The sequence below is a fragment of the Janthinobacterium sp. GMG1 genome, assembly GCF_034427795.1.
Taxonomy (GTDB): Bacteria; Pseudomonadota; Gammaproteobacteria; order Burkholderiales; family Burkholderiaceae_D; genus Janthinobacterium.
The window spans coordinates 1-53,754 of the sequence record NZ_JAXQNT010000006.1 but is presented as its reverse complement, the minus strand read 5'-3'; the positions used below and the strand labels follow the sequence as shown (position 1 = coordinate 53,754).

Annotated in this window: 61 protein-coding genes and 2 pseudogenes (1 of these 63 only partly in view); 35 read left to right on the top strand and 28 right to left on the bottom strand. The window is 60.4% G+C overall.

The annotated features are described in order from the left end of the window. Together SJI03_RS16880 and SJI03_RS16875 are read right to left on the bottom strand one after the other, a co-directional pair. Nucleotides 1–365, bottom strand: the 5' portion of a protein-coding gene (locus SJI03_RS16880; RefSeq protein ID WP_322427974.1) for a glycerate kinase. It extends 904 nt beyond the left edge of the window; 365 of the gene's 1,269 nt are visible here — the first part of the coding sequence; its start codon is at nucleotides 363–365; its stop codon lies beyond the left edge, outside the window. A gap of 32 nt (nucleotides 366–397) precedes the next feature. After that, a complete protein-coding gene (locus SJI03_RS16875) occupies nucleotides 398–1,729 on the bottom strand; it encodes an MFS transporter (RefSeq protein ID WP_099380079.1) in 1,332 nt (443 codons plus the stop codon). Between SJI03_RS16875 and SJI03_RS16870 the strand changes: the two are divergent. From SJI03_RS16870 to SJI03_RS16860, 3 genes and pseudogenes are all read left to right on the top strand, one after another. Beyond that, a pseudogene (locus SJI03_RS16870) lies at nucleotides 1,640–2,226 on the top strand (sugar diacid recognition domain-containing protein); the annotation flags it as partial. The gene SJI03_RS16875 and the pseudogene SJI03_RS16870 sit on opposite strands and share 90 nt — an antisense overlap. Beyond that, a complete protein-coding gene (locus SJI03_RS16865; RefSeq protein WP_322428152.1) occupies nucleotides 2,200–3,102 on the top strand; it encodes a PucR family transcriptional regulator in 903 nt (300 codons plus the stop codon). The pseudogene SJI03_RS16870 and the gene SJI03_RS16865, both read left to right, overlap by 27 nt. Beyond that, complete coding sequence (locus SJI03_RS16860; protein ID WP_099380077.1) at nucleotides 3,086–3,439, top strand: YnfA family protein; 354 nt, start codon at nucleotides 3,086–3,088, stop codon at nucleotides 3,437–3,439. Before SJI03_RS16865 ends, SJI03_RS16860 begins: the two co-directional genes overlap by 17 nt. Nucleotides 3,440–3,445: 6 nt before the next feature. On the opposite strand, the gene SJI03_RS16855 is transcribed toward SJI03_RS16860, so the two are convergent. Continuing rightward, nucleotides 3,446–3,847 carry a TerB family tellurite resistance protein gene (locus SJI03_RS16855; protein WP_099380076.1) on the bottom strand — a complete coding sequence of 134 codons (402 nt, stop codon included), beginning with the start codon at nucleotides 3,845–3,847 and terminating at the stop codon, nucleotides 3,446–3,448. Between the two features lie 69 nt (nucleotides 3,848–3,916). Further along, nucleotides 3,917–4,879 carry a TerC family protein gene (locus SJI03_RS16850; RefSeq protein WP_035826186.1) on the bottom strand — a complete coding sequence of 321 codons (963 nt, stop codon included), beginning with the start codon at nucleotides 4,877–4,879 and terminating at the stop codon, nucleotides 3,917–3,919. 158 nt (nucleotides 4,880–5,037) lie between these two features. On the opposite strand from SJI03_RS16850, the gene nhaR reads away from it, so the two are divergent. Then, complete coding sequence (gene nhaR, locus SJI03_RS16845; RefSeq protein WP_099380075.1) at nucleotides 5,038–5,937, top strand: transcriptional activator NhaR; 900 nt, start codon at nucleotides 5,038–5,040, stop codon at nucleotides 5,935–5,937. A gap of 114 nt (nucleotides 5,938–6,051) precedes the next feature. Next, a complete protein-coding gene (locus tag SJI03_RS16840) occupies nucleotides 6,052–7,392 on the top strand; it encodes a chloride channel protein (protein WP_099380074.1) in 1,341 nt (446 codons plus the stop codon). On the opposite strand, the gene SJI03_RS16835 is transcribed toward SJI03_RS16840, so the two are convergent. Together SJI03_RS16835 and SJI03_RS16830 are read right to left on the bottom strand one after the other, a co-directional pair. Next, the gene (locus tag SJI03_RS16835; protein ID WP_322427973.1) at nucleotides 7,382–7,876 is read right to left on the bottom strand and encodes a MarR family winged helix-turn-helix transcriptional regulator; all 495 of its coding nucleotides are present in this window, start codon (nucleotides 7,874–7,876) and stop codon (nucleotides 7,382–7,384) included. The genes SJI03_RS16840 and SJI03_RS16835 overlap by 11 nt on opposite strands. 79 nt (nucleotides 7,877–7,955) lie before the next feature. Continuing rightward, on the bottom strand, nucleotides 7,956–9,083 hold the full coding sequence (locus tag SJI03_RS16830; protein WP_322427972.1) for a toxin-antitoxin system YwqK family antitoxin: 1,128 nt from the start codon (nucleotides 9,081–9,083) through the stop codon (nucleotides 7,956–7,958). A 77-nt stretch (nucleotides 9,084–9,160) separates the two neighbouring features. Between SJI03_RS16830 and SJI03_RS16825 the strand changes: the two genes are divergently transcribed. Beyond that, nucleotides 9,161–9,556 (top strand): hypothetical protein, encoded by a 396-nt coding sequence (locus tag SJI03_RS16825; RefSeq protein WP_322427971.1) that lies wholly within the window; start codon nucleotides 9,161–9,163, stop codon nucleotides 9,554–9,556. Nucleotides 9,557–9,560: 4 nt separating this feature from the next. Here SJI03_RS16825 and msbA read toward each other — a convergent pair whose 3' ends face one another. From msbA to SJI03_RS16810, 3 genes are all read right to left on the bottom strand, one after another. Continuing rightward, nucleotides 9,561–11,396 (bottom strand): lipid A export permease/ATP-binding protein MsbA, encoded by a 1,836-nt coding sequence (gene msbA / locus SJI03_RS16820; protein WP_322427970.1) that lies wholly within the window; start codon nucleotides 11,394–11,396, stop codon nucleotides 9,561–9,563. Nucleotides 11,397–11,504: 108 nt separating this feature from the next. Next, nucleotides 11,505–11,888, bottom strand: coding sequence for a hypothetical protein (locus tag SJI03_RS16815; RefSeq protein ID WP_099380069.1), 384 nt, complete (start codon nucleotides 11,886–11,888; stop codon nucleotides 11,505–11,507). A gap of 44 nt (nucleotides 11,889–11,932) precedes the next feature. After that, a complete protein-coding gene (locus SJI03_RS16810) occupies nucleotides 11,933–12,895 on the bottom strand; it encodes a Dyp-type peroxidase (protein WP_322427969.1) in 963 nt (320 codons plus the stop codon). A 172-nt stretch (nucleotides 12,896–13,067) separates the two neighbouring features. Here SJI03_RS16810 and SJI03_RS16805 point away from each other — a divergent pair, with 172 nt between their 5' ends. After that, nucleotides 13,068–14,489: a PLP-dependent aminotransferase family protein gene (locus SJI03_RS16805; protein ID WP_322427968.1), complete on the top strand. Its 1,422-nt coding sequence runs from the start codon at nucleotides 13,068–13,070 to the stop codon at nucleotides 14,487–14,489. A 9-nt stretch (nucleotides 14,490–14,498) separates the two neighbouring features. Here SJI03_RS16805 and moaA read toward each other — a convergent pair whose 3' ends face one another. Then, nucleotides 14,499–15,581 (bottom strand): GTP 3',8-cyclase MoaA, encoded by a 1,083-nt coding sequence (gene moaA / locus SJI03_RS16800; protein WP_322427967.1) that lies wholly within the window; start codon nucleotides 15,579–15,581, stop codon nucleotides 14,499–14,501. Between the two features lie 103 nt (nucleotides 15,582–15,684). Beyond that, nucleotides 15,685–15,966 carry a helix-turn-helix domain-containing protein gene (locus SJI03_RS16795; RefSeq protein WP_322427966.1) on the bottom strand — a complete coding sequence of 94 codons (282 nt, stop codon included), beginning with the start codon at nucleotides 15,964–15,966 and terminating at the stop codon, nucleotides 15,685–15,687. A 165-nt stretch (nucleotides 15,967–16,131) separates the two neighbouring features. Here SJI03_RS16795 and SJI03_RS16790 point away from each other — a divergent pair, with 165 nt between their 5' ends. From SJI03_RS16790 to SJI03_RS16760, 7 genes are all read left to right on the top strand, one after another. Then, nucleotides 16,132–18,444 carry an FdhF/YdeP family oxidoreductase gene (locus tag SJI03_RS16790; RefSeq protein ID WP_322427965.1) on the top strand — a complete coding sequence of 771 codons (2,313 nt, stop codon included), beginning with the start codon at nucleotides 16,132–16,134 and terminating at the stop codon, nucleotides 18,442–18,444. 13 nt (nucleotides 18,445–18,457) lie between these two features. Next, nucleotides 18,458–19,837 carry a cytochrome ubiquinol oxidase subunit I gene (locus tag SJI03_RS16785; protein WP_322427964.1) on the top strand — a complete coding sequence of 460 codons (1,380 nt, stop codon included), beginning with the start codon at nucleotides 18,458–18,460 and terminating at the stop codon, nucleotides 19,835–19,837. Nucleotides 19,838–19,867: 30 nt separating this feature from the next. Beyond that, nucleotides 19,868–20,848, top strand: coding sequence for a cytochrome d ubiquinol oxidase subunit II (locus SJI03_RS16780; RefSeq protein WP_322427963.1), 981 nt, complete (start codon nucleotides 19,868–19,870; stop codon nucleotides 20,846–20,848). 12 nt (nucleotides 20,849–20,860) lie between these two features. Beyond that, nucleotides 20,861–21,781, top strand: coding sequence for a bestrophin family protein (locus SJI03_RS16775; protein WP_322427962.1), 921 nt, complete (start codon nucleotides 20,861–20,863; stop codon nucleotides 21,779–21,781). A gap of 16 nt (nucleotides 21,782–21,797) precedes the next feature. Next, the gene (fdhD, locus tag SJI03_RS16770; protein ID WP_416208758.1) at nucleotides 21,798–22,643 is read left to right on the top strand and encodes a formate dehydrogenase accessory sulfurtransferase FdhD; all 846 of its coding nucleotides are present in this window, start codon (nucleotides 21,798–21,800) and stop codon (nucleotides 22,641–22,643) included. 143 nt (nucleotides 22,644–22,786) lie between these two features. Continuing rightward, nucleotides 22,787–24,280 carry an amidohydrolase family protein gene (locus SJI03_RS16765; protein ID WP_322427961.1) on the top strand — a complete coding sequence of 498 codons (1,494 nt, stop codon included), beginning with the start codon at nucleotides 22,787–22,789 and terminating at the stop codon, nucleotides 24,278–24,280. Between the two features lie 46 nt (nucleotides 24,281–24,326). Beyond that, nucleotides 24,327–25,304: a ribonuclease Z gene (locus SJI03_RS16760; RefSeq protein WP_322427960.1), complete on the top strand. Its 978-nt coding sequence runs from the start codon at nucleotides 24,327–24,329 to the stop codon at nucleotides 25,302–25,304. Here the strand turns inward: SJI03_RS16760 and SJI03_RS16755 are convergent. Next, nucleotides 25,291–25,947 (bottom strand): tetratricopeptide repeat protein, encoded by a 657-nt coding sequence (locus tag SJI03_RS16755; RefSeq protein WP_322427959.1) that lies wholly within the window; start codon nucleotides 25,945–25,947, stop codon nucleotides 25,291–25,293. The two genes, SJI03_RS16760 and SJI03_RS16755, sit on opposite strands and share 14 nt — an antisense overlap. Nucleotides 25,948–26,017: 70 nt before the next feature. Between SJI03_RS16755 and SJI03_RS16750 the strand changes: the two genes are divergently transcribed. After that, on the top strand, nucleotides 26,018–26,785 hold the full coding sequence (locus tag SJI03_RS16750) for an XAC2610-related protein (protein ID WP_322427958.1): 768 nt from the start codon (nucleotides 26,018–26,020) through the stop codon (nucleotides 26,783–26,785). 49 nt (nucleotides 26,786–26,834) lie between these two features. Then, nucleotides 26,835–27,305, top strand: a complete 471-nt coding sequence (locus SJI03_RS16745; protein WP_322427957.1) for a GNAT family N-acetyltransferase — start codon at nucleotides 26,835–26,837, stop codon at nucleotides 27,303–27,305. Here the strand turns inward: SJI03_RS16745 and SJI03_RS16740 are convergent. After that, on the bottom strand, nucleotides 27,302–27,919 hold the full coding sequence (locus SJI03_RS16740; protein WP_322427956.1) for a TetR/AcrR family transcriptional regulator: 618 nt from the start codon (nucleotides 27,917–27,919) through the stop codon (nucleotides 27,302–27,304). The two genes, SJI03_RS16745 and SJI03_RS16740, sit on opposite strands and share 4 nt — an antisense overlap. A 156-nt stretch (nucleotides 27,920–28,075) precedes the next feature. Here SJI03_RS16740 and SJI03_RS16735 point away from each other — a divergent pair, with 156 nt between their 5' ends. Then, nucleotides 28,076–29,311 (top strand): MFS transporter, encoded by a 1,236-nt coding sequence (locus SJI03_RS16735; protein ID WP_416208757.1) that lies wholly within the window; start codon nucleotides 28,076–28,078, stop codon nucleotides 29,309–29,311. 10 nt (nucleotides 29,312–29,321) lie between these two features. On the opposite strand, the gene SJI03_RS16730 is transcribed toward SJI03_RS16735, so the two are convergent. The 6 genes from SJI03_RS16730 to SJI03_RS16705 all read right to left on the bottom strand — a co-directional run bounded on the left by SJI03_RS16730 (nucleotide 29,322) and on the right by SJI03_RS16705 (nucleotide 32,119). Then, the gene (locus SJI03_RS16730) at nucleotides 29,322–29,816 is read right to left on the bottom strand and encodes a prolyl-tRNA synthetase associated domain-containing protein (protein WP_322427955.1); all 495 of its coding nucleotides are present in this window, start codon (nucleotides 29,814–29,816) and stop codon (nucleotides 29,322–29,324) included. A 71-nt stretch (nucleotides 29,817–29,887) separates the two neighbouring features. Next, nucleotides 29,888–30,097, bottom strand: coding sequence for a DUF3079 domain-containing protein (locus tag SJI03_RS16725; protein WP_099380054.1), 210 nt, complete (start codon nucleotides 30,095–30,097; stop codon nucleotides 29,888–29,890). A gap of 177 nt (nucleotides 30,098–30,274) precedes the next feature. Further along, nucleotides 30,275–30,583, bottom strand: coding sequence for a hypothetical protein (locus SJI03_RS16720; protein WP_322427954.1), 309 nt, complete (start codon nucleotides 30,581–30,583; stop codon nucleotides 30,275–30,277). 8 nt (nucleotides 30,584–30,591) lie between these two features. Further along, nucleotides 30,592–31,155 (bottom strand): hypothetical protein, encoded by a 564-nt coding sequence (locus SJI03_RS16715; RefSeq protein ID WP_322427953.1) that lies wholly within the window; start codon nucleotides 31,153–31,155, stop codon nucleotides 30,592–30,594. A 102-nt stretch (nucleotides 31,156–31,257) separates the two neighbouring features. Then, entirely contained in the window at nucleotides 31,258–31,704 is a 447-nt protein-coding gene (locus SJI03_RS16710) for a hypothetical protein (RefSeq protein WP_322427952.1), read from the bottom strand. Nucleotides 31,705–31,711: 7 nt separating this feature from the next. Continuing rightward, entirely contained in the window at nucleotides 31,712–32,119 is a 408-nt protein-coding gene (locus tag SJI03_RS16705; RefSeq protein WP_322427951.1) for a GNAT family N-acetyltransferase, read from the bottom strand. Nucleotides 32,120–32,459: 340 nt separating this feature from the next. Between SJI03_RS16705 and SJI03_RS16700 the strand changes: the two genes are divergently transcribed. Then, a complete protein-coding gene (locus SJI03_RS16700) occupies nucleotides 32,460–32,825 on the top strand; it encodes a hypothetical protein (protein ID WP_322427950.1) in 366 nt (121 codons plus the stop codon). A gap of 112 nt (nucleotides 32,826–32,937) precedes the next feature. Here SJI03_RS16700 and SJI03_RS16695 read toward each other — a convergent pair whose 3' ends face one another. The 4 genes from SJI03_RS16695 to SJI03_RS16680 form a co-directional block, all read right to left on the bottom strand. Beyond that, nucleotides 32,938–33,330 carry a GFA family protein gene (locus SJI03_RS16695; protein ID WP_322427949.1) on the bottom strand — a complete coding sequence of 131 codons (393 nt, stop codon included), beginning with the start codon at nucleotides 33,328–33,330 and terminating at the stop codon, nucleotides 32,938–32,940. A 330-nt stretch (nucleotides 33,331–33,660) separates the two neighbouring features. Continuing rightward, the gene (locus tag SJI03_RS16690) at nucleotides 33,661–33,933 is read right to left on the bottom strand and encodes a DUF4242 domain-containing protein (protein WP_099380048.1); all 273 of its coding nucleotides are present in this window, start codon (nucleotides 33,931–33,933) and stop codon (nucleotides 33,661–33,663) included. 214 nt (nucleotides 33,934–34,147) lie between these two features. Continuing rightward, nucleotides 34,148–34,405, bottom strand: coding sequence for a hypothetical protein (locus SJI03_RS16685; RefSeq protein ID WP_322427948.1), 258 nt, complete (start codon nucleotides 34,403–34,405; stop codon nucleotides 34,148–34,150). A gap of 573 nt (nucleotides 34,406–34,978) precedes the next feature. Next, nucleotides 34,979–36,133 carry a serine hydrolase domain-containing protein gene (locus SJI03_RS16680; protein WP_322427947.1) on the bottom strand — a complete coding sequence of 385 codons (1,155 nt, stop codon included), beginning with the start codon at nucleotides 36,131–36,133 and terminating at the stop codon, nucleotides 34,979–34,981. A 658-nt stretch (nucleotides 36,134–36,791) separates the two neighbouring features. Between SJI03_RS16680 and SJI03_RS16675 the strand changes: the two genes are divergently transcribed. From SJI03_RS16675 to SJI03_RS16665, 3 genes are all read left to right on the top strand, one after another. After that, nucleotides 36,792–39,050 carry a restriction endonuclease gene (locus SJI03_RS16675; protein ID WP_322427946.1) on the top strand — a complete coding sequence of 753 codons (2,259 nt, stop codon included), beginning with the start codon at nucleotides 36,792–36,794 and terminating at the stop codon, nucleotides 39,048–39,050. Nucleotides 39,051–39,656: 606 nt separating this feature from the next. After that, entirely contained in the window at nucleotides 39,657–39,968 is a 312-nt protein-coding gene (locus SJI03_RS16670; protein WP_322427945.1) for a hypothetical protein, read from the top strand. 230 nt (nucleotides 39,969–40,198) lie between these two features. Continuing rightward, nucleotides 40,199–40,909 carry a hypothetical protein gene (locus SJI03_RS16665; RefSeq protein ID WP_322427944.1) on the top strand — a complete coding sequence of 237 codons (711 nt, stop codon included), beginning with the start codon at nucleotides 40,199–40,201 and terminating at the stop codon, nucleotides 40,907–40,909. Between the two features lie 165 nt (nucleotides 40,910–41,074). Here the strand turns inward: SJI03_RS16665 and SJI03_RS16660 are convergent, their stop codons facing one another. From SJI03_RS16660 to SJI03_RS16640, 5 genes are all read right to left on the bottom strand, one after another. Further along, nucleotides 41,075–41,713 (bottom strand): SOS response-associated peptidase, encoded by a 639-nt coding sequence (locus tag SJI03_RS16660; protein ID WP_322427943.1) that lies wholly within the window; start codon nucleotides 41,711–41,713, stop codon nucleotides 41,075–41,077. 10 nt (nucleotides 41,714–41,723) lie between these two features. Continuing rightward, nucleotides 41,724–42,239 (bottom strand): hypothetical protein, encoded by a 516-nt coding sequence (locus tag SJI03_RS16655; protein WP_322427942.1) that lies wholly within the window; start codon nucleotides 42,237–42,239, stop codon nucleotides 41,724–41,726. A gap of 326 nt (nucleotides 42,240–42,565) precedes the next feature. After that, nucleotides 42,566–42,781 carry a hypothetical protein gene (locus tag SJI03_RS16650; RefSeq protein ID WP_322427941.1) on the bottom strand — a complete coding sequence of 72 codons (216 nt, stop codon included), beginning with the start codon at nucleotides 42,779–42,781 and terminating at the stop codon, nucleotides 42,566–42,568. After that, nucleotides 42,778–43,842, bottom strand: coding sequence for a phage portal protein (locus SJI03_RS16645; RefSeq protein ID WP_416208756.1), 1,065 nt, complete (start codon nucleotides 43,840–43,842; stop codon nucleotides 42,778–42,780). Before SJI03_RS16645 ends, SJI03_RS16650 begins: the two co-directional genes overlap by 4 nt. Then, nucleotides 43,839–45,638, bottom strand: a complete 1,800-nt coding sequence (locus tag SJI03_RS16640; protein ID WP_322427940.1) for a terminase ATPase subunit family protein — start codon at nucleotides 45,636–45,638, stop codon at nucleotides 43,839–43,841. Before SJI03_RS16640 ends, SJI03_RS16645 begins: the two co-directional genes overlap by 4 nt. 136 nt (nucleotides 45,639–45,774) lie before the next feature. Here SJI03_RS16640 and SJI03_RS16635 point away from each other — a divergent pair, with 136 nt between their 5' ends. The 14 genes and pseudogenes from SJI03_RS16635 to SJI03_RS16570 form a co-directional block, all read left to right on the top strand. Further along, nucleotides 45,775–46,563: a GPO family capsid scaffolding protein gene (locus SJI03_RS16635; protein WP_322427939.1), complete on the top strand. Its 789-nt coding sequence runs from the start codon at nucleotides 45,775–45,777 to the stop codon at nucleotides 46,561–46,563. Between the two features lie 47 nt (nucleotides 46,564–46,610). Beyond that, nucleotides 46,611–47,630, top strand: a complete 1,020-nt coding sequence (locus SJI03_RS16630) for a phage major capsid protein, P2 family (RefSeq protein WP_322427938.1) — start codon at nucleotides 46,611–46,613, stop codon at nucleotides 47,628–47,630. After that, complete coding sequence (gpM, locus tag SJI03_RS16625) at nucleotides 47,630–48,346, top strand: phage terminase small subunit (protein ID WP_322427937.1); 717 nt, start codon at nucleotides 47,630–47,632, stop codon at nucleotides 48,344–48,346. Before SJI03_RS16630 ends, gpM begins: the two co-directional genes overlap by 1 nt. A gap of 105 nt (nucleotides 48,347–48,451) precedes the next feature. After that, nucleotides 48,452–48,955, top strand: coding sequence for a head completion/stabilization protein (locus SJI03_RS16620; protein ID WP_070313761.1), 504 nt, complete (start codon nucleotides 48,452–48,454; stop codon nucleotides 48,953–48,955). After that, nucleotides 48,955–49,164: a tail protein X gene (locus tag SJI03_RS16615; RefSeq protein ID WP_070313760.1), complete on the top strand. Its 210-nt coding sequence runs from the start codon at nucleotides 48,955–48,957 to the stop codon at nucleotides 49,162–49,164. Before SJI03_RS16620 ends, SJI03_RS16615 begins: the two co-directional genes overlap by 1 nt. A 65-nt stretch (nucleotides 49,165–49,229) precedes the next feature. Beyond that, nucleotides 49,230–49,601 carry a hypothetical protein gene (locus tag SJI03_RS16610; RefSeq protein ID WP_070313759.1) on the top strand — a complete coding sequence of 124 codons (372 nt, stop codon included), beginning with the start codon at nucleotides 49,230–49,232 and terminating at the stop codon, nucleotides 49,599–49,601. After that, a complete protein-coding gene (locus tag SJI03_RS16605; RefSeq protein ID WP_322427936.1) occupies nucleotides 49,601–50,161 on the top strand; it encodes a glycoside hydrolase family 108 protein in 561 nt (186 codons plus the stop codon). The genes SJI03_RS16610 and SJI03_RS16605 overlap by 1 nt, the downstream gene beginning before the upstream one ends. Beyond that, a complete protein-coding gene (locus SJI03_RS16600; protein ID WP_322427935.1) occupies nucleotides 50,158–50,670 on the top strand; it encodes a lysis system i-spanin subunit Rz in 513 nt (170 codons plus the stop codon). The genes SJI03_RS16605 and SJI03_RS16600 overlap by 4 nt, the downstream gene beginning before the upstream one ends. Next, nucleotides 50,654–51,142, top strand: a complete 489-nt coding sequence (locus tag SJI03_RS16595) for a phage tail protein (protein WP_322427934.1) — start codon at nucleotides 50,654–50,656, stop codon at nucleotides 51,140–51,142. The genes SJI03_RS16600 and SJI03_RS16595 overlap by 17 nt, the downstream gene beginning before the upstream one ends. Further along, entirely contained in the window at nucleotides 51,139–51,612 is a 474-nt protein-coding gene (locus tag SJI03_RS16590) for a phage virion morphogenesis protein (protein WP_322427933.1), read from the top strand. The genes SJI03_RS16595 and SJI03_RS16590 overlap by 4 nt, the downstream gene beginning before the upstream one ends. Before the next feature lie 96 nt (nucleotides 51,613–51,708). Then, nucleotides 51,709–52,434, top strand: coding sequence for a hypothetical protein (locus SJI03_RS16585; RefSeq protein WP_322427932.1), 726 nt, complete (start codon nucleotides 51,709–51,711; stop codon nucleotides 52,432–52,434). Nucleotides 52,435–52,556: 122 nt separating this feature from the next. Beyond that, complete coding sequence (locus SJI03_RS16580; protein ID WP_322427931.1) at nucleotides 52,557–53,228, top strand: phage baseplate assembly protein V; 672 nt, start codon at nucleotides 52,557–52,559, stop codon at nucleotides 53,226–53,228. Continuing rightward, nucleotides 53,225–53,569: a GPW/gp25 family protein gene (locus tag SJI03_RS16575; RefSeq protein ID WP_322427930.1), complete on the top strand. Its 345-nt coding sequence runs from the start codon at nucleotides 53,225–53,227 to the stop codon at nucleotides 53,567–53,569. Before SJI03_RS16580 ends, SJI03_RS16575 begins: the two co-directional genes overlap by 4 nt. Further along, nucleotides 53,566–53,754: pseudogene (locus SJI03_RS16570) on the top strand (baseplate assembly protein); the annotation flags it as partial. The gene SJI03_RS16575 and the pseudogene SJI03_RS16570, both read left to right, overlap by 4 nt.

Genomic DNA, 53,754 nt, shown 5'->3' with positions numbered 1-53,754 from the left:
CCACCCGAAATCAGGCACAGCACCGTATCGTCCGCCTGCAAGTTGGCGACCAGATCGAGCATGCGGCGCGCCGCGTCCATGCCGGCCTGGTCCGGCACAGGGTGCGACGCTTCAACGATCTCGATGCGCACACACGGCACGGTATAGCCGTAGCGCGTGACGACGAGACCGGACAGCGGCCCCGGCCAGTGCTGTTCCACGGCTTGCGCCATGGCGGCCGACGCCTTGCCGGCGCCGATGACGATCAGCCGGCCCTTGGGCGCAGGCGGCAAATGGGGCGGGATGCAGTGCGATGGCTGGGCCGCTGCGATGGCGGCCTGGAACATGGCTTGCAGCAAGGCGCGCGGCGCCGCGGTGGTCGTCATTGTCAATTCCTCCAGTTCGATGGCAGCTTCGTTCAACGGTTCACGATGCGCGCGGGAACGCGCAGCACCAGTATGGCGCCCAGCAGCATGACTGCGGAAAGAATATACAGGGCCACGTCGGTGCCGCCCGTCGCATCCTTGATCCAGCCGACGAGGAAGGGGCTGACGAAGCCCGCCACCTGGCCCAGCGAGTTGATCAGCGCCAAGCCGCCGGCCGCCGCCGCGCTGCCGAGAAACGCCGTCGGCAAAGGCCAGAACATGGGCAGGCCGGACAGCGCACCCATGGTCGCCAGCGACAGGCCGATCAGGGCGATGACCACGTTGCCGTGCGCCTGGGTGGCCAGCAGCAAGCCGCACAGCGCCATCAGCAGGGGGCCGCTCAAATGCCAGCGGCGTTCCTTGTGCTTGTCGGCCGAACGGCCCACCCAGATCATGAAGATGCTGGCGCACAGGTAGGGAATGGCGCTGACCCAGCCCACGGCCACGGGGCTGGCGAAACCGAGCGACTTGACGATGGTGGGCAGCCAGAAGTTGATCGCATACACCCCCATCTGGATGCAGAAATACACGAGGCCCAGCATCCATACGTGCTTGTTGCGCAACACGCTGGCAAAGGTGTCGGCCGTATTCGCGCTGTTGCGGCGCTGGCGTTCGTCCTCGTCGAGGTCGGCGCGCAGCAGCTGCTTTTCTTCCGTAGTCAGCCACTTCGCCTGGGCGATGCCGTCATTGAGCAGCACATACACGAGAAAGCCCAGCAGCACGGTGGGTATGCCTTGCAGCAGGAACATCCATTGCCAGCCAGCCAGGCCGCCGTGGCCCGCGAACGATTGCATCATCCAGCCCGATAAGGGGCTGCCCAGCAAGCCGGAAATGGGAATGGCCGACATGAACAGGCCCATGATGCGGCCCCGGCGCGAAGCGGGATACCAGTTCGTAAAATACAGCACGATGCCCGGAAAGAAACCCGCCTCGAACACGCCCGTGATGAAGCGCAGCGAGTAAAACGCGGCCGGCGTGGTGACGAACATCAGGCAGGCCGAGGCGATGCCCCAGGCAATCATCAGGGTGCCGATGACCTTGCGCGCGCCCAGGCGGTGCAGCAGCAGATTGCTGGGCACGCCGCTGGCCACGTAGCCGATGAAGAAAATGCCCGCGCCCAGGCCGTACACGCTTTCGCTCCATTGCAGCGCATCGAGCATTTGCAGCTTGGCAAAGCCGACATTCACCCGGTCCAGGTAATTGAACAGGTAGCAGATGAAGATGAAGGGAATCAGATGCAAGGTGACCTTGCGGTAGGCGCCTTCGCGCACGCGGTCCTGCGCGGACGCGCCGGCGGACAGGCTGGCGCCTGGTTGGGTGGTCATGGGTGTCTCCTGACTATTTTTTTATGGGATGTGACCAGCCCATCGTACAATCGACGGCAAAAACAGTCATCGTGCGGATGCCCTAAGAAGTTGGGTATCCAATCGAATGATTCCATGCAAATGCACAAGATCATAAGGCGGACACCCATGCCGAGCATCGACTTTCCCCTGGCGCAAGACATCGTGCGGCGCACCATGCACATCATTCCCTTCAGCGTGAACGTCATCGATGCGCGCGGCGTGATCCTGGCCAGCGGCAACCCGCAGCGCGTGGGGGACCTGCATCCGGGCGCGCAACTGGCGCTGGCCCGGCGCGCCAGCGTGGAAATCGGCGCGGCCGACATGGCCAGGCTGCCCGGCACGCGGGCCGGCATCAACCTGCCCTGACGGTGCGCGGCGAGATTTGCGGCGTGCTGGGCCTGACGGGCGAACCGGACGCCGTGCGCCAGTTCGGCGAACTGGTGCGCGCCATGGCGGAAATGATGCTGGAGCAGGCGCGGCTGGTCAGCGAGCTGCAGCACGAAAAACGCTACCGCGAGGAATTCGTGTTCCAGCTCGTCTACCGCACGGGCATTTCGGACGCCAGCATGCAGGCGTGGGCGGCGCGCCTGGCGGTCGATCTGCGCGTGCCGCGCGCCATGTTCGTGCTGGAAATTCCCGCTGCGGGAGACGGCCCGGGCGAACGGCTGGACCAGGTGCTGACGCAGCTGCAGCAAGTGCAGTCCGACCTGTCGGCCCGCTGGCCGTCACTGCTGATGGCCGTCGTCTCGCCGGGCGAACTGGTGCTGCTCGACGCCTTTCCCGCCAGCGGCCCGCAGCAGGCGCGCGCGGCACAGGCCAGGCAGCGCCTGCTCGAACTGCACCAGGTGGCGCAGCAGGCGCTCACGCCGCCCGCCACCCTGTCCATGGGCGTGGCCTTGCCGGGCCTCGATGGCGCGACGGCCTCGTATGAATCGGCAAAGCAGACGGCGCGCGTGGGGCGCGCCCGCGATGCCGGGCAAGCTACTTTTTCCTATCTGGAACTGAGCCTGCCCGTGCTGCTGTCCGGCCTGCAAGCCGGTTGGCAGGCGGAGCAGCTGCGCCAGACCCTGGCGCGCCTGCAGGCGCACGACCGCAAGTCGGGCACCCTGATGCGCACCTTGGCCGCCTGGTTCCGCCACCACAGCCATCCGATGGCCACGGCCAGGGCCCTGCACATCCACCGCAACACCCTCGATTACCGGCTGCAAAAGATCGCCGAACTGACAGGGCTGGACCTGGATGACACGGATGACCGTTTGCTGCTGTATGTTGCCCTGCAGCTCAATGAAGGCTCTCCCGTCTACAATGGCGGCTCGACTGAAAAAAAGGAATGCAATGAACGACGCCATTGAGTGGACAGGACTGGCCCGCACCTTCGGGCTGTTTACTGTCACGGCCGTGGCCGAACTGCTGGGCTGCTACCTGCCCATGCTGTGGCTGAGCAACAAGGGCAGCGCCTGGCTGCTGTTGCCGGCCGCCATCAGCCTCTTGATCTTCGTGTGGCTGCTGACCTTGCATCCAGCCGCCAGCGGCCGCGTGTATGCCACGTATGGCGCCATCTATATCGCCACGGCGCTGGGATGGCTGTGGCTGGTGGACGGCATCACGCCCGCCTGGACCGACATCGCCGGCGTGGGCCTGGCCCTGGCCGGCGCCGCCGTCATTGCCATGGGGCACAAGACGGCTTGATGTGCCTCAGGCAGCGTGCGCGCGGAAGTTCGTTTCCGCCGACCACGCCGCGCTGGCGCGGGCCAGCAACACGGCTTCGCCATCGGCCAGCCAGTCGTCCGCGTCGGCGATCTTCCACATGGCTTGCAGCAGCTTGCGGCGCAAGTCGGGATCGGTGATTTCGTCGAGCAGGCTGTCGATCACGCCATTGGCCAGCTGCACGGCGCCATGCACGGTCGAGGTCAGCATGTCGTCGCACAGGTCTTGCAGCAGTTGCTGGAAGGCGGCCGGTTCCAGGTCGATATGCTCGAGGATCTTGCTGCGGTGCATCGCTTGCAGCTCGGCGCTGGCCAGGTTGCCATCGACCACCATCATCAGGGCCAGGATACGTCCCGCTGCCTGGGGACTATTTACTTCATACGTACGCATGATTTTCTACTCTTTCTATTAGTCAATTAAAAGGCGCGCCACCGCCACGCGGGGCGCGCCGTACCACATTTACTTCTTGTCGCTGCGGGTGATGAACACGCTCGCCACGCAGCTCGACACGATCAGCACTGCCACTACCAGCAACGATGCTTCCACCGGCACGTGGTACCACGGCATGATCAGCATCTTGGCGCCGATGAACACCAGCACCATGGCCAGGCCGTACTTGAGCATGTGGAAGCGGTCAGCCACATCCACCAGCAGGAAGTACAGGGCGCGCAATCCCATGATGGCGAACAGGTTCGACGTGAAGACGATGAACGGATCCGTCGTGATGGCGAAAATCGCCGGGATCGAATCCACCGCGAAGACCAGGTCCGTCACCTCGATCAGGATCAGCACCAGGAACAGCGGCGTGACATAACGCAAACCGCCCTTTGCCACGAAGAAACGTTCGCCGTGGTCGCCATCGGCCACCCGCAAGTGGCGGCGGGCAAAACGCAGCACCGGGTTGTTCGCCACGTCCGGCTCCGCATCGGCCGCCACCAGCATGCGCATGCCGGTAATCAACAGGAAGGCGCCGAACAGGTACAGCACCCAGCTGAACTCGCTCACCACCCACGCACCGGCCATGATCATCACGGCGCGCATGACAATCGCGCCCAGCACGCCATAAATCAACACGCGGCGCTGGTACTGGATCGGCACCTGAAAGGCGCTGAAGATCAGCAGGAAGACGAACACGTTATCGACCGACAGGGCTTTCTCGATCAGGTAGCCGGAGAAAAACTCCAGCGCCTTCTGGTTGGCGATCTCGGGACCGGCCGTGCCGTTCAGATACCACCACAGGCCGCCGTTGAACAGCAGGGCCAGGCTGACCCACACGAGCGACCACGTCGCCGCTTCCTTGACGCTGACCTTGTGCGCCTTGTTGCCGCCGAAGACGAACAAGTCCAGCGCCAGCATCACCAGGACAAAGGCGATGAAGCCGGCCCACATGGGTGCCGTAGCAATACTTTCCAAGCCGTTCATCGGCGGCCTCCGCAACTGTCTGTTTGTATCCTGAAGTCCATGGCACTCTCCTTGCATGAATTGAGCAGCCATCATAGTCTGAATATAAACATCGAACAAATCGAATATAATTTAAGAATACATCGAAAAACTCGATGTATTTATTACCTGGAAATATCATGTCGACACTCAACTTCAAGCACTTGCGCTATTTCTGGATGGTGGCCAAGACGGGCAGCATCGCGCGCGCGGCCGAGCAGCTGCACCTGACGCCGCAATCGATTTCCGGACAGCTCAGCGAGTTTGCCGACACCCTGGGCGTGGAACTGTTCCGCCGCAGCGGGCGCCAGCTGGAATTGACGGACACGGGGCGGCGCATCCTCAGCCATGCCGAAAGCATCTTCAGCACGGGCGATGAATTGCTGGAAATCGTGCGCGACCAGTCGCGCACCACGACGACGACCTTCCGCGTGGGCTGCGCCGATTCCGTGTCGAAACTGATCGCCTGCCGCCTCGTCGCGCCCGCGCTGGGACTGGCCGAGCCGCTGCGCATCATTTGCCGCGAAGGCCGGCTGGCCAGCCTGCTGGCGGACCTGGCCGTGCACCGGCTCGACCTGATCATGGCGGACCGCCCCATGCCGGCCCACTTGAGCGTGCGCGGCTTTAACCATTTACTGGGCGAAAGCGGCATGACCCTGTTCGGCACGCCAGCGCTGGCCGCCACCCTGACAGGGGGCTTTCCGCAATGCCTGGACGGCGCGCCGCTGCTGCTGCCCGGCGAAGACTTCGCCATTTACGGGCGCTTGCTGCAGTGGCTGGGCGACAACAATCTGCACCCGCGCATCGTAGGCGAGTTCGACGACAGCGCCATGATGAAAGCCTTCGGCCAGTCCGGCGCCGGCCTGTTCTTTGCGCCCACCGTCATCGCGCCCCAGGTCTGCGAACAGTACGCCGTGGTGGCGCTGGGCCGGGTCGACAGCCTCGTCGAACAGGTGTATGCGATCACCACGGAACGGCGTTTGAGCCACCCGGCCACCATCGCCATCAGCCAGAGCGCGCGGCGCGAGCTGTTCGTGTAGCAGTTCCGCAACTGCAGTACCAAAATTAAATCCCGCAAATACATTTGAACAAATACATCTATATAATGGCAAGTCTCCCCGACGCCCTGCGCGCCCCTTCCTGGACTTGCCGCAATGAAGCACTTGCACGATATTCCCTCTGCCTTCAAGCATGAATTTGCCAACCCGCGCCTGTGGTGGTCGCGCGCCGTCGTCGTCGGCATGGCCGCCATCGCGGGCCTCGTCGTCGTCGGTTTTACGTGGCTGGCGGAGGAAGCGCTGGACCTGTTTCTCTTTTTTAACGGCAAGGCCTGGTGGTTTGCCCTGCTGTGGACGCCAGCCTGCGCCGCCCTGCTGGTCTGGCTGACGCGCCGCTACGCGATGGGCGCGGCCGGTTCCGGCATCCCGCAAGTGATGGCGACACTGGATCCGGCCGTGGCGCCCGAGCAGCGCTCGCTATTTGTCTCGTTGAAACTCAGTGCCGCGAAAATCGGCCTGACGGCGGGGGGCTTGCTGGGCGGCTTGTCTCTGGGGCGCGAAGGCCCGTCCGTGCAAATTGCGGCTGGCGTGATGCTGGCCGCGCGCCGCTGGCTGCCGCGCCACTCGCAGGTGAGCGCCCATTCGCTGCTGGTGGCCGGCGGCGCGGCCGGCATCGCGGCCGCCTTCAACACGCCGCTGGCGGGCGTCATGTTTGCCATCGAGGAACTCTCGCGCTCGCCCGAGCAGCGCAACAGCGGCTTGATCGTGGCCGGCATCGTGCTGGCCGGCATGATGGCCGTGTCGATCCACGGCAACGCCACGCACTTCGGCATCATCCATCCCGGCCCCATCGGCCTGGCGCTGGCCTTGCCGGGTTTACTCGTCACCTTGATCGCAGGCGTGGCGGGCGGCCTGTTTGCCCGGCTGCTGCTGGCCTCCGCCCGGGGCAATCCGCTGGGAAAACTGTCCGCGTGGAGAAAGGGTCGGCCCGTGCTGTTCGCCGCCGTCTGCGGTGTGCTGGTGGCGGCCATCGGCATCGCCAGCCATGGCGCCACGTTCGGCAGCGGCACCGTGGCCACGCGCGCCATGCTGGAAGGCTCGTCCGACGTGGCGCCCGCCTTTGTTGCCTTCAAATATGTGGCCACGTGGCTGACCGTCTGGTCGGGCGTGCCGGCCGGCATCTTCGCGCCATCGCTGGCCATCGGCGCCGGCATCGGCCACGATATCGCCGTGCTGCTGCACTATCCGCACGCGCCGGCGCTGATCGCGCTGGGCATGGTGGGCTTCCTGGCCGCCGCCACGCAGGCGCCGCTGACGGCTTTTATTATTGTCATGGAAATGGTCGATGGCCACGGCATGGTGCTGAGCCTGATGGCCTGCGCCGTCGTCGCCAGCACAGTCTCGCGCGTGCTCAGCGAACCGCTGTACGGGGCGCTGGCGCAATTGCAGCTGCAACGGTTGCCGCAGCAGCAAGCGGGCCGGGAAACTACATCGTAAACGGAAACGGTTGCATGCCCGCCTGCCTGTCATCGGGAGCGACGACGGCCAGCAAGGCGCTCAAGCCCTGGTTCAGGTGCGCCAGGCTGGCGGCATCGAGCTGGCTCAGCGCGCTGGGCAGCAAGCCGCGCGCCGGCTGTGGCGCGCCGGCGATCACGGCCTGTCCTTGCGCCGTCAGGGTCAGGGTGACCACGCGCTGGTCGGGCTGGTCGCGCGCCTTGCGCACATAGGCTTTCTTGACCAGCGCCTCGACCAGGTTGCTGGCCGTCGTCTGGTGGATCGACATCTTGCTGGCCAGCTCGCCCATGCGCAGTCCCGGCCGCTCCAGCAATTCCTGCATCACCCACAATTGCGCGCCCGACACGCCGCATTGCTTTTCGATCTGCGCCGAGTGGCGCTGCGCCGCGCGCATGACGACGCGCATGTTTTGCAAGGCCATGCCTTGCGCCCTGGCCATCGCCGATACTTCCGCTTCCACCACCATTGCCTCCAGTTATCCTGCCGGCTTCGCGCCTGCTGGCGGGCCGGAATCCCTGCATGATACCTGCAAAGGATGCGCTCGACTAACTGCTCGTTACAGGCTGTCCATCGCGCCACGCCTGTTCCAGCACCAGCTTGCCTGCCTTGTCCCACTGGCGCTCGATGCCGTGCTTCTTGCCGTGCTCGTATGGCACGATCTGCCGCAGGCTGCCATCGCTGTACCAGGTTTGCAGCAAGCCGTGGCGCTGGCCTTTGACGAATGGGGTCACGCTGGCGCGCACGCCGTTGGCATGCCAATCCGTCGTGTCGCCATGGTCGCGCCCCTGCGCGTCTTTCTGCCAGGCAAACACGGGCCGGCCACTCGGCCCCCACGTTTGCAAGCTGAGCACGGCACCTTTCCGGTACAGCGTTTTGTTCGACATGACGCCATTGCCATGGCTTTCAAACGACCAGCCGTCAGGCTTGCCGTGCACCCACACGGTTCTGGCCAGCACGCTGCCGTCCTCGGCATACGTGACGAACTCGCCCTCGCATTGGCCATCGACATACTGTCCCCGTTGGAACAGCTTGCCATCGGCATAAAACGATTCCTGCACGCCATCCATCTTGCCATTGCGTTGATACGAGCGGCTGCTGACGGCCCCATTCGCGCCATACGACACATGCTCGCCATCGGCCATCTCGTCGTCGTGATACAGCGTCTTGTAGGCCAGCTGGCCATTCTCGTGGTACGTTTCAGAGATGCTGTCGCGCCCGTTCGGCAAGGCCGTCACCCGCTGCTGGACCTGGCCATTTTCAAAGTACACGCAGCCGCCCAGCAGCTCCTCGCCCTGGGCATTGAAGTAGGTTTCACGCTGCAGTTGGCCATTTTCGTAGTAGGACTTGCGAAAATTCACGAACCTGACCTGGCTCAGGTCCAGGTCCGTGGTGTAGGTTTCAAAGGCCAGCACGCCCGGCGTGTCGGGAAATTCGAGGCGCACATGCCAGGCGCCCAGCGCCTCGTCGCGCACGGGTGGCGTGCGCAGCGCATACACGGCGCGGCGCTGGTTGCTGGGCATGAAATTTTGATCCAGATACATGGTGTGGTCTTCCTCCTGTAAGGTTGGCGTTGGCGTTTGCCCTTCGGGCTGTTCCTGTGCCGCCAGTGGCAGGGCTGCGCCCATGGCCAGCGCGGCGGCCAGCAGCCAGCGCATCGTCTGTGGTGTCTGCATTGTGTTCCATTGCAATGTTATTGTGTGGGCGCCATCATAATGGAAAGCAACGTTTTCCCCCGTCACGAAAGAAATCCATGCACTTGCCCGCCACCCCCAGCGACACCCAGATACTGGACATCATCGATGCCTGGATCTCCGACCTGGCGCGCGGCGATTACGCGTGCGCCCATGCGCGCACGGCGCACGACGCGTACTACGGCTGGACGCCGGCGCTGCTGCGCGCCGTGATCGAAGGGTATGGTTCGCCGGAGCCGTATGCGGATGGCACGGCGTATCGCGTCACGCCGGCAGCCCAAGCCAGCGGCGCGCCACATGAGCGCTGCGTCGAGCGCCTGGCTGGCCAGGACGGCGGCGCGGCGCTTGCCGAAGCGCGCCATTCGCTGCCCCTGAATGGCGTTTGGTCGGATCTGACCGCCACGTTCCGCGTGGAGGGCGCCACGCTGGTATTACAGGAAATTCACGTGTTCTAAGGTGCTAGGCCACGCCATCCTTGACGGGAGACAGCTGGCTCGCATGCAGGCGCGCATACGCGCCGCCCTGCTGCAGCAAGTCCGTGTGGCTGCCCGCTTCCACCAGGCGCCCGCCCTGCATGACGACGATGCGGTCGGCGCTTTCGATGGTCGACAGGCGGTGGGCGATGACGATGGTGGTGCGGTTGCGCATCAGCACTTCCAGCGCCGCCTGCACGGAACGCTCCGACTCCGTGTCCAGTGCGCTGGTCGCTTCGTCCAGCAGCAGGATCGGCGCATCCTTGTACAGGGCGCGGGCGATGGCCAGGCGCTGGCGTTGCCCGCCCGACAGGCGCGAACCGTTCTGCCCCGCCTGGGTGTCGTAGCCTTGCGGCAGCTGCATGATGAAGTCGTGCGCGTAGGCGGCGCGCGCCGACGCTTCGATCCTGTCCTGGTCCGGGGCCGGGTCGCCATACGCGATATTCGCCGCCATCGTGTCATTGAACAAAATCACATCCTGGCTGACGAGGGCGAACTGGCGCCGCAGAGCCAGCAAGGCGTAATCGCGCAGGTCCACGCCGTCGAGCAGGATCTGGCCGCCGCTGACGTCATAGAAGCGCGGCAGCAAGCCCAGCAAGGTTGTCTTGCCACCGCCGGAGCCGCCCACCAGGGCCACCGTTTCGCCGGCGCGGATGTCGAGCGTGATGTCGCTCAAGGCCGTGGGTGCATCGGGATCGTCGCTGTTGTAGCGGAAGTTGACGTTCTGCAGGGACAGATTGCCGTGCACCGTGACGGGCGCGATGGTGCCCGGGTCCGGTTCCAGCGGCGTGTCGATCAGGCCGAAGACGGACTCGGCCGCAGCCAGGCCCCGCTGCAGCGGCTCATTGATCTTCGTCAAATTCTTGATCGGCGACTGCATCGCCATCAGCGCGCCCATGAAGGCGACGAAGGCGCCCGGCGTGATGGCGCCGCTTTGCGCGCGCAACATGGCGAAATAGATGACGGACGACAGGGTAATGCCAACGAGCATCATGATGAAGCCGGAATTCATGGCCGAGGTGGCCGCGTGCTTGACGGCCAGCTGGCGGTTGCGCTTGACCACGTTGACGAAGCGCGCCTGTTCATAATCCTGGCCGCCGAAGATTTTCACGACGCGCTGGCCGCCGATGCTTTCGTCGAGCACGGACGTCAGCTCGCCCACGGCTTGCTGCGAACTCTTGCTCAGGTGGCGCATGCGGCGTCCCGCCAGGGTCACAACGATGGCCACGATGGGCATCGAGGCCATGCAGAACAGGGCCAGCTTGACGTCAATGCTGAACAATAAAATCAGGTAGCCGACGGTGGCGACGGAATCGCGCACCATCACGTTGAGCACGTTCAAGCCCGCCTGCGACACCTGGCTGGCGTCGAAGGCCACGCGCGACTGCGTCAGGCTGGTGGTGGTGGTATCGAAAAAGCGGCTGGGCAGGCGCATGATGGTGGCGAACATCTTTTCGCGCAAATCGGCCTGCACCCGGCTCGATAACCAGACGGAACCATAATCGCCGGCAAAGCTCGACACCATGCGCAGCACGGCCAGGCCCAGGATGGTGGCGGGAATCACCCACAAGTCCACCTGCCCCGCCTGTGCCGGCAAGAAACGGTCGACCCAGCCCTGCAACATGCCCATCACGCCGGACGCGGGCGCGACCTGCGTGATGGCCGTCGCACGCATGGCGTCGACGACGTTTTGCAACTGGCGGATTAACAACACATCGGTGGCGGACGCCACGCCCACGGCCAGCAAGGTGGCGGCAACGATGGCGCCATAGCGGCGAAACTGGCCGGCCAGGCGGAAGAACAGGAGGCGACTTTGCTGCATGCAGGTGAGAAAAGTGAGGGTAAAACGTGATTCTAACCGCTGCAACACTTACTTATGAGAAAGTCGTACCTTGCCGGTGCAGAACCGGCAAGGGAAATGCACGGACGATCAGCTCTTCGCCACTTTCCAGGCGGCCGTGCCGGCCTTGCAGACCGTCAGCTTGAGGGTCTGTTCCTGGCCCTTGGCGCTCAAGCCCACCTGCACCTTGCGGCACGTTTGCGCCTCCGTCTTTTGCGTATCGCTGGCCGTGATCTCGGCGGCGATGCGCACGGAATTGCGCAAGCCTTCATTGCTCCATTGCACGGTTTCGCCATCCTTCTTGTCATTGAGCACGTCGGTGACGGCTTTCACGAAGACGGGCTTGTCGTTCTTGTTCAGGTAGGCCATCGGCGTATCGGCCAGGAAACCCAGGCCGACGGCGGAGGCGGAAGCGCTGAAGACGACGCTGCCGAAGATCAGGGCGGACAGCAGTGTGGCGGGACGAATACGCATGGAAAACTCCTTTAAAGTGAAAATAGGGACCGCCGGAGCGGTCCTTAGCCGGGATCCGCCGGCGAAATACCCACGGCCAGTAAGGCATCGATGCTGGGCACAAAATAGATCGCCGACGACAGCGCCGTGGAAAAATCCAGCAGCCGGTCCGTCTTGGTGACGCCATCATAGCCTACGCCGTACATTTGCCGCAGCATGCCCATGGTCACCGTGATGTCCTTGCAAAAACCGACAAACATGACGCCCGCCTCGCCGGCATTGGCGTAATTGGCATTGCGGCGCACGATATCGACTTCCTCGCCATCGCGGATGAACTGGTTGCGGCCCACGTGGGAATCGACGGGCAGCGGCGACAATTCATGGCTGCCGGCCTTGGTGCGGCCCCACACCTGCTCCGCCGCATGCACAGGCAAGGCGCGCAGGCGCTCCACATCCATGCGCCATTTTTGCAGCAGCACGGTCGAACCGCCCGCGCCCGCTTCGCCATCCGGAATGATGGCCACGCCGTTGGCGCGAAACGGATTCGGATTGGCGACGCCGTCGGCAAAACCGTCGAAGGTCACGTTATTGTGATACGGAAAACACACCTGCTCGCTGGCCAGCTCGGCGAAGGGACTCAAAAGCGTGAGCGTCGTGCGCATGCTGTCGTACAGGGTGGCCGCGTTCGACTGCGTGATCCAGACCCAGAAATCATGCTGGGTGGCCGGCGCCGTCTTCCCGTTGACGCCTACCAGGTCTTGCGCGAACGAGGCCATGTTGTCCGGCACGCAGCCGGGGCAGGCGGCGCGCCACAGCTCGGGCTTAAATCCCAGCACCACATTGGCCGTGCCGCCCGTCAACTGATGGTGGCGGTTCAGGGTGGGATCGAGGATACCCGTGACTTCGGACTCCCACAGCTTTCCAAGTAACTTGAAGAGCTGCCGCAGGTCGACGCCGGCCTTCACATTGAACTGCAAATGCACTTCGTCGCGCGCGACGACCGACAGCATGCTTTGTGGAATTGCCATAACCAATGTTCCTCTTTTTGTTTTCTATGTGGATCTTAAACCAGAAGTGCCGGATGGCAGTTTCATTTAGGCAACATGCTTTAGGCAACATGCGATAACTGTAACTATAGGTATTCATGAATTGGACGATAATGCAATGACGTAGAGCAAGAATAAGAATGGATACCATTGCATGAAATTGTATGAAAAGCTCGTCAGCGACATCGAGCAACTGGTGGACAAGGGCGTGCTCCTGCCCGGCGAACGCATTCCGTCCGTGCGCCAGACCAGCCAGCAGCACAAGCTGAGCATCACCACGGTGCTGCGCGCCTACGTCAAGCTGGAAGGCATGGGCGTGATCGAAAGCCGCCCCCAGTCCGGCTACTTCGTGCGCCAGCGGGCCAGCGATGCGGCCACACCGTCCCTGTGCATGCAGGCTTCGCATCCCAGCCCCGTGCCGGCGGAAGTGCACGTCAGCCGCCTGGTGCTGTCGACCCTGCGCTCGATCGGCTTGCATGACGCCATACCGCTGGGCTCGCCCTACCCCGATCCGTCGCTGTTTCCGTGGGAACGCATCAACCAGTATGCGGGCACCGTGGCGCGCCGCAACCGCGCGTGGAGCGTGACGGACGACCTGCCGCCGGGCAACCCGCAGCTGATCCGCGAAATTGCCCGCCGCTACATGGAAAACGGCCTGGCCGTCGATCCCGACGAAATCATCGTCACCGTGGGCGCCACGGAAGCCATCAACCTGTGCCTGCAAGCCGTGGCCAAGCCGGGCGACACTATCGCCGTCGAGTCGCCCACCTTCTATGCCATGCTGATGGCCGTCGAACGGCTGGGCATGAAAGTGGTGGAAGTGTCCACCGATCCGTATGAAGGCATCAGCATCGAGGCGCTGGCCGACATCATGGCCCAGCAACCGATCGCCGCCGTCATGGTGATGCCGAACTTCCAGAATCCGCTGGGCTTTCAAATGTCCGACCAGCGCAAGCGTGCCCTGGTCCAGTTGCTGGAGCAGCACGACGTGCCCGCCATCGAAAACGGCGTCTACAACGAGCTGTACTACGGCGACGCCCACCCGTCCTCGCTCAAGTCCTACGACCGCAAGGGCCTGGTGCTGCACTGTTCCTCGTTTTCCAAAAGCCTCAGTTCCGCGCAGCGCGTGGGGTGGGCCCTGGCCGGACGCTACCGGGGCAAGGTGGAGGAACTCAAATTCCTCAACACCCTGGCCACGTCCTCGTTTCCGCAGCTGGCGATTGCCGAATACCTGCAAAACGATGGCTACGAACAGCATCTGCGCCGCACCCGCAAGGCCTATGCCCAGCAGGCGCGCATCATGGCTGCCGCCGTGCAGCGCTTCTTTCCTGCTGGCACGAAAATCTCGCACCCGCAGGGCGGCTACGTGCTGTGGGTGGAGCTGCCCGGCGACATAGATTCCATGCAGCTGTACCGGCGCGCGCTGGAATGCAAGATCACGGTGGGTCCGGGGCGCATGTTTTCCGTCAGCCAGGCCTACAAGCATTGCATCCGCCTCAACTACAGCTATCCGTGGAGCGTGGGCGTCGAGCAAGCCATTATCCTGCTCGGCAAACTCATCACCGAATTCCTCTAGGCCCATCCTTCATCCGCCCACCAGCGACATGCGCACGGTGGGATACTGCTTGCGCCCGCCAAGCTGGGCCAGTGCGCCGCGCACTTCCGAGTAGCGGTCGCCACGCCGCTGCCAGTGCTGGCGCAGCAGGGTTTCCAGCCCTTGCCCGGTATCAAGCTGGGGCAGCAGGTCGAGGCCGTCCTGGGCGAACAAACAGGTAAACAGCTTGCCGTCCGACGAGACGCGCACGCGGCTGCAGTCGCCGCAGAACGGCTGCGACACGCTGGAAATGAAGCCCACTTCGCCGCCGCCATCGAGATAACGATAGCGGCTGGCCGTCTCGTGCAGGACAGGCTTGCCTTCGCCCAGCGACACGAGGGGGAATTCGGCGGCGATCAGCGCGCGCGCCGCCTCCGACGTGACGACGTGCGTGCGCGACCAGGCGCCGATGCCGCCCACGTCCATGAATTCGATCAGGCGCAGGATCACGCCCGTGTGGCGGAAATGGCGTGCCAGCGGCACGATCTGGCTGTCGTTGACGCCTTTCTGCACGACCATGTTGACCTTTACGGGGTTCAAGCCCACGGCTTGCGCTACCTCAATACCGTGCAGCACTTTCTCGACGGGAAAATCGACGCCATTCATGCGCTGGAAAATGCCGTTATCGAGACTGTCGAGGCTGACGGTGACGCGGTCCAGACCAGCATCCTTCAGCGAGCGCGCCTTGGCCGCCAGCAAGCTGCCATTCGTCGTCAGCGCGATGCTCACGGCGCGCCCGTCCGGCGTGGTGAGCTTCGCCAGCGTCTCGATCAGCTGCTCCAGATTCTTGCGCAGCAGCGGCTCGCCGCCCGTGATGCGGATTTTATCCACGCCCAGACGCACGAAGGCGCGCGCCAGCGTTTCGATCTGCGCGAAGGACAGGCGCTCGCTGGAGGGAAGAAACGGGTAATCGCTGGGGTACAGCTCGGCCGGCATGCAATAGGTGCAGCGGAAATTGCACTGATCGATGACGGAAATGCGCAAGTCCGTCAGGGGACGGCCCAGCATGTCCACGCAGGGTTCACTATAGTCTGGCTGCCAGATGGCTGGCTGCTGATACCTGATGGTGTTCATTGTGCTTCCCCTTGATGTGCGTTCGTCTGGAAGTAGCATAGGACGAAAGCAGGCACTTAAGGAGGTACAGTCCGGCGCCAGGCGATAGAGTACAGATTCGGCTTTACTCTCCTGGTGGCGCGAACACGCTGGCGCACAGCTCGGCGCCCGCCGTACTCAGCGAAGCGCTGCCGCCGCCGTTCTCCGCCGTCGTTACGCTTGCCAGTCCCGCACTGGACAGCGCATTGAGCTGGCGCAGCAAAGTGCTCATCTGTACTCCTGCCCGCTTGGCCAGCTTGGCCAGCGACCACGGTTTCTCCGGCGCCTCCTGCCGCGCCTCCCACAGCAGCGCCAGCAGGGCGATCAGCGCCGCGTCGACTCCGTCCTCCTTGTCTTCCTTGTGCATGTTTTTCTCCTTGTGTACATCATAAATCACGGCCGGCGCCGGCGCGACCGGCATCGTCGTCTTGCCATCTGTACTCTGTTTTTTTGTCCGGAACTGTGCGCCTACGGGCCAGTCCGCCGCCCCTACCATGTGATTGTCCCATCGCATATCACCAGGAGAGTCATCATGAGCAAGCCAAAGTCCGACGCGCGCATCGCGCCCTACACCCATGCCGCGGCCGGTTGGGGTGCCCTCAAGTATGTGGCCATCAATCTGTTCAAGGAAAAAGTCAGCGCGGGCAATTACCGCTCGCTGTTCGAGCAAAACCAGCCCGACGGTTTCGACTGTCCCGGCTGCGCCTGGCCCGACCGCGAACACGCGTCGACGTTTGAATTCTGCGAAAACGGCGTCAAGGCCGTGGCCGCAGAATCGACGAGCAAGCGCGTGCGCCCAGAGTTTTTCCAGGAACACACGGTCACCGAATTGATGGAGCAGTCGGACTATGATCTGGAGCAACATGGCCGTTTGACGGACCCCATGGTGTACGACTCTGCCAGCGACAAATACCAGGCCATTTCCTGGGACGACGCCTTCGCCCTCGTGGCGCACCACCTGCACGCGCTGGACGACCCGAACCAGGCCGCCTTCTACACGTCGGGCCGCGCCAGCAACGAAGCGGCTTTCCTGTATCAGCTGTTCGTGCGCGCCTACGGCACGAACAATTTCCCCGATTGCTCCAACCTGTGCCACGAAGCGACCAGCCGCGGCTTGCCGGAAACCGTCGGCATCGGCAAGGGCACGGTGCTGCTGGACGACTTCGAGCATGCGGACACCCTGCTGCTGTTCGGCCAGAACCCGGCCACCAACCACCCGCGCATGCTGGGAGAATTGCGCGAAGCGTCGCGCCGTGGCGCCACCATCGTGTCCATCAACCCATTGCACGAACGGGGCCTGGAGCGCTTCACCAGCCCCCAGCATCCGCTGGAAATGCTCACGGGCGGCAGCACGAACATCTGCTCGCTGTTCATCTGCCCGACATTGGGCGGCGACTTCGCGCTGATCAAGGCCATGGCCAAGCGCGTAGTCGAGCTCGATGACGCGGCCATCGCCCACGGCCAGGAGCGCGTGCTCGACTGCACCTTCATCGCCGAGCACACGAAGGGCTTCGAGGCTTTCGCGGCCGACCTGCGCGCCGAAAGCTGGGACTTGCTGCTGGCCGAATCGGGCGTGGCGCGCGACAAGATCGAGGAACTGACGCAGATCTATGTGAAGGGCAAGGCCGTCATCGCCACCTGGGGCATGGGCGTGACGCAGCACAAGAATTCGCTGGCCACCGTGCAAATCCTGTCGAACCTGATGATGATGCGCGGCAATATCGGCAAGCGCGGCGCGGGCCTGTGTCCCGTGCGCGGTCACTCGAACGTGCAGGGCGACCGCACCATGGGCATCGAGGAACAGCCGACCAAGGAATTCCTCGACCGCCTGGGCCTGGTCTTCAACTTCGAGCCGCCGCGCCACCACGGCTATGACGCCGTCGGCACCATCGCAGCCATGCTGGAAAAGAAAGTCAAAGTGTTTGTCGCGCTCGGTGGCAATTTCTCGATGGCCACGCCGGATACGCCGCGCACGTGGGATGCGCTGCGCTCGTGCGACCTGACCGTGCACATCGCTACCAAGCTCAACCGCAGCCATCTGGTGCATGGCAAAGATGCGCTGATCCTGCCGACTTTGGGCCGCACGGAAATCGACGTGCAGGAAGGCGTGGCGCAAGGCGTGACGGTGGAAGATTCGATGAGCATGGTGCACATCTCGTTCGGCATGAACCAGCCCGCCTCGCCCAATCTGCGCTCGGAAATCGCCATCGTGGCCGGCATGGCGCAAGCGACCTTGGGCAGCGAAAAGATCGACTGGCTGCGCTTTTCCGGCAACTATGCGCTGCTGCGCGATTCCATCGAACAAGTTTTTGACGACTTTTTCGACTACAACTTGCGCGTGGCCAAGCCAGGCGGTTTCCACCTGAAAATCGCCTCGCGCGAACGCGTATGGAAGACGGACAGCGGCAAGGCGCAATTCCTCGTCAACGCCGTGGAACTGGACACGCCGATCCACCGTGCGCGCCAGCAATATGGCGAGCGCCTGATGGTGCTGATGACGACGCGTTCGCACGACCAGTACAACACGACGATCTATGCCATGGACGACCGCTACCGTGGCGTGTTCGGCCAGCGCCGAGTGGTCTTCATCAACAAGGATGACCTGACCATGCTGGGTTTTGCGGCCGGCGACTGGGTCGACCTGATCGGCGTATGGCATGACGGTATCGAACGCCGCGCCGACCGCTTCCTGCTGGTCGAGTACGACATCCCGCGCGGCTGCATCGGCGCCTACTACCCGGAAACCAATCCGCTGGTGCCGCTCGACAGCGTGGGCGAAGGCTCGCGCACGCCGACCTTCAAATCCATCCCCGTGCTGCTGTCGCCTTCGGCCGCCCTCAGTTGATCAGGAGAACGCCATGTTCGGTTTCGATACCCTGGACCTGTCGCGCGCGCAATTTGCGATGACGGCCATCTTCCACATCCTGTGGCCCATATTGACGATCAGCCTGTCGCTGTTCCTGTTTGTCGTCGAGGCGCTGTGGCTGCGCACCAGCGCCCCCGTCTACTACCGCCACGCGCGCTTCTGGAGCAAGCTGCTGGTACTGAACTTTGCCGTCGGCGTCGTCAGCGGGATTCCCCTGGAATTCCAGTTCGGCACCAACTGGGCGCCGTTTTCGCACCATTCCGGCCAGTTCATCGGCAACATCCTCGGCTTCGAGGGCGCCATGGCCTTCATGCTGGAAGCGGGCTTCATCGGCATCATGATGTTCGGCTGGGGCCGCGTACCGAAGGGCGTGCACCTGTTTGCCACCGGCATGGTGGCGCTCGGGTCGAGCATTTCCTCGTTCTGGATCATGGTCGCCAATTCCTGGATGCAGACGCCGGCCGGCGTGCGCGTGGTCGACGGCAAGATCATCGTCATCGATTACGTGGCCGCCATCTTCAATCCCGACATGGCCTGGGCCGTGGGCCACATGTGGGTGGCCGCCGTGGAAACGGGTTTGTTCGTCATCGCCGGCATTTCCGCCTGGTATATGTTCAAGCGCCGCGAGCCGGCCTTCTTCGCCCGCTCGTTCAAGCTGTCACTGATGTTGCTGCTGGTCATTGCACCGTTGCAAGTGTGGCTCGGCGATTCGAGCGGCGTCGATGTCTTCAAGACCCAGCCCGCCAAGGGCGCGGCCATCGAAGGCCACTGGCACACGAATCCCGATGGCGAAGGCGCGGCCTGGTCCCTGCTGGCCTGGCCCAACCAGGCGGAGCAAAAGAATGACTGGTCCATCGAAGTGCCCGGCATGCTCAGCGTGATCGCCACGCATAGCGCCACGGGCAAGATCACGGGCCTGGCCGACATCGCCCGCGAAGACCAGCCGCCCATGCTGCCGCTGCTGTACTACGCCTTCCGCGCCATGGCCGGCATCGGCATGTGGTTCGTGCTGCTGTCGTTCTGGACCTTCGTGGCCTGGCGCAAGGTAGGTGGGCGGGTGCAGGAGTTCGTGCGCAACCGCAAGCTGCTGCTGGCCTGGGTGCTGACGATACCGCTGCCCTATATCGCCGTCGAGTGCGGCTGGATCGTGCGCGAAGTGGGACGCCAGCCGTGGGTCGTGTACGGCTTGCTGCGCACGCGCGACGCCGTCTCCGACGTGGCGGCCCATGCCGTGGCCGGCAGCATGCTGATGTTCTTCGTGTTTTACATCGTGCTGTTTGTCACTTTCTTCGTGTTTGCCAAGAAATGGCTGCAACAAGGCCCGGATGTGGCGCTGCCGCTGCCGGACGCTGCCCATGCCGCGGGGTACTGAAATGCGCCCCTACCAATCAAGGAGTTTGTAATGGATATCAATTCGCATGCCATGCTGGGCAATGCCTGGTTCGGCCTGATCGGCCTGATGCTGATCTTTTACGTGGTCACGGACGGCTTCGACCTGGGCGTGGGCATCCTCAGCCTGTTCACCCGCCGCGAGCAGGAACGCAACCTGATCTTCCAGTCCATCGAGCACGTGTGGGACGCCAATGAAACCTGGCTGGTGGTAGTGGGCGGCGCCCTGTTCGGCGCCTTCCCCAGCGCCTACGCCACCTTGCTGGAAGGGCTGTACATTCCCATCATGCTGCTGATCGCCAGCCTGATCATGCGCGGTGCCTCGATCGAGTTCCGCCATGCGGCCGGCAACAAGCGCCTGTGGGACGTGATCTTCGGCGTGGGCAGCCTGCTGGCCGCCGTGGCGCAAGGCGTGGTGCTGGGCGAGGTCATCACGGGCTTGCAGCCGGGCTGGCTGAGCGGCATCTTCACGGCCTGCACGGCGCTGGGCGTGGTGGCCGGCTATTGCCTGCTGGGCAGCACTTACCTGATCAAGAAGACGGGCGGCCAGCTGGAAGCGGCAGCGCGCCGCTATGCGACGGCCAGCGTGCTGGCGACGGTCGCGGCCGCCATCGTGCTGTCGGCCGGCACCATGGTCTTCAGCGCCATCGGCCACGACCGCTGGGCGCAGCCGGGCGTGTTCGGCGTGCTGCTGGCCCTGGCAGCCATCGCCGCCAGCGCTTTTATTTACATCCTGTGGGCCGTGCACGTGAACGGCGTGCGCGGACCGTTCCGCGGCGCCATCGTGCTGTTCCTGGCCTCGTTCGCGGGCCTGGCCATCAGCTTCTTCCCCGACCTCGTGCCGGGCAAGCTGAGCATCACGGCGGCTGCATCGGATGAGCCGACCCTGATCTTCATGCTGATCGGCATGGGTTCCATGCTGCCGATCATGATCGGCTACAACCTGTTCCAATACTACGTCTTCGAGGGCAAGGTCGTGCCTCGCAAGCATTGAGCGAAATCAAATATGATCATTCGGCCTACCACCAACTGGTTCCGCATGCTGTTCGTCTGGGATGGCTCGGTGCTGCAAGCCATCATCCCGCAATTGCTGCTGATGCTGGTCGTCAGTTCGCTGGCCCTGCTGACGGATGGCCGTATCTTCGGCGTCAAGATTCCACTCGATACGGCGCCGTTTCCCATGGTCGGCATCAGCCTGGCGATCTTTCTCGGCTTTCGCAACAACGCCAGCTATGCGCGCTTCGTCGAGGCGCGGCATATCTGGGGGCAATTGCTGATCGCCGCGCGGGCCCTTGCTTCGCAGGCGCTCACGTATCTGCCGCAGGAGACGAGCGGCCTCGACCACCAGTTGCTGCTGCGCCGCCTGATCGCTTTCGTGTATGCACTCAAGCACCAGTTGCGCCAGACGGACCCGCAGCAAGACCTGGCGCGCTACCTTCCGGCCGAGGACGTGCAGCGCTTGCAGGGCGTCAACTTCAAACCTGTCGCCGTGCTCCATTCCGTGCGTGCCATGCTGCACGACGCCGTGCAGCGCCAGCCGGGCCAGACGCAGCTGCTGTGGATGCTCGATACCCAGCTCAACGACCTGGCCGCCACCGTGGCCGGCTGCGAGCGCATCCAGAACACGCCGATTCCGTATCCGTATGGCGTGCTGGTGCACCGCACCGTCTACATGTACTGTTTTTTACTGCCGCTGGGCCTGGTGGACGCCATCGGCGTGGCCACGCCCCTCATTTCCGTGTTTGTTGCCTACACCCTGTTTGCGCTGGAAGCCATCGCGCAGCAGATCGCCGAACCATTCGGCCTGGCGCCCAACTGCCTGGCCCTGAACGCCATGACGCGGGAAACGGAACGCTCGCTGCTGGAATTGCATGGCGACCCGCTGCCGCCTTCGATACGGCCTTGTCCGCGCTATCAAATCAATTAACGGGAGAACACACATCATGGAATGCGACATCACCACCATCGAACGCGACGGTTATCTGGAAGTTCCCATGGTGCGCCACCAGGCCGGCGTGGCCACGGCGGGCCACGACATGGTGGCCGAGGAGTATCCCGTGGCCCTCGTCTACAACGGCATCGCCCACGCGGTGATGATGGCCACGCCGCGCGACCTCGAGGAATTCGCCGTCGGCTTTACCTTGACCGAAGGCATCGTCGGCAGCGTGCGCGATATCTACGACCTCGACGTGTGCTGCGGCGCGGACAGCGCGGAAGTGCGGCTGACCATCGCCCAGCCGGATTTGATCAAGCTCAAGGCCCGCCGCCGCGCTCTGACGGGGCGCACGGGTTGCGGCGTGTGCGGCATCGAAAGCCTGGCCCTGCTGGACCTGGTGCCGGAAAAGATCACGCGCCCCCTGCCGCCGCTGGTCGCCAGCAGCGCCATCCTCGGCCGCGCCGCGCGCGAACTGCTGCCCTACCAGGAGCTGATGCACAAGACGGGCGGCGTGCATGCGGCCGCCTGGTGCACGGCCGAGGGCGCCATCGTGAAAGTGTTCGAGGACGTGGGCCGGCATAACGGTCTGGATAAACTGATCGGCTACCTGGCGCTGCACCGCATCGCCATGCACGACGGCTTCGTCTTCCTGTCCAGCCGCGCCAGCTATGAACTGGTGCGCAAGTCGGCGCGCATGCATATCGGGCTCGTCGCCACCATCTCGGCGCCCACCTCGCTGGCCATCCGCATCGCGCGCCAGGCCGGCATGCAGCTGGCCAGCTTTTGCCGCCGCGACGGCTTTGTCGATTACACGGCGGGCGAAAGGGGAAATAGCGGCCAGCATGCACCTTGAACAGCCGATGCTACATTCTTTGCCGTAAAGCAAGTGCACGCTTGACTTGCCGCCGCTGCAGGCCAACTATGACAATAGTTTCCTATTGTTAACTTTGCCTGCAGCCACTATGCTGGCGCGGCAGCGATGAAAGGATGGCGGCGATGGCCCTGGCACAAGAGCAGCATCTGATGGATACGTGGCAAACGGGCGGCTTGAAGCCGCGTGCCTGCGATTGCGGCGGCACCGTCTTCACCATCCTGCATCAGCGGGTGATGGCGGACATGCGGCGCCGGCAGTTTCTCGGTGGCGCGGCCGCCATGCTGGCGCCCTTCATCGGCCTGTCCACCAGCAACGCCATCGCCCAGCAGCCGCAAACGCCCCAGCGCCCCCTGCTGCTGACCAATCTGCGCCTGTTCGACGGCACGGGCAAGACGCCCCGCTCCGGTATCCACGTGCTGGTGACAGGCCCGACCATTACCGCCCTGTTGCCGGCCGGCGAGAAGGTGGAAGGCGCGCACGTCATCGATTGCCAGGGCAAGCTGGTGATGCCGGGCCTGATCGACGCCCACTGGCACACCATGCTGGCCGCCATCAACCAGGTGACGGCCATGACGTCCGACGTTGGCTATCTGTATCTGGTGGCGGCGCAGGAAGCGCAGCGCACCCTGCTGCGCGGCTTTACCTCCGTGCGCGATCCTGGCGGCCCCGCCTTTGCTTTACAACGCGCCATCGATGAAGGCATCGTCGACGGTCCGCGCATCTTCCCCTCGGGCGCCATGATTTCGCAAACCTCGGGCCATGGCGACTTCCGCCTGCGCTCGGAGATTCCCCGCGCGGCCAACGCGCCGCTGGGCATGGCGGAAACGGCGGGCATGGCCATGATCGCCGATGGCGAGGCGGAAGTGCTGCGCCGCGTGCGCGAGCAGCTGATGCTGGGCGCGACGCAAATCAAGATGATGGCCGGCGGCGGCGTCGCGTCGATGTACGACCCGCTCGACAGCACGCAATATTCGGAACGCGAACTGCGCGCCGGCGTGGAAGCGGCCGCCGACTGGGGCACGTATGTGATGACCCACGTCTACACGCCGAAAGGCATACAGCGGGCCATCCGCGCAGGCGTGCGCAGCATCGAACATGGCCAGCTGGCGGACGACGATGCCGTGCGCCTGATGCGCGACACGGGCACGTGGTGGAGCCTGCAGCCTTTCCTGCAAGACGCGGATGCGAATGTCTACCCCGATGCGGCGCGCAAGGCCAGCCAAACCATCGTATCCGAAGGCACGGTGAAGGCGTATGCGCTGGCGCAAAAGTACGGCATCAGGACGGGCTGGGGCACGGACATCCTGTTCAGCGCGAAAAACACGCCCACGCAGGGCCGCCAACTGGCGAAACTCACGCGCTTTTACGATCCCCTGACCTTGCTGGCACAGGCGACGGGGCAGAATGGCGAACTGCTGGCCCTGTCCGGCCAGCGCTCGCCCTATCCGGGCACTCTGGGCAAGCTGGCCGTGGGCGCGTTTGCCGACTTGCTGGTGGCCGATGGCGATCCCACGAAGAACCTCGATTTCCTCGCCCAGCCGGAAGAAAGCCTGCTGCTGATCATGAAGAACGGGCGCATCTACAAGGACAAATTGAGCGCGCCACGGGCAAGCTGAAGGCTGGCGCGTTGGCAACGGCGGTGGCTTGCCGCATAATGCGCCCATGTTCAAACTGACTTTTCTCGGCACGTCTTCCGGCGTGCCCACGCGCCACCGCAATGTCACGTCGCTGGCCCTGCAAACCACGCACAACCGCGACTGGTGGATGATCGATTGCGGCGAAGCCACGCAGCACCGGCTGCAGCGCCTGCCCCTGTCCGTGCACGACCTGGTGGGCATCTGCATCACCCACGTGCATGGCGACCACAGCTATGGGCTGCCTGGCTTGCTGGCCAGCGCCTCGATGACGGGACGCAAGAAGCCCTTGCTGCTGATCGCCCCGGCCGCCATCAAGGCCTGGATCGACGCCACCCTGCTGCACACGGAACTGTTTTTGACGTACCCCTTGATTCATATCGACGTGGACAGCGCGCCAGTCGTGCATGAGGAGGCGGGCTTGACCATCTCACGCCATGCGTTGTCGCACCGCGCCCCGAGCGTCGGTTATCGTTTTGCGCTAGAAACAAGCAGATGGAAGCTGGACAAGGCGGCCCTGCAGGCAGCCGGCGTGCCGCCCGGCCCCGCCTGGGGACTCTTGCAGGCTGGCCAGGATGCAATCCTGGACGATGGCACGGTATTAAACGCCGCCACCTTCCGCCAGACGGACACGCAGCGCGCCACGGTGGTGATTGGCGGCGACAACGACACGCCAGCGTTGCTGACGGACGCCTGTGCCGGCGCGCAACTGCTCGTGCATGAAGCCACCTACACGGAAGCCATGCTGCAGAAAGTGGGCCCCGGCCCCACGCACAGTTCCGTGCAGCGCGTGGCGCAGTTCGCCGAAGCGGCCCGCTTGCCGAACCTGATCCTCACCCACTTCAGCGCCCGCTATCACCATGCGGAAGGCATGGCCGAGCTGGAAGCGGAAGCCCGGCTGCATTACTCGGGTGAACTATTCCTCGCGCGCGATTTCGACAGCTATGAACTCGATGCGGCAGGTGTGCTCAGCAAGCTGCCGGCAAAGAAATCTAGTGTGGATTGACGCCATACTGCGTCGCATACTCTGCCGCCAGCGCGCGCGCCGCCTGCTGCTGTGACGGCGTGAGGATTTCCAGCAACTGGTCGCGGTTCTTGATCGATTGTGCGCTGCCCGCCTCGGCCGGCATGGCGATCCACGCATACGCCTGCACGTAGTCGAGTTCCACGCCCTGCCCTTGCGCGTACAGCAAGCCGTATTCGTTCTGCGCCGACAGGGAACCGGCTTCGGCCGCCTGCTTGTACCAGAAGGCCGCCTCGGCGAAGTCTTGCGGTACATCAGTCCCCTTGCGGTAGGCCTGCGCCAGGTTGAATTGCGACTGGCCATCGCCCGCCTCGGCCGCCTGGCGGCCATACGCGAGCGATTGCGCCATGTCTTGCGCGACGCCATCACCGCTCGCATACATCAGGGCCAGATTGGCCAGCGACGGCGGAAAGCCCGCCTGCGCGGCTGCCGTGAACAGTTCCACCGCTTTCGGCAAGTCTTGCGTCACGCCATGGCCCTGGTAATACAGGCTGGCCAATAAATGCTGGCCGGCAGGATCGCCGGTGCGCGCAGCCGCGTCGAATTGCCTGAATGCCTCGGCGTGCTGACCGTCGTTATAAGCGAGAATGCCCGCTTCATTCAAAGATTCGGGAGAGGATGTCATCAGAATTCCTTATTCGGGGATTTTTGGGCATTGTACACAGCACTGTTCCGCGCAGAATGCACGATAGGGAATGGTGTGGCACATTGCCCAAATCATGCGTTATCATCATTCTCCGCCCGATATAATCGGGGCATTGTGCCCTACATTTGGGGCCCAATATCCGCCCAAGAATAACGCCATGAAATTGATTGTTCTGCTTTTATCCCTGATTTCCACCTCGGTTTATGGCGGCACCTTGCACCTGGACAAAGCCGCGACAGGCAAAGTACGGCAAGCGGCCGATATCCGCTATGCGAATCACGATGAAAAACAGACGTACCAGCTGAAAATCGGGAAGCAGTGGATACCTGGAAGTTGCAGCACCAGCGGCACGGGCAATTTGCATGCGCTGCTGGTCGACATGAATTTCGACGGCCATGCCGACCTGTGGGTTACCGGTTACACGGATAGCCAGGGACGCATCCGCTGTTCCGATGTATGGCTGTGGGATGCGCCGGCGAAGCAATACCGTTTCAATCAACCCATGTCTGCCATTCCGAATCTGGATATCAGCACAGCCGATCAAAAAATCGAAGGCGGCATCCCCAATTGCGGCTGCGCCGCGCAATGTTTTTATGAAGACAGCTATGCGTGGCGGGCTGACAAATTAATCACCACCGCCCGGCGCGAACAGGATTGCGAGCGCTATCGGGAATACCGCTTGAATGAAAAAGACGCCTTGATCATCGTCAAGGATGAAATCATCGATAGCGGCAATCCCGGCCAGCAGGCCATCGAGAATACAAAAGTAGTTGACTGGCAGCGTCACGCGAAAATCATGCGCAAACCTTGGGAATGATTTTAATCCTGTCCTGCCCGCCATTCATCCGACACCATCGAGTTAATACATGACGACACACCCAGCATCGATTACCTTCCATCCCGCCAGGGCGGAAGACACCCCGGCCTTTATCGCCTTGCGCGGCAAGACGCGGCAAAACGCCGTTTCCGAGGAACGCCTGGCGGAAGTGGGCATCACGACCGTCACCTGGGCGGAAATGATGCGCTCGGGCAGCCTGCCTGGCCAGGTCTGCCATCACGACGGCCAGCTGGTAGGCTACTGCTTTGGCGAGCGCGACACGGGCGAAATCATCGTCCTGGCACTGCTGCCGGAATTCGAAGGCTTAGGCATCGGCAAGACCTTGCTGGAACTGGTGATGACGGAACTGCGCGCGCAGGGCCACCAGCGGCTATTCCTCGGCTGCTCCAGCGATCCCGCCTCGCGCTCCTACGGCTTTTACCGTTACCTGGGCTGGACGGCGACGGGCGAGACGGACAAGTATGGCGACGATGTGCTGGAGTTTCGCTTTACGGCCTAGGTTGTCAAACGGTTGGCATCCCAGACGCGCATGATGTGCGTGATGGCAGCGTCAAACACGGCGTAGCCAACGCCATCGCGGGCCTGAATCGACACGCCCGATAAAAAGCTGTCGAAGACGGACGCCAGCGCGCTCGCGTCCGTACCCGCTGGCAATTCGCCGCTGGCCATGCCCCGCTCCACGCAATGCACGAAACCGGCGCGGGTGCGGGCGCGCGACGCGGTGAGAGGCGCGGCCACGGCCGCATGCTCGGCCGTCGGCGCGCTCATGCAGCCGAGCGCCACCATGCAGCCGGGCGGATGTCCCGGCTCGGACTGCATGCAGGCCGACTGGCGCAAGGCCAGCTCGATGGCCGCGCGCGGCGCCAGGCCATCGTCCCACAGGCATTCCGTCACGCGGGCAAACGTGTCCAGATAGCATTGCGCCGCTTCGCGGAACAGCGCTTCCTTCGAGCCGAACGCCGCATAAAAGCTGGGCGCGGAAATGCCGCCGCCCAGGCTCGCCTTGAGCTGGCTCAAGGAAGTCGATTCATATCCCTGCTGCCAGAATAAAAACATGGCCTGCTCGACCGCTGCTTGCCGGTCGAACGTGCGCGGCCGTCCCATTTGCGCCATCCATCGCTCCTTCTCATCTACTCATGTGCCACTTACATACTACTCGATACAGAAGTCGTTGACAACGCGGTACGCCATCGCCTATATTTATACCGATCGATACATATATACCGCTATAACGGTCGGGGGATTCCTGCGCCCGATTACTTGACAAGGATGTTTGCCGTGAATCACGCTACGCTCACCACCGGAACCAGCCCTGCGCTGGCCGACCGCCTCCCCGTCGCCGGCCTGCTGGCCCTGGCCATGACGGGTTTTATCTGCATCGTCACTGAAACCTTGCCCGCCGGCCTGCTGCCGCAGATCAGCGCGGGCCTCGGCGTCAGCGCCGCGCTGGCCGGGCAAATGGTCACGGCCTATGCGCTCGGCTCCCTGCTGGCAGCCATTCCGCTCACCATCGCCACGCGCGGCTGGCGCCGCCGCAACGTGCTGCTGCTGACCATCATCGGCTTTCTCGCGTTCAATACCGTCACGGCCCTGTCGTCCCACTACTGGCTGACCCTCGCGGCCCGTTTCTTTGCCGGCATGGCGGCCGGACTGGCGTGGAGCTTGCTGGCAGGCTATGCGCGGCGCATGGTGGCGCCCCGCCAGCAAGGCCGCGCCCTGGCGCTGGCCATGGTGGGCGCGCCCGTCGCCCTGTCCCTGGGCGTACCGCTGGGCACCTTGCTTGGTTCGCTGGTCGGCTGGCGCGCCGCGTTCTGGATCATTTCCGCCCTGACATTGATCCTGATCGCCTGGGTGCTGGCGAAGGTGCCTGACTATCCGGGACTATCCGTCCATGAACGCCTGCCCCTGCGCCGCGTCTTCACGACGCCGGGCGTGCGCCCCGTGCTGGCCGTCGTCATCGCCTGGATGCTGGCGCACAACATTCTCTACACCTACATCGCCCCGTTCGTGGCGCCGGCCGGATTGACGCAGCGGGTCGACCTGGTGCTGCTCGTCTTCGGCGCCGCCGCCATGGCCGGCATCTGGATCACGGGCCGGCTGGTCGAGCGCCACCTGCGCGCAACCGTGCTGGCCAGCCTGGCCGTGTTCGCCGCGACGGCCATCGTGCTGGGCCTCGCAGTGCACCTTCCCTTTGTGATCTACCTGGGCATGGCCGTCTGGGGCCTGAGCTTTGGCGGCGCGGCCACCCTGCTGCAAACGGCGCTGGCGGACACGGCCGGCAGCGGCGCCGACGTGGCCTTGTCGATGAATGTGGTGGCGTGGAATGGGGCGATTGCCGCCGCGGGCGTGGTGGGCGGCGCCTTGCTGGAAACCTGGGGTGCCGGCGCCTTCCCGTGGGCCATGGTGGCTTTGCTCGTGCTGGCCTTCCTCGTCGCCTGGTCGGCCCGCGCGCACGGCTTCCGGCCGGGACGGCGCAGCGGCGGCGCGCCCGTGGCCGGGCATTGAAACGGTGCTTTCAGATCGCCGCCGGCACGTCCAGAATACGGGGAACGTGCCCCGTATAGGCAAGGAAATTGACCAGAGTGGCATGCGACAGCGCCACTGTCGCCGTGTTGCGCAGCGGATGGACTTGCACAGCATCCGCTTCCCACACGACCTGGTCCAGTACCAGTTCCACCGCCTGCACGTTGTCGTGGATTAGCGCAAACAGGCTGACGGAACCGGGCGTGATGCCCAGGTGCAGCAACAGACGTTCGGGCGAGGCCATGCTCAGCTTACTTGCTGGCAATAGACGCCCCAGCGCCGCCAGGTCGATGCGCTTGTCAAAGGGCACGATGACGAGAAAATGCCGGCGGCCCTTTTCATCGCGCACGAATAGATTCTTGACCATCAGGCCAGGCATGGCTGGCACGTGCACCAGTGCTTCATCGATCGTGTGCACGGCCGGGTGCTCGACGGATTGGCAATCGCCGGCGCTGCTTGCCAGCCAACTGGACAGGATCTCTTGCATGGGTATTTCCTCAGCTCGGATGAATGGGCGATGAGGCGATTGTAGCGGCGCGCCATGTGGTGCGCTTGTCGTCAGGGCTTGTGCTCGTCCTGGTCGTCCTGGTCGTCCTTGTCGGCCGCCTCCAGTCCCCAGTCATTCCAGCCTTCGCCAAACAGCTCGATCGGATGCTGCGTGCGCTCGGAACCATTGCCGCAGCGCATGGCGTCCGGCGGACAATATTTGTCGCAACCCCAGCAGATGCGTTCGGGGTTCTTGGGATTCAAGGGAAAAGGCTTGGCCATGGGAGGCGATCGTGGTCGGTTGAGGGTTCCTTGTAGACTCTAGACCTGGCGCGGGGGGCGGTCAAACGAATTCGGGTGAGAAATTCGCATAGGTCAAATTTGCGAAAATTTGCTGTGGCGGCAGCTTGCGCCTCGCGCTTATCCGGGAGGCCAATGAATGCCGTCCAGAGATAAGCATCACTCCCGTTCATAACTGGTCACCGCATCATTCGCATTACTCTTGATGACCTTCATCATCCTGGCGTTGCCTTGGTATTTCATCTCGAGAATTCTCAGCTGATTTTTCGCCGCCTTGCAGTATTTATGTATGTTCTTGAGAATGTCATCCTGCTGCCTCCTCGGTAGCTCGCCATCAAACTCTCCCGCCAAGTGTCCACATGCTTCAGCGTTATAGATAAATCTGCTGACATCCTTGGGGAGTGGCTCGGCTGAAAAAGCAAAAGAACAAACAAAGTAAACTGGCACCATCAGAAAAAAATCTCGCATGGATTCCTTTAATAGCCGTTATTAGACCAATGTGGCCGGTCGCTTCCAGGCCCGTTGTATTTCTTGACACCATACGTTGCAGCGACCGCGATAAGTTGCCTGTTCATGCCTGTCCTCGGCAAAGTGGCAATCTTCACCATATTACCGCTCGCATCTTTCACCTCTACCGTTCCGTTCCACAGCAAATCCATATCAATCGCAAGACCAGAATTGTGTTGCGAGCGTAGTGCAGGTTTGATGGGCAAATGATGAATCTGTAAAACAATCAACATCGCCTTTGCAGCCTTGACCGATGCGTCAATTTCACCGTGATCCCACTCGATATTCACACCCGCCATTTTTGGGATGTGTTGGGGATCCAGCTGTTTTCTTGCGAGTCTCCACGCATAATGCATCAGGTAAGAGCGCTGTGGCGGTCTGTAGGTGGCATTGATTGCAACCCTGATCCCCGCCTCTTTCATTGCATATAGAAAATCTTCTACTGCCAAACGAAAATTTCCTGATAAATCCCTCGTGTTGGTGCTACCTGGAAATTTCCGCCCCCATTTTTCACCGCTAAGTTCGTCGGCCATCTCGCCTCCCCCTGAAATATCCTTAATTTAATGCAAATTAGAGGGATGGTTTTGACAGGAAACAGGAGCTTGGGGGAGCTGTATCAACTGGACATAATTGCCTTACTGCGTAAAAACGGCCACTTCCAGCACGGTTCGCGCGTAATTGACACCGCCGTCGACAGCCGGCTGTGCCTTCAGCTCATCCAGCACGTAGACCATCGTCACCATGGCGCCAGGCACGAACAGCCTGGTGTCCTGCTTGTGATTCGTGTAGATGCTTTCGTCGACTGTCGAGCCATCCGCCAGGCGCAAGGTGAAGCTGTTGACCTGATCGCCACGGCGGCTGTCCTGGCCCGCGAAATACGTTCGTTCGATGCTGCCCGTCAAGGTTTGCGTCTGGAGGCGTTTGGCCTCGATGCTTTCCCACCAGGCTTCGGAAGCGAACAGGCCGTGACTGCCTTTCAGGCCCATGTGGGGCCTGGAACTGTCGCGGGTGAGGGACTGGGTTTTGGCGACGCGGCTGGGGTCTTTTGCCAGGGCTTCGGCAAGGGTGTAGACGGGTTTCATAGGGCGCTCAATATTTGCGCCGGATGACATAGGCATTGCCGGCAGGCTCAAAACCGAGCGTCGGATAGTAAGACATGGCATCCGGGGCGGAGAGCAGTATCAAGGATACTTCGTCGCCGATGATAGCCTGAGTGCGCTTGACAAGTTCCTTGCCGATACCCAGACCCTGGTACTGCTTGTTGACGGCCAGATCCGACAGATAGCAGCAGTAGGCATAGTCCGTCAGCGACCGGGCCAGTCCCACAAGCTCATTATCCACCCAGGCCGACAGCAAGAGACAAGGCGCGGCGAACATGCGCGCGATTCTCGGGAGATTGTCGGTAGGACGCTTGATTCCGGATTGATCGAAGACATGGACGACATCGAGCGGATCGAGGGGGAAGTTATGACGATATTCTACGGTGATGTTTTTCATGGGTTCAAAGGTGGAAGGTAATTGGGCGCAGCGTGTTTCTGCAAACATTGCTCATGTTGGCATATGCATTAATAGTATGCCAGTTGCGGGGGCGAGAAGGCTGTTCCCGTCCCCGCCACGCATCTGACGCTCATTCAAATGCCCGGAACTTCAGGAAACGCGGGCCTTCATACGCCACCTCGCAATCAAATAGGAATCCTGCCAGCAAACGAACGAGCTGCGGTAGCTTGTGTGACAATGCAGACACTGGAAATGTGGAACCTTCCATATCTCTATTTGATATCAAACAGACTTGGTAAGGATTGTAAATATGTGGGTACCGTTAAGATTAAATAAACGCATGTCCACCTCCTTTGTTGCCGCCCTTTTTCTTGTTGCTGGTGCCTCATCAGCACTCGCTGGCACGCTTGACGAAGACCGGACACGCGGTGACATCCATGGCTTGTTTGAGATCAGGGATGCAGCAGTACAGTTCATGGCAGCTGAAAATGCAAAAAATGGAACAAGTTGGCAAGTCCTGGAGCCGAACCGGAAGATTCTGGTGACGAAATGTGCGGTAGCGTTGCGTGTGCAATGGGTTCCGAAAGGCCATGGCCTGTCCGGACCGAATGTTGCTGTGATTTGCGCCAAGACCGTCAAGCCTACGATACAAGATAAATGGGAAGTGTTTGTGCCGATCGCCAAGGGGCCGGTGGCGCATAAATGATCAGCTCGCGAGGGTATGGCTGGAGGAGCCATCCTGACAGCAACCGATCATCGGAATTCTTCGGAGTGTCATGAATGCGATAAAAAAACCAGTCAGATGACTGGCTTTTTTATTATGTCGGACTTTCTTGAAACTGTTTGGCATTATCAAAAATTTCATACCATGCAGGCTTGGAGCCAACATGCACATGAAATTGTATTCTTACCTCAGGGTCATCATCCAGGCAGTTAAGCGATATTGGAAATGAATCACTCTCTGAACCAATCTCCCCCAAAGAAGTCCCGCATTTTTTGCAAAAAGTTCTAGCGTATTTAAAAGGAGCCTCTGGCTCATATCGTTGAATAAATTCCCGCCCCTCCAGCAAGGTAAATGCATTTTTATCCACGAAGGCCAGGGCACTCGCTCCGGCCTTCCGGCAACGCGAACAGTGACACATGCCCATCATGCCTGGGGGTGAGGCCAATTCAAACTTTACTGAGCCACAGCAGCAACTGCCTTTGATCATGAGGTGTCCTTTTTGAAAGTTGACACTGTATTTTTACACAGTACTTCTCGACAAACAAGACACATAGGGAGGAATTTTTTCAGCACCGAAACGAAGGGCTGTTCCGCCATTCAGACGCGGAGCGATGCGCTGGATGCCGTGAAAGCTGGCTCAGTCGAAACTGACGACAGCCACGAACGCGCGCCACCGGCGCGTAAACGGTACCCACCGGCATACCCTCTCCAAAGCGCAAGCCCGAACTATCCTCGCGAGCGTATGCCCCAGCCACATCCAGCATTAACAGAGTGAAACTCCGCCAGGAACGGGACTAACGTACTTTGTTGGGCGGCCCTATTCCGCCGTAGTCGGGTCAATTACTGAAATGACTTCCGACACACGGTTTGCAGGGAAGCCTCCTTGCTGGGCATGTTCGCGAACCAGTTCCTCATTTGCAGCGATGTAAACACAGTAGATTTTATCGCCAGTAACATAACTTTGGAGCCATTGAATTTGTGGGCCCATCTTGTTTAGTACACCGCATGATTTCTGCGAAATGGCTCGAAGTTCTTGCTCTGATAACTTGCCAGCCCCGGGAATATCACGCTCAATAACGTACTTTGGCATAGCACTCTCCTTATGATGTTTCCGGGCGAACACAACACTCGCCGGCTCCATGCGTCACACATGCCGTGACATCTTTTGTTATACACCACTCTGGCTGGTTAGTATTGCTTAAATTATCATAAGATACCGAGATACCATAACTGTTTTCTTCGACCCGCCTGCCGACGCTGCCCACTAGCCGCATCACTGGATCTCGGCCGACTATTCTTTGCCATCAAGGGAGGGTCAAGTCCAACTCCAGACCGCCCATCCTGATAAAGAAGAAGGTGGCGATCCCCAGGCCCACGAGCAATAGCACGAAGACTGTGACCACCTTGCCGCTCGCGCGCAGCACCGCGCGATTCTGCTTCGCCTTATCCTTGTCCTTCTTCCCTTGATCGTAATGCCACTTGATGGCGAAGAACATGCCCGTGCCGAGCACGAGAGCCTTGAACGTCACGAAGACTATAGGGGTCCAATCCAAATCCGTCATTTTGAGTATTTCCAGTCTATTACTTGACACTATCTATCGTGAGGAGCACCACCTCAAAACGCTGCTTCAGCAGCTTCTGTTCCAACCATCTCCCAGGCACCCTGTTTGACTCTGTCATTATAGCTACCGATGAAATAACAATGGCATCGGGCGCAGTGATTTGCCATATGCAGATGAGAGCGGCGAAAACGTCAGCGACTGCCATACAAGGACGGTGTTGCTGCACGCTCTGATGCATACTACTTGAAAACAATATCCATACATTGGGACAAAATGTCCTAGTTGAAAACCATGCAAGATGAGAATTTTGCCATCTGTTTGCCGCGCTTGGCCGGGAATAAAAGGCCACGTTTTTGGCAGATTGCGCGTGCGTTGCAGGCGGAGGCTGCAGACGGATCCTTGACACAGGGTGACCGCCCGCCTCCGCAGCGCCGGTTGGAGGAGTCGGGGCGGGCCAGGCGGTGCCTTCGTCCCCAACGAAAGCCGTACCTACCAACATACCTACACAAAGGCATCGTGCAACAAAGGCTTTGCGTACTCCTCAAATACCTTGGCTTCGGGCAGAGGCGCAATCTAGTCGGGAAAAACATGGCCAACTGCGATAGTCGCCGCCTTCAACGCGATCATTTCGCCCCCCGGAAGGCCCCTGTCGGCATTGCTCAGCACCGCCACATACAATTGTTTCTCGGGCAGACGCAACGCGTAAGTAGAAAAGCCGGGAATGCCGCCGCCATGTGACTGCATTGGCATACCGCGCATCTCGCGCACGCTCCATCCGTAGCCATAGGGGACACTTTTGCCGTCGGCCAGGACATAGGCGGTAAACGCTTTCTGCTGAGTGGAAGGCTGAAGCAGTTTGCCTGCGCTGACGGCGGCATCCCAGCGCGCCAGGTCGTCCACTGTGGACACGAGTGCGCCGGCTGCATACGGCAACGTCATGCTGACCGCCTTGCCTGGTTCGAAGCCAGCGCCGGCACTGCTGCGCGTATAGCCCTGGGCGCGCATCGCGCTGCCACGTTCATGGCCATCGTAAGCGCTGTTGACCATACCGAGCGGCACGAAGATGCGCTGTTCGACGAATTTTGCATACGATACCCCGGATACCTTTTCGATAATCGCCCCCAGCAAGAAGTAACCTGAATTGCTGTACGCGTAGCGGGTACCCGGTTCGAACTGGAGCGTATCGTTCTTGAAGCTGTCTATCATCTGACTCACGGTCAGATCCGTGTTCATTCCCGCCTCAAAGCCCGGCTTGTTCGTATAGTTGGCGATGCCCGAAGTATGGGTCAGCAGATGTTCGATCGTAATGCGCTGGCCTCCGCTGGGGTAGTCGGGAAAGAACTTGTGGATGTCGTCGCCCAGGGCCAGCTTACCTTCATCGACCAGCATCAAGATGCCGGTGGCAGTGAACTGTTTGGTGATTGAGGCGATGCGCATCACCGTGTCCGGGGTCATGGACAAGCCCTTGGCCACATCGGCCATGCCATAGGCCTTGCGAAACACGGTCAGGCCATCCCGCGTGACAATGATCGTCGCGCCAGGCTCGTTGGCCTTGAACAGGGGCGCGATCTCGCTGTTGATGCGTGCGGCCAGCGCTTCTTCTTCACCAAGTGCGGAAGCAGTGGTGGCGGTGGAGACGGAGTCAGCCTGGCTGGCAGGAGCTTGCAGTAGTAAAAGCAGTGTCAGCAGCAGCGGTGAGGCGAGGCGACGCGTGTGAAGTTTCAGCATGTGGACATCCCCGTTGAAAGGCTCGGCAGCGCGACCGTTCGCGCCAGCTCAACAAGGAAGATAAAGGAGATGGCGACAAAGAACTAACAGCTTGCGACGAACTGCGCTTTCGGCGGACCAGCGGGAGAAAAGCGACGTTTAGTGGTGAGCGAAGTAAAAACCACTGGAGGGCAGTTTCTTTATTTTCTGACGAGCGGTGGCAGTCGAACTACCTCTTGAAACCCGCATTAAGCCTAGATTTACCATAGGCGATGAGATAAGCATGCCCCCAAACATGCCCCTAAAAAGAATTCCTTGATACAACCCCCATCTGCTGAGTTGCCGAAAGTCGGCGCCCCCCGTCTGCCAAGGCGGCCGTAGCTTGCCACAGAATTTATCCATTCCAAAGAAGAATGCACCCGGACCCGGCCATCTCTGTAGGAGGTACCGTTTTTCCGGCCGACTTGTTGTCGTTGACCCAGGGCGCCGAAATAGTTGATCCGCCCATGCACAAGGCAATCGTAGAGCCAGGGCAGTAGGTAGCTGGTCGAGAGGGAGTTATTGCAAATCAGCAGCCTAGGTTAATTCGGCGCCACCGCAACAGGCGCAGAAGCATCAAGGTCCCCTTGCCCTTCAGAAGGCGATGTGATCTACTCCAGCGACCAAATAGGGGGACAACTTGTCAGATTACGACTTTAAAGCATTGAACGACAAAGAATTTGAGGTTCTGTGCGCCGATATACTGAGCCAAACATTCGGGCATCGATTTGAGCGTTTTAAACCAGGACGCGACTTGGGAGTAGATGGACGTTTTTTCGCTGAAGAGGGTGGCGAAGTGGTCCTGCAATGTAAGCATTGGGCAAGAACACCGTTTTCAAGTTTGCTTCTCTCGCTATCCAATGTTGAGAAGCCAAAAATCGATAAACTAAATCCGTCCAGGTATATATTAGCCGTATCTAATCCATTATCCAGAACCGACAAACAAAAAATCGCGGCCGCACTGTCGCCACATATAAAACATGAAAATGATATTTTCGGCAATGAAGATTTAAATGATCTGCTGCGCGCCCATGAAAAAATAGAAGAACGTCACTACAAATTGTGGCTCCATAGTTCAAGTATTCTCAAGCACATTATGAACCGAGCGATACTCGGTCGCAGCCGTGATTCTCTGCTCGAAATTCAAGAAAAGAGTGATCGTTACGTTGTGACATCAAACCATGGCAAAGCCCTTGCACAACTCGAAACGTGCGGCATAGTTATAATCACTGGCGAACCCGGAATAGGAAAAACCACATTGGCGGATCACCTTTGTTTGCATTATGCGGCAAAGGAGTTTTCTTTCTTAAAAATTGAAGATGACACTATTGAGGCAGAAGGCGTTTTTGATGCCGATTCACAACAAATATTTTACTTTGATGACTTTTTAGGACGCAACTATCTAGAGGCGCTAAGTGGGCACGAAGGCAGTAAAATAACAAACTTTATAAAACGAGTTGTACGAAACAAAAATAAACGATTTGTACTCACCTCGCGGAGCACTATTCTTAATCAGGGAAAGATACTACATGACACATTCCAACATGAAAAACTCGAAAAGAAAGAGTATGAATTAAAGATTGCCTCGCTTTCAGAACTCGATAAAGCAAGAATACTTTATAACCATATATGGCATTCCGACCTTACGGCTCAACATGTAGAAGAAATATATAGGGAAAAACGGTACCGCAGCATCATCAAGCACGCCAACTTTAATCCGCGATTGATCAGCTACATCACAGATTTCTCCAGACTTGAACAAATCGACGCGGCCGACTACTGGCGTTACATCGAAGAGTCTTTGGACAATCCTGCCCACATATGGGAGCACCCGTTCACGGCACAGCAGGACGATTTCTCGCGTGCTTTGATCGTACTTGTAGTATTGAACGGGCAAAGAATTATTGAGGATAAATTATCATCGGCATACCACAAATTTATCACGCTGCCGGGGTGCCAAAATATGCAAGGGCGACAGGATTTTCACACGAATTTGAAAATATTAACAGGCTCATTTTTCAATCGGTACATAAATTCTGGTCACAATGTCGAGATTGATCTATTTAACCCGTCCATTGGCGACTTTGTTCTTCCGAGGCTCTCCGGAAATATTTCAATGCTTCAACGCGGATTTCTTTGCTTACAAACTTCGGCTTCCGTACTCACTCTGATTAGTCTTTACGAAAATTCAACCATTACGAAGAGCAATTGCCAAAAAATTGCGACCGCGATAGTTGGAAGAATGATAGAGGTGAAATTTCACGACTATTCGCTCGAATACATTTCTGACTTAACGTTTTTTATAATTACCAAACTTTCAACCAACGACGATCTCGATGCTGGCCTAGTTGTAATATGCAGACGCATAATAGGGGCAAAATTAAACATGCGACAAATCGGAAATTTTTTTCGGATTGTGGAATGGGGGTTGAAAAGCGGCGATCTTTCCGGCTCTGAGGCTCTTGAATTTCTCGATGACCAGACTCACCGAATCGGGAACGACCATGAAATTGCGTCTGCCTGGAGCCTAATGGATTCGATTCCCCACTCAACAACCGATTTTTCCAGAGTCCAAGCAAAGATCGAGGATCATTTACACGAGATGCTCTCTGATAATATTACCGATTTCATTGAAACTTCAGATGCCTATCGCGATTTCCAATATGGGGAATACGATGAAGCGCGCGAGCGCCTTGCAGAATTAGTCGACGCAAAGCTCGAAAAACTCGGCGTTTCAACCTCGCGTTTGCTCGGCATTCAAATTGTCGAGGGCTATGATGTCCAGGATGATATGGACGGATATTTCCAGAATTCATATGACGACCGCTCTTACAATTCCAGCAACGGCTCAACGCCTGACTATGGAGGCGAGATCGATGATCTGTTCGATCGCGGATAAGGGCGGGCCTGTTGCGTGTCGCTTTGGTGGCTGGACGCGAGGGACGCGAGGGTCAGGTCCGGATTTCAGACACGGACTGAGGCGTAGGTGCTGTGAAAGCTGGCTCAGTCGAAAAGCTGTGAAATCACGAACGCGCGCCTGCGGCGCGCGGGGCTGCCGCGCAGCGGCAGCAGTTGGAGGATTCGGGGCGGGCTGGGCCGGTAGGCCCAGCCCTTCGAATCTCACACGCAGGGCGCGAAGGCGCCCTGCTCGCTTCCGACAGGCAATAAAAAACCGCCCGAAGGCGGTTTCTTTATTTCCTGGCGGAAGCGGTGAGATTCGAACTCACGAACAGTTTAACCCGTCGCTAGTTTTCAAGTCTCCAAAATATTCATTCAATATCAAAAGCTTAGATTAAATTTCATTCCGCATCCAAGGTTTTCTATCGCCTCATTTCCCTCCTATTTTCGCCGCTATGGACAGGCGATGCGGAAACGATTTTGCTATGAAAGGTACGCTACCTTTCTTTCAACAAGACACTTGAATTTTCCTTAAGGTATGCCAACATTGCTATCTGGACTGCTAAGCTAAACAGCCGTTTGGCGGCAGGTTCCGTTGGAGAGACCTATGGCAACTGACCACCGCATTACCCCTCTCAAAAAAACCGATCTGCAATACTCCTACCCGAAGTCCACCTCCGGCGGCGACGACCCATCGAAACGCGGTGTCCCGGACAGCAATCTGCTAAATCGCTCCGAGTGGTATGAGATGCTTTACTATTGCAACCGAGTCGCGAACACACATTTCTTGGGAATGAAAGACATTGCTCTCAAGATCGAACGAATGATCAAAACGGACACGGTGCCACCGACCATTCACAAACAAGCCGCCATTGATAGCTTTATCGTCGACAATATTGCTCGTTATCCAAATATCTAGATAGGTCCAGGGGTGTGATTCCTGTTGGCGGGGATTCGATTCCCGCCGTCTCCACCACTGATTTTTTAGAATCAAGTAGTTAGCAAGATGAAGGCTGTCATTATTTGGGTTGTTTTAGCCTAGGAATGACAACAAAATGACAGCTTTTTTTGCCCTTTTAATACCCGTAAATTACCACTTAGTGAGTGTCTATGACGTGTTGCTTTGTTTATTCAGATCGATTCATAACGATGGCCGCAGCAGATACACGCGTAACCATCCATGCCGATGATAATTACATTTTCATTGATGGGCCGATGGACGATGATGCGCCAATGAAGGAAGCCAGCACTGGGAGAACAATTTTTTTTCCATACCATTACAGAAAAATTAGATTCATAGAGCCAGGATGGGTAGCGGCAGCAGGCTCAAGTGATTTGAGCACAAAAATTTTAGATCTATTAAAAGAAAAATGCCCGACCTCTCATGAGGAAACAATTTCTACCATCCGAGAAAATGTTTCAATAATGGCACAATTGGCAGCTGACGAAACAGGTTTTGAGTTGGATGAAATTTACAATACAACAATATTTGTTGGCCAGTTAAAAACACCTGCGCAGTCAGTGTTGCTTGATGCCAATCTAGGAATAGGGGAAGTTCAAGCGGGCAAACTCGTTATCAATTGGCCATTAGATGTCTCTGAGGAAGAAAAATGTAAGGCTCAAGATGCTTTCCTTTCAAGCATAATAAGTGTGAAAACTATTGGTGGCGCAATTCAAGCTGCCGCTGCATTAATTGGAGCGGCAAGCCACGCTACACATTGCAGCAGTCAAGCACAAATCGGACTTACATTGTCTATTTCCGACTCACACACTCAGTCGCTATACGTTGATGGAAACGTTGTTGAAATTGCAAATATGACTGAAGATGAAATTAAACAACGAGTCAAGATGGCACAATGAGTACCGATCAGGGTCGCATGGTGGGATCCAGGTCTGACATTTGGACTCGGCCTCTGCTTTTATAGAACTGGTGTCGTGAAATTCGCCCTGCTTTGAAGCACAAAGCTGTTTGGCTTTTGTCCGATTGTCAGACCTGCCGCTCGCTCGCAAGCACCCTGCCCGTGTTCATTTTTTTACACGCGGCGGAAGTGGATCCGCTGCAGCAACGAGGCGCTCTTCTGGATACTGCTGGAACAAGTCCTCTTCGCTCACAAGGGAACCATCGAGCCAGCCTTGATACTGGTCCGGGTCGAGGATCATCACCATGCGTTTTTCATCATCCGGCTTGTGGAAGCGCTGCATGAGCGAGTGGCCATCGGCGTTTATCGTCAGCATCGAGAACGACAGCAGCAAGTCTTGCGGCCGGAATTCCCATATCCCGGCGATGGCGGCCGGCATCCCATCGGCGCGCTCAATGCGCCAGCGGATCGGCTTTCCTGTTTCGTAGCAGGGTTCAAAGAAATTCTCGGCAGGGATAATGCAGAACTGTTTGCGCTTCCAGGCATTGCGGAAAGATGGCTTCTGCGCCACGGTTTCGGTGCGGGCGTTATAGGTCTGGCGCGCCAGCTTCATATCGGCCCAATGCGGAACCATTCCGAAGCATGCCGGCGCGACTTCCAGCTCACCGGGCACCTCGTGCGACGCGCGAATGATCGGCGCCATGTAGCCGGGCCAGGCTTCCGGCGGCAGGTCAAATTGAGGGGAGCGAACAGCAAAATGCTGTTCGATTTGATCGCTACGGCTGGGGGTATAGTCGGCGCACATGCAATTTATTCTACCTGCCTTCTGGCACTGGCGGCGGTTCCGTCCCGACAAAACACAGCCAGGACTGCGCATAATCGCAAAATTGCATATCCACTTTACTGCGCTCAAACCCTGACAACACCATGCGCCCATCCCGATACCAGAGCAAATTAACATCAAAAAGTGTGTCAACGTAGTTTCCGCTCTCTCCGTAAGTGAAGCGGGCCAGCTTCACCAGACGGTGCAAGCCCTGGTCTGTTGTTTCAATGACTTCCAACGTTCCGGGTCGTGCCGAGTTGTAGCGATCATGCAGCCGTCGCTTGGGTACCTCCACGCCAGCAAGGCGCATCTTTAACATTTTAACAATCATCGTGACACCTGAATAAAATACTGTATATACATACAGTATATCAAGAGTTTTTGAGGTCGCAATATTCGACAATGATGCAGAGGCATGAAGATGAATGATGCTCAGAACATAAACACCAATCCATGGGCTAGAACCGCGCCAGGGCGCGGCGCAGCGCGAAAACAACACCGTTCCCACGTCGCAACACCACCGCACAAAAAAGCGCTCAAAGTGCGTCAAAATGCGTCAAATCGCATGCACCCTCTTGGCCCCGCCGCTCCAGTCCTCATGCGCCTTCGGCCATGGCGCAAATTTGAGTCAAAAGAGCCCTATATAGCGGGCAGGTGTGGAGGGGGGACAACTGCGCGCGCCGGGCTGAAACGGGCCTTTTTCTTGCTTCTGGTGCAACATCAATCATCAGGACGTGAAAAAGCCGCCCCGGGGGCGGCCTGTGCGGTGGCTGGCGCGCTCCGGCGCGGCTGGGCTATCGCGGCCCTGCCGTACCGGCTATCGCGGCGTGCCGGTCATCCTGCGCGGCCGGCGCGGGCCTTGGCCGCTTGCTCCTTCTCGTAATCGTCGCGGCAGTCCACATCGCAAAACAGCAGCGCGGGCGCCAGCGCCTCGTCGCAGTAGTGGCAGCAGCCATGCGCCACCAGAGCGGACCGGCGCCGCACGGCGGCCAAGCCGCGCGCCACTTCGGCGAAGATGATCTTGTCGGTGTTGTCGATATGGTCGCTCATTGCGCTGTCTCCTTGCCCAGGCCCAGGTCATACGGGGCGAAGCGCACCACTTCCACCCCGGCCCACTCGTTGATTGCTTCGAACTGCGCCTGCAGCGGCACCAGCTCATTGCGGGCGAAGACGCGCGCGGCAGGCTCGACGGCGCCGAAGCCGCCGGCATTGTTCGGCAAGATGCCCATCAGCTGCGGCGGCACGCGGTGCGCGGCCAACTGGTCGTCGCGCGTGACGCTCTTGATGTTGAAAAACTCGTCTTTGGCGGCCACGTCCGACACCGGCAAAATCTGGATGCCGTCCTTTTTGCCGTTGGGCGCGTACATGAACAGATTCCGAAAATTGCCCGGCCCCTTGCTGTCGCGCATGGCCTGGCGCAGGTTGTCCACGTCCTGCGTGTTCGCCGCCGCGTCCGTCATGTAGAACACGAAACCCGCGTGCGAGCCGTTCTTGTAGTACTTGCGGCGAAACAGGGTGGCCGCCTCGTTGAGCCAAGCCGATTGCAGGGCGCTCAGGTACTGCGGCACGCCGTAAAGCTCCTGATTCACGTCCGGTTCCATCAAGTGGAAGACGCGGCCCTTGTCGAACTGGTGCACGGCCTGATAACTGTTCACGAAAAAATAGGTATCTAGATCGACGCCGCGCCGCATGTACTTGGCCAGGGCGTGCTGATAGCTTAGCGCCTTGCCGCTGCGGCTGGGTCGGTCTTCCAGGTAGGCATTGCCGAACGTCAGGAAGTCCAGGGCCATGCGTTTGAAGGCCTCGCGCGACAGGTACTTGCTGGGGATCAAGGTGGACGCCAGCACGTTGGCCTTGAAATGGATGGCGCTGCTGTGGTGCACGCCGGCATTGAAGGACTTGGCCAGGCCGGCCAGGTTGACGGGTGGCTCGTACCAGTGACCGTTCTTCCAGCATTCGAAGCAGTCGAGAATGTCGGCGTGCTCGAGCACGGGCGTGGGGTCGCCGAAGGAAAACGCCTCGATGCCGGCGGCGGCCGGCGCCGTGGCGGGGGAAGCTGGGGCGGGCTGGGCCTGCTGGCCGCGTGCGCGCAAGTGTCGTGCTTTGCTCAAGAATAAATCTCCATGAAAGATTGGTGGTTGTCAGTGGTGCCTTCGAACGGCTCGTGATCGAGGGCGTGCATGCAGGCCCACGCCAGATCGGCGTGGCCGGTTTCGTCGCTGCGGCCGGCGACATAGGTCACGTGCCGCCCGCTGGGGGTGAGGGTCTTGTGGATGGCCATGAAGGACTGCGCGATGCCGGTCCAGCCGGCGTCGAACTCCAGCCGGCCCTTGCTGATGATGTTTTTGGCTTTCAGCACCATGCGGGTTTTGACTTCGGGCGAGTAGTTCAGGGCGGTGACCGCCGGGAAGAAGCCGCGCACGATGGGCAGCACGCCGATACCCATGCCGGTCGTGTCGATGCCGATGTATTCGACGTTGTAGCGCTGCGTCATCTGGCGGATCGCGTCAGCGTGGTCTTCGAAGCTCTGCCCGCGCCACTGGTGGCGCTCCAGGATGCGGAACTTGCCGCCTGCCGTCATCGGTGGCGCCAGCACGACGCAGCCGGCGCTGTCGCCGTTCAAGGCCGGGTCATAGCCGATCCACACGGGCCGGTTGCCAAACGGGCGCAGGCCCAGCAAGGGCTTGTAGTCGTCCCATTCCACCCACGAATCGACCATGCAGCGCTGCAGCTCGACCAGCGGGAAGACCGAGGCCGAGTCGTCAATAAAATTGCACATCAGCAGGTTATCGAACTGGTCGGGGCTGTATTCGAAGTTGCGCAGCTCGTCGACGTCGAACAGGTTGCAGCCGCCGCGCTCGGCGTCCAGGATGGTGACGATCTGGCGCCAGATTTTGTCCTCGCCCGTAAAACCCGACGACAGACGGCCATGGCTCACGTCGATGTTGACCTGGTCGGCCTTGGCGCGGCGCTTGTTGAACAGCTCACCCGTCCAGAACGGGTAAGCCTGATGCGTGGTCGAGGATGGCGTTGAAAAGTAGGTCTTGCGCCACTTCTTGTGAATGGCCATGCCCGAGGCCACTTTGTTGAGTTCCTGAAAATTCTGCGTCCAGAAAAATTCATCGAAGTAGAAATTGCCGTGGTAGCCCTGTGCCGTGCGCGCATTGGTGCCCAGGAAATACAGATGCGCGCCGTTCGGCAGCACGATGGGGTCGCCCGTCAACTCGATGCCGGCCGCCTCGCGCGCGAATTGCACGATGTATTGCTTGAAGACGTGCGCCTGGCTTTTTGAGGCGGACAGGAAGATTTGATTGCGGCCCGTCGCCATGGCATCGGCCAGCGCCTCGCGGGCGAAGTACCAGGTGGCGCCGATCTGGCGGCTCTTGAGGATGGCGCGCGTGCGCTGGTCGCCGTTGCGGAACCACACCTTTTGATAATCGAAGAGCGAGTCCTGGAAGGCGTCGAGCAGCTGGATTTTCTGTTCTTCGCTGAAATCGTTGCGGGTCGGCTTCTTCTTCGGGCCGGCGTTGCGGTTCGCCAGCTTGGGATTCAAGTCCACCTCGTTGCCGCCCGGTTGCTCGTAGCGCCGCACGCGCGCCGCCTGCACGATGGCGCGCATCAGCAGATCAATTTCCTTATAGTCGCTGCCGCTCTTGACCTCTTTTTCGATCAGCTTCACCAGGCGCAGCTCGGCCGCCGCCTCGACGTGCTCGATGGCTTGCGCCTTGTCCCATTCGTCGCGCTCTTTCCAGCTATTGATGGTGCTGCGCTTGATGCCCAGGTGGCGGGCGATGGACGAAATACGCCAGCCCTTCCAGTACAGGGCGCGCGCGGCACGGCGCGGCTCGGATTCGGGCACGGCCAGTTCGGCGATTTTTTCTTCAGGGGTTTGATGGATTCCTAACATGCCGCCAGCGTAGGCCGCGCGCGCGCGGAGCGGGGAAAGGCAAAAGTCGCTATGGCCCATAGCAACCCGCGCCGCATTGAATCGCAGCGCCAAGACGTTGACCATGGCGTTATCTGATCAACCGAGACACGCCACCATGCCTAAATCCCAATTCTTTCGCGTCGCCACCGAAGGCGCCACCACGGACGGCCGCAATATCGACCGCGCCACCATCGAGCAGATCGCCGCCACCTACAATCCGAAAACCTACGGCGCGCGCATCTGGCTGGAGCACATTCGCGGCATCCTGCCCGACAGCCAGTTCAAGGCCTACGGCGACGTGATCGCGGTAAAAGCCGAGGAAGTGGACACCGACAACGGCAAGAAACTGGCTCTGTTCGCGCAGATCGAACCCACGCCGGAACTGGTGGCCATCAACAAGGCGAAACAGAAGCTGTACACCAGCCTGGAAATTCAGCCCGACTTTGCCGACTCGTCGCAGCCCTACCTGGTCGGCCTGGGCGTCACCGACAGCCCGGCCAGCCTCGGCACCGAGGCGCTGAAATTCTCCGCCAGCCGCAAGCAGCAAAGCGCCAACCTGTTTACCTCGGCCGTCGAGGTAACGTTGGAATTTGACGAGCCGCAGGGCACCAAGCTGGCCGACGCCGTCAAGAACCTGCTGTCGCGCTTCTCCAATAAATCCGGCGCCGACGCCGCGCAGTTCGCCGACATCAGCGAAGCCGTGCAGGCGCTGGCCGGCCACGTCGTCACCGTCAACGACAACTACGCCGACACCCTCAAGCGCCTCGACGCGGCGGAAAAGGCGCAGAAAGCGACGCAGGAAGAGCTGGCCACCTTCAAGGCGCAGATGGACGAAGCACCCGGCAACGGCCCGCGCCGCCCGGCCGCCACCGGCGGCGATGGCGCCGTGCAGACCGAGTTTTAAGCGCGCGCGACATTCACCACCCCCATTCAACAACGGAGCATTGATTTATGAAAAAGCAAACGCGTCTGGTTTTTAGCCAATATGAGAAACGCCTGGGCCAACTGAACGACACGGACAACGTGGCCAAGACCTTCAGCGTCACGCCCAGCGTGCAGCAAAAGCTGGAAAACAAGATGCAGGAATCGAGCGAGTTCCTGTCAAAAGTGAACATCATCGGCGTGGGCGAGCAGGAAGGCGAAAAGCTGGGCCTGGGCGTGTCCGGCCCGATTGCCAGCCGCACCAACACCAAGGACAAGGAACGCGAGACGCGCGACCTGTCCACCATGGACAGCACCAAATACCGCTGCGAGCAAACCAACTTCGACACGCATTTGAGCTATGCCAAGCTGGACGCCTGGGCCAAGTTCCAGGACTTTCAATCGCGCGTGGCCAACGCCATTCTCACGCGCCAGGCGCTGGACCGCATCGTCATCGGCTTCAATGGCGTGAAAGTCATGGCCACCACCGACCTGGCCGCCAATCCGCTGCTGCAAGACGTGAATAAAGGCTGGCTGCAGCACCTGCGCGAGCAGGCGCCCGAGCGCGTGCTGGGCCTGGTGGCCGCTGGCATGCCGGGCAAGGTCATCATCGGCGACGTGGACGGCGCCGACTATGCCAACCTGGACGCGGCCGTGACGGACGCCGTCAACCTGCTGGATCCGTGGTATCAGGAAGACACCAATCTGGTGGCCATCGTCGGGCGCAAGCTGCTGAACGACAAATACTTCCCGCTGGTCAACACCAAGCAGGCGCCCACGGAAACCCTGGCGGCCGACATCATCATCAGTCAGAAACGCATTGGCGGCTTGCCAGCGGCGCGCGTGCCCTACTTCCCGGACAACGCGATCCTGATTACGCGCTTCGACAATCTGTCGATCTACTTCCAGGACGGCGCGCGCCGCCGCCGCGTGTTCGACGAACCCAAGCGCGACCGCATCGAGAACTACGAGTCGTCCAACGACGCCTACGTGATCGAAGACCTGGGCCTGGCCGCACTGGTGGAAAACATCGAGCTGAAAGACAAGTAATGGCGAACCAATCCCCCGCCCTGCGCCACCGCGCGCGCATGCTGGCCGAGCGCACGGCCGGCGCCGCCGCGCCGCAGGGCGTCACCACCGGCACGGCCTACGAAATGATGCTCTACAAGCTGGCCGACGACCGCCGCCGCCTGAAAGCCATCCAGTCGGTCGAACGCAAGATCGAAGTCAAGGCCACCTTGCTGCCGGATTACGCGCAGTGGATCGACGGCGTGCTGGCCGGCGGCAAGGGCGCGCAGGATGACGTCTTCGCCACCCTGCTGGTGTGGCACATCGACACGGGCGAGTACGCGCGCGCCCTGGTCATGGCCGAATACGCGCTGGCGCACAAATTCACCCTGCCCGACACCTACAGCCGCGACATCGCCACCCTGATGCTGGACGAATTTGCCGAGGGCTTCCTGCACGGCAAGCTGGCCAGCGATCCGCAGCACGCGGCCCAGGTGCTGGGCACCGTCGAGCAGCTGACGGCCGCCAGCGATGCGCCCGACCAGGCGCGCGCCAAGCTGCACAAGGCCGTCGGCCTGGCCATGATCGCCGTGCTGGACCAAGCCGACGACACGGACATCGCCCCGGCGCTGGTGGCGCAGGCGGAGACGGCCATGGCCCAGTTGAAACGCGCGCGCGCCCTGTCCGAGTCGTGCGGCGTCAAGAAAGATATGGAACGGCTGGAACGGCGCCTCAAGCGCGCGGCCGGTTCCGCGTAAGAGCATCCCCCGCAGCACGGCGGCACGGGGGGATTCTGGCCACGCATCGTCAACGATATTGGCCTGATGAACCCCGTCCACCGCCCATTTATGAAAGCGCCCCGTATGTCCTTCATGGCCCTGCCCCCGTCAACCCAGCCTGGCGCCGCCCCGGCACCGCCAGCGCCGGCCGCCGGCATCATCGAAAACGACGGCTGGTTTCCCGACATCCTGCTCACCGATATGCGCGACGCCATGCGCCTGGACGGCACCGTCACCGACGCGCGCCTGGTGCAAGCCGTGGTCGATGCCATCCTGCACGTCAACCGCGAGCTGGCCGACTGGCATGGCAAGCAGGCGGCTGCCGGTAGCGCCGCCCTGGTGGACGTGCCGGCCGCGCGCATCAACCGCGAATCCCGCCTGCTGGCGCAGTACCGGCGCGCCGTCTACAGCACGGCGAAAGCGGATCTGATCGAGCGCTACCGCGACTACGACAGCACGGCCACCTCCGTCAGCGACAAAAAAAGCATGGAGTGGATGGACGACGCCCCAGGCGCGCAGCGGCGCAATGCGCAATGGGCCATCGCCGATATGGTCGGCCGTACGCACCTGACCGTGGAATTGATCTGATGCAGGTACGCACGCAACAGCACGACACGGTAGACGCCCTGGTGTGGCGCTACCTGGGCGACGGCGCGGGATACGTCGAGCAAACCCTGGAAATGAATCCCGCGCTGGCGCGCCACGGTGCCGTGCTGCCGGCCGGCCTGGTCGTCACTCTGCCCGAGCCGGCGCCCAGCACGGGCCAGGCTGCTGACATCGTGCAGTTGTGGGATTAACGCAGCAATCCACCATTTTTACCCTCATGAAAAATCTATCTAACTTCACCCAGGAGTATCAAGCAATGTCCGCAGAATCGTTTGGTGGTTTCGCCACCCTGGTCAAACTGTACGGCTTCAAGGCGGCGCTGGGCATGGTCGGCGCCGCCATGCTGTACATCGTGCTGCCGCCGCTGAATGCCGACGGCACCTTCAACAAGGGCGAATTTGTCGCCCGCCTGGCCTGCGCGGGCGTATTCTCTTGCCTGCTGGGCGGCACCGCGTATCAGCTGCTGTGCGCCCAGCTTCCCAGTGTCGGCGCCGTGGTCAACGCCTCCGCCATCGACTTGATCGTGGGCGCCCCCGGCTGGTGGGTATCGCGCGCCGTGGCCCTGTGGTTCCAGCGCCGCAGCGACAAGGACATCGCCGAGCTGGTCAACGACGCGAGGGAGCATTGATGGCCACCACCGATAATCCCCTGATCGCGCGCGTCATCGACGCCATCCTGCGCGCCGAAGGCGGCTACGTGAACGACCCGGCCGACAAGGGCGGCGAAACCAATTACGGCATCACCGTGGCCGTGGCGCGTGCCAACGGCTACACGGGGCCGATGCGTGAGCTGCCCGTGGGCGTGGCGCGCGCCATCTACACGGCGCGCTACATCACGGAACCGAAGTTCGACCAGGTGCTGGCCATCCATGCCGGCATCGGCGCCGAAGTGATCGACACGGGCGTCAACATGGGGCCGCACCGTGCGGCCGAGTTCCTGCAGCGCTGGCTGAACGGCTTCAATGACACGGGCGCGCGCTATCCGGCCCTGTTCGTCGATGGCCGCCTGGGCGCGCAGTCGCTGGGTGCGCTGGCCGCTTTTCTCAAATGGCGCGGCCAGGATGGCGCCACCGTGCTGCTGCGCGCCTTGAATGGTCTGCAGGCAGCGCGCTACCTGGAAATCACCGAAGCGAACAAGAGCCAGCGCCGTTTTCTGTTCGGCTGGATCAAGGAACGGGTGGCCATGTGATTGAGCTCACCTGGCACCCGCTGGCCGCCTGCCTGCTATGCGGCGCCATCGCGGGCTGGACGACGCAGGGCTGGCGCAAGGACGCCAGCATCGCCGAACTGCAGCGGGCGGCCGCCACCAGCAAAACCAATGCCGCCGCCGAACTGGCCCAGGCCACCGCCCGCGTGCTGACGCTGGAGCGCGCCGCCGGCGCCGCCCTGGCGCAGCGCGCCGACCACCTCACCCAGGAACAAACCCATGCGAAAACTGAACGCGACCGTTTCCATGCTGACGTGCGCAGCGGCGCTGTGCGCCTGTCAATCCCCGTCGCCAGCGGCCAGTGCGCTGCAACTGCAGATCCCACCGCTGCCGCAGGCCATCGGCATGAAACGCGCGCCGAACTTGACCCAGCGACTGCGGCAGCTCTTGACGCCATTGCCGGCGACGGCGACGACGCCACCCGCCAGCTGAACGCCTGCATCGACGCCTACAACCTAGTACGAGACACCTACCATGTACAAACCGAATAGCCTGCGCCAACACTTGGCCGCCGCCATCCCCGACCTGCAGCGCGACCCCGACCGCCTCCTGGTCTTCGCCGATGAAGGCAACGTGGTGGCGTCGGCCACCGCCTCCCTCTCCTTCGAATATCGCTTCAAGCTCAACCTGATCGTGACCGACTACGCGGGCGACGCTGACGCCATCATGGTGGCCCTGATCGCCTGGCTGAAAGTCCACCAGCTCGACCTGATGGCCAACGAGGAAACCCGCAAGCACGGCATCGCCTTCGAGGTGGATTTTAATAACCATGAAACGGTCGATATTTCCATCAAGCTGGACTTGACCGAACGCGTGGCCGTCAAGACCGGCGAGGCCGGGCGCCTCGACATCAAGCACCTGGCCGAGATACAGCACATGCCCGCCTATACGGACGAGTTCTGGAAGCTGTATGACGGCGAGAAGCTGCTGGCCGAATGGCGCACGCCAGAGGCCACGCCATGAGCGATGACCTGCACGCGCTGGAAGCCTGGGCCGGCGCCCTGCTGGCCAAGCTGCAGCCGGCCCAGCGCCGCGCCATCAATCACAAGGTGGCCATCGACCTGCGCCGCAGCCAGGCGCAGCGCATCAAGGCGCAACAGGGGCCGGACGGTACGGCCTATCCGGCACGCAAGCGACGCAAAGAATTCAAGGGAAAGAATGGGCGCATCAAGCGGCAGAAGGCGGCGATGTTCGCCAAGATTCGCACCGCCAAACATCTGAAAGTAAAGGCGACTGGCGATCAGATAGAAGTCGGATTTTTTGGCTGGGTGGCGCGCGTGGCGCGGGTGCATCAAGAGGGGCTGAAGGACCGCGTAACAAAAGAAGGGACAAACCGCCTCTATCCAGCTCGCCCTCTTTTAGGCTTGAGCAATACGGATAAAGAGATAGTACGAGAAAGGTTTTTACAATACATTAAAGATGGATGGCATTAAAGTTAATACCATATTGTCATTCTTTTTGAATACTTTCCACAATGAAAGTATGCTAAAGTTTAAATAACAATTTTACTATTTCTAGGAAGGTTAAGCATGACTGAGCATAAGATAAGCCCCGACAAGGTTACAAAGCCCATCCAACTTTTAGCAGCTTGGCTCGTGGGACTAATCGTTGTCAATGGCTCTTTTCTAGTTGCGGCACAACAAATTTCAAAGCCAGAGTGGGCCAGCGCTGTTCTTGTGGTAGCTGCAATTGCAAATGTGCCAATATTTCTATTTGCGCTATTTCTTTTGCAAACGAAATTCCGTCCTCAAATGCAAGAAGATTCATATTATTCGCAATATTTGGAACGTGAACGTTACCAAACCAATTCTTCAAACCAAACTAATACTTCAAGATTTGTTGAGCAAGAAGTTGTTCATACAGCTGAACGCCTAGTCAGGCATCTTGGTCTTGAGCAAAGTGGGAAAGAAAAGAAAATTGAGGAAGTGTTGCGAAAATCGCAACAGGAGATACTGTTGCATAAGTACGGTGGTAGTCGAACGTTGTCTGAGCTTTTTCTAGATCGTGAAAATTGGAACCAGGTCCTAGAACAGTACAAGGAACACCGATCACTAATAAGTGATATTGAAGGTATGGTTGCAGATGGATTGATTGTTGTTTCGAATGATGACTACACGACTGCAAAATTAAGCGAAAATGGCACAGAAATAGCAATAAAGGCGAAAGAACTAAATATGCTTTTCGCTCAACGAAACGTCAATTTTTGGACCTACCGCTTGCGTAATTCAAAAAATAAGCAGCGTACTGCAAATTAATTTTATGAGAGTACTATTTTTTATTCTATCTCTACACTTCTAACTCCAATGCGCATGGTCGCAAGTCACTAAGCCGCTTATCAACCCGCCCCCGCGTGCATCCGCACGCGGACTTCGGCAACATGCACTGCATGAACGCCGACCTGTCCGACCTCCTCCGTTTGCTGCAAAACCTGATCCGCCTGGGCACCATTGCCGAGATCAAAGGGGCCAAGGCGCGCGTGCGGCTCGGGCCGACACTCACCACCGAATGGCTGAACTGGGCCACCCGGCGCGCCGGCAGCACGCGCACCTGGTCGGCGCCCACAGTCGGCGAACAGGTGATCGTCTTTTCCCCAGGCGGCGACCTGACGCGCGGCATCATCTTGCCCGCACTGTACTCGCAGGAATTTGACGCGCCCGAGTCCAGCGCCACTGTCCACACCACGCATTATCCCGACGGCGCCGTGGTGCAGTATGACCATGTGGCCCATGCGCTGACTGCCACCCTGCCGGGCGGCACCGCCACCATCACCGCCGACACGGTGACGTCGAACGCACCGAGCACCATCTGCACGGGCGACCTGACCGTCATGAAAAACCTGATCGTCATGCAATCGGCCACCGTGGAAGGCGCCACCGCCCTGAACGGCGGCGTGAACGCCAAAGCTGGCGCCGCTGGCGGCGTGGCCATGGCCGTACAAGGGACTGTCAAAGCTACCGAGGATGTGCTGGCCGGCGCCATCAGCTTGCTCAAGCACCCGCATGGCGGCGTCAAGCAAGGCGGCGACCAGTCAGACGGGCCACTGCCATGATGGGCATGCACGCCGCCACCGGACGCAGCCTGACGGGCCTGGGCCACCTGCGCCAGTCCGTGACCGACATTCTCACCACGCCCATGGGTTCGCGCATCCGGCGCCGCCGCTATGGGTCCGAAGTACCCGAGTTGATCGACCAGCCCTTGAACAGCGCCACGCAGTTGCGCATCTACGCGGCTACCGCCTTTGCCCTGCGCCGCTGGGAACCGCGTCTGCAGCTCGCCAGCGTGCAACTGACGCGCGACACGGACGGCGCCATCGCGCTGCTGCTCGATGGCACGGCCAATGGCCAGGCCATCACCATGGCCGTACCCGTCAAGCAAGGCGGCATCGTATGAGCACACCCATCGATCTGACCCAATTGCCAGCGCCCAGCGTGGTCGAGGTGCTGGACTTTGAAGCCATCCTCGCCACGCGCAAAGCGCACCTGGTCAGCCTGCTGCCGGAAGCCGAGCGTGCGGCCGTCACGGCCCTGCTGGAGCTGGAATCGGAGCCGGCCACCAAGCTGCTGGAAGAAAACGCA

What these genes read in the sequence shown, in the direction of transcription:
- SJI03_RS16725 (WP_099380054.1), bottom strand. Translation starts at nt 30,097, where the DNA reads ATGGCCAAGCCTTTTCCCTTGAATCCCAAGAACCCCGAACGCATCTGC.
- SJI03_RS16575 (WP_322427930.1), top strand. Translation starts at nt 53,225, where the DNA reads ATGATGGGCATGCACGCCGCCACCGGACGCAGCCTGACGGGCCTGGGC.
- SJI03_RS16745 (WP_322427957.1), top strand. Translation starts at nt 26,835, where the DNA reads ATGACGACACACCCAGCATCGATTACCTTCCATCCCGCCAGGGCGGAA.
- SJI03_RS16700 (WP_322427950.1), top strand. Translation starts at nt 32,460, where the DNA reads ATGTCCACCTCCTTTGTTGCCGCCCTTTTTCTTGTTGCTGGTGCCTCA.
- SJI03_RS16595 (WP_322427934.1), top strand. Translation starts at nt 50,654, where the DNA reads ATGTACAAACCGAATAGCCTGCGCCAACACTTGGCCGCCGCCATCCCC.
- SJI03_RS16765 (WP_322427961.1), top strand. Translation starts at nt 22,787, where the DNA reads ATGGCCCTGGCACAAGAGCAGCATCTGATGGATACGTGGCAAACGGGC.
- SJI03_RS16790 (WP_322427965.1), top strand. Translation starts at nt 16,132, where the DNA reads ATGAGCAAGCCAAAGTCCGACGCGCGCATCGCGCCCTACACCCATGCC.
- SJI03_RS16660 (WP_322427943.1), bottom strand. Translation starts at nt 41,713, where the DNA reads ATGTGCGCCGACTATACCCCCAGCCGTAGCGATCAAATCGAACAGCAT.
- SJI03_RS16705 (WP_322427951.1), bottom strand. Translation starts at nt 32,119, where the DNA reads ATGAAAAACATCACCGTAGAATATCGTCATAACTTCCCCCTCGATCCG.
- SJI03_RS16795 (WP_322427966.1), bottom strand. Translation starts at nt 15,966, where the DNA reads ATGCACAAGGAAGACAAGGAGGACGGAGTCGACGCGGCGCTGATCGCC.
- SJI03_RS16730 (WP_322427955.1), bottom strand. Translation starts at nt 29,816, where the DNA reads ATGCAAGAGATCCTGTCCAGTTGGCTGGCAAGCAGCGCCGGCGATTGC.
- SJI03_RS16710 (WP_322427952.1), bottom strand. Translation starts at nt 31,704, where the DNA reads ATGAAACCCGTCTACACCCTTGCCGAAGCCCTGGCAAAAGACCCCAGC.
- msbA (WP_322427970.1), bottom strand. Translation starts at nt 11,396, where the DNA reads ATGCAGCAAAGTCGCCTCCTGTTCTTCCGCCTGGCCGGCCAGTTTCGC.
- SJI03_RS16775 (WP_322427962.1), top strand. Translation starts at nt 20,861, where the DNA reads ATGATCATTCGGCCTACCACCAACTGGTTCCGCATGCTGTTCGTCTGG.
- SJI03_RS16805 (WP_322427968.1), top strand. Translation starts at nt 13,068, where the DNA reads ATGAAATTGTATGAAAAGCTCGTCAGCGACATCGAGCAACTGGTGGAC.
- SJI03_RS16715 (WP_322427953.1), bottom strand. Translation starts at nt 31,155, where the DNA reads ATGGCCGACGAACTTAGCGGTGAAAAATGGGGGCGGAAATTTCCAGGT.
- SJI03_RS16585 (WP_322427932.1), top strand. Translation starts at nt 51,709, where the DNA reads ATGACTGAGCATAAGATAAGCCCCGACAAGGTTACAAAGCCCATCCAA.
- SJI03_RS16865 (WP_322428152.1), top strand. Translation starts at nt 2,200, where the DNA reads ATGGCGGAAATGATGCTGGAGCAGGCGCGGCTGGTCAGCGAGCTGCAG.
- SJI03_RS16850 (WP_035826186.1), bottom strand. Translation starts at nt 4,879, where the DNA reads ATGAACGGCTTGGAAAGTATTGCTACGGCACCCATGTGGGCCGGCTTC.
- SJI03_RS16620 (WP_070313761.1), top strand. Translation starts at nt 48,452, where the DNA reads ATGTCCTTCATGGCCCTGCCCCCGTCAACCCAGCCTGGCGCCGCCCCG.
- SJI03_RS16860 (WP_099380077.1), top strand. Translation starts at nt 3,086, where the DNA reads ATGAACGACGCCATTGAGTGGACAGGACTGGCCCGCACCTTCGGGCTG.
- SJI03_RS16835 (WP_322427973.1), bottom strand. Translation starts at nt 7,876, where the DNA reads ATGGTGGTGGAAGCGGAAGTATCGGCGATGGCCAGGGCGCAAGGCATG.
- SJI03_RS16590 (WP_322427933.1), top strand. Translation starts at nt 51,139, where the DNA reads ATGAGCGATGACCTGCACGCGCTGGAAGCCTGGGCCGGCGCCCTGCTG.
- SJI03_RS16640 (WP_322427940.1), bottom strand. Translation starts at nt 45,638, where the DNA reads ATGTTAGGAATCCATCAAACCCCTGAAGAAAAAATCGCCGAACTGGCC.
- SJI03_RS16855 (WP_099380076.1), bottom strand. Translation starts at nt 3,847, where the DNA reads ATGCGTACGTATGAAGTAAATAGTCCCCAGGCAGCGGGACGTATCCTG.
- SJI03_RS16735 (WP_416208757.1), top strand. Translation starts at nt 28,076, where the DNA reads ATGTTTGCCGTGAATCACGCTACGCTCACCACCGGAACCAGCCCTGCG.
- SJI03_RS16720 (WP_322427954.1), bottom strand. Translation starts at nt 30,583, where the DNA reads ATGCGAGATTTTTTTCTGATGGTGCCAGTTTACTTTGTTTGTTCTTTT.
- SJI03_RS16695 (WP_322427949.1), bottom strand. Translation starts at nt 33,330, where the DNA reads ATGATCAAAGGCAGTTGCTGCTGTGGCTCAGTAAAGTTTGAATTGGCC.
- SJI03_RS16605 (WP_322427936.1), top strand. Translation starts at nt 49,601, where the DNA reads ATGGCCACCACCGATAATCCCCTGATCGCGCGCGTCATCGACGCCATC.
- SJI03_RS16615 (WP_070313760.1), top strand. Translation starts at nt 48,955, where the DNA reads ATGCAGGTACGCACGCAACAGCACGACACGGTAGACGCCCTGGTGTGG.
- SJI03_RS16580 (WP_322427931.1), top strand. Translation starts at nt 52,557, where the DNA reads ATGCACTGCATGAACGCCGACCTGTCCGACCTCCTCCGTTTGCTGCAA.
- gpM (WP_322427937.1), top strand. Translation starts at nt 47,630, where the DNA reads ATGGCGAACCAATCCCCCGCCCTGCGCCACCGCGCGCGCATGCTGGCC.
- SJI03_RS16740 (WP_322427956.1), bottom strand. Translation starts at nt 27,919, where the DNA reads ATGGCGCAAATGGGACGGCCGCGCACGTTCGACCGGCAAGCAGCGGTC.
- fdhD (WP_416208758.1), top strand. Translation starts at nt 21,798, where the DNA reads ATGGAATGCGACATCACCACCATCGAACGCGACGGTTATCTGGAAGTT.
- SJI03_RS16650 (WP_322427941.1), bottom strand. Translation starts at nt 42,781, where the DNA reads ATGAGCGACCATATCGACAACACCGACAAGATCATCTTCGCCGAAGTG.
- nhaR (WP_099380075.1), top strand. Translation starts at nt 5,038, where the DNA reads ATGTCGACACTCAACTTCAAGCACTTGCGCTATTTCTGGATGGTGGCC.
- moaA (WP_322427967.1), bottom strand. Translation starts at nt 15,581, where the DNA reads ATGAACACCATCAGGTATCAGCAGCCAGCCATCTGGCAGCCAGACTAT.
- SJI03_RS16685 (WP_322427948.1), bottom strand. Translation starts at nt 34,405, where the DNA reads ATGACGGATTTGGATTGGACCCCTATAGTCTTCGTGACGTTCAAGGCT.
- SJI03_RS16610 (WP_070313759.1), top strand. Translation starts at nt 49,230, where the DNA reads ATGTCCGCAGAATCGTTTGGTGGTTTCGCCACCCTGGTCAAACTGTAC.
- SJI03_RS16825 (WP_322427971.1), top strand. Translation starts at nt 9,161, where the DNA reads ATGCACTTGCCCGCCACCCCCAGCGACACCCAGATACTGGACATCATC.
- SJI03_RS16670 (WP_322427945.1), top strand. Translation starts at nt 39,657, where the DNA reads ATGGCAACTGACCACCGCATTACCCCTCTCAAAAAAACCGATCTGCAA.
- SJI03_RS16680 (WP_322427947.1), bottom strand. Translation starts at nt 36,133, where the DNA reads ATGCTGAAACTTCACACGCGTCGCCTCGCCTCACCGCTGCTGCTGACA.
- SJI03_RS16755 (WP_322427959.1), bottom strand. Translation starts at nt 25,947, where the DNA reads ATGACATCCTCTCCCGAATCTTTGAATGAAGCGGGCATTCTCGCTTAT.
- SJI03_RS16840 (WP_099380074.1), top strand. Translation starts at nt 6,052, where the DNA reads ATGAAGCACTTGCACGATATTCCCTCTGCCTTCAAGCATGAATTTGCC.
- SJI03_RS16690 (WP_099380048.1), bottom strand. Translation starts at nt 33,933, where the DNA reads ATGCCAAAGTACGTTATTGAGCGTGATATTCCCGGGGCTGGCAAGTTA.
- SJI03_RS16630 (WP_322427938.1), top strand. Translation starts at nt 46,611, where the DNA reads ATGAAAAAGCAAACGCGTCTGGTTTTTAGCCAATATGAGAAACGCCTG.
- SJI03_RS16760 (WP_322427960.1), top strand. Translation starts at nt 24,327, where the DNA reads ATGTTCAAACTGACTTTTCTCGGCACGTCTTCCGGCGTGCCCACGCGC.
- SJI03_RS16785 (WP_322427964.1), top strand. Translation starts at nt 18,458, where the DNA reads ATGTTCGGTTTCGATACCCTGGACCTGTCGCGCGCGCAATTTGCGATG.
- SJI03_RS16665 (WP_322427944.1), top strand. Translation starts at nt 40,199, where the DNA reads ATGGCCGCAGCAGATACACGCGTAACCATCCATGCCGATGATAATTAC.
- SJI03_RS16830 (WP_322427972.1), bottom strand. Translation starts at nt 9,083, where the DNA reads ATGCAGACACCACAGACGATGCGCTGGCTGCTGGCCGCCGCGCTGGCC.
- SJI03_RS16810 (WP_322427969.1), bottom strand. Translation starts at nt 12,895, where the DNA reads ATGGCAATTCCACAAAGCATGCTGTCGGTCGTCGCGCGCGACGAAGTG.
- SJI03_RS16750 (WP_322427958.1), top strand. Translation starts at nt 26,018, where the DNA reads ATGGTGTGGCACATTGCCCAAATCATGCGTTATCATCATTCTCCGCCC.
- SJI03_RS16875 (WP_099380079.1), bottom strand. Translation starts at nt 1,729, where the DNA reads ATGACCACCCAACCAGGCGCCAGCCTGTCCGCCGGCGCGTCCGCGCAG.
- SJI03_RS16815 (WP_099380069.1), bottom strand. Translation starts at nt 11,888, where the DNA reads ATGCGTATTCGTCCCGCCACACTGCTGTCCGCCCTGATCTTCGGCAGC.
- SJI03_RS16635 (WP_322427939.1), top strand. Translation starts at nt 45,775, where the DNA reads ATGCCTAAATCCCAATTCTTTCGCGTCGCCACCGAAGGCGCCACCACG.
- SJI03_RS16780 (WP_322427963.1), top strand. Translation starts at nt 19,868, where the DNA reads ATGGATATCAATTCGCATGCCATGCTGGGCAATGCCTGGTTCGGCCTG.